Origin of the sequence: Bacillus sp. SM2101, from assembly GCF_018588585.1 — a bacterium.
GTDB classification, from domain to species: domain Bacteria; phylum Bacillota; class Bacilli; order Bacillales; family SM2101; genus Nanhaiella; species Nanhaiella sioensis.
The window spans coordinates 1-57,671 of the sequence record NZ_JAEUFG010000021.1 but is presented as its reverse complement, the minus strand read 5'-3'; the positions used below and the strand labels follow the sequence as shown (position 1 = coordinate 57,671).

Below are 57,671 nucleotides of genomic sequence, written 5' to 3'. Positions count from 1 at the left end.
TCTACTTTTCTTATTGTTTACTTATTGCGGAAAAAAATGATTAAAAATTGTCTTATTTGCAGATTAATTTTATGAGGTGTTGGAATGAAATTAAACGATTTTATGCAGGAAACATTCCCTAATTTAGCGCTAAGACCACCTTTGTTTTATAGTTGGGATATGGGCATACGGTTTGAACTTGGGGTAAACTGGAAAAAAAGTATGATTATCCAAATAATCCATATGTATTAGGATGCTATCAAAGAGCAATTACATTATTTGAAGCTCTACATTCTTCTACGGACGATATATTTGTAGTGATGGATGTAAATGATTTTAATCAAGGTAAAAACATTAAGCGAGTATTAACAAACTTTTCACCCTATGTTGAGAAGTCGTTATTGTATACGTTAAAGCACCAAATAATACCCTATATTTTCCCTGAAGATGATGAACAAGGAACATATAGAACACATAGATTTACTCTAAAGTGTAAATCTACAGAATTTAAATACAAACGTTTGTTAATGGCATTATGCAATCATGATTTAGGAATAAAACCAAGTATTTATCATAGGGTTTATTTCATAAATATTAACAAGAAAACGATCTATCATGTTTACGATGACAGAGGTTGTGATTTATTGGCAACTTCACCTGAAACAATAAGAGGTATGTATAACAGGTATAATAATTGGATTTTGGATTATGACAAACCTGAAATTAACAAGATTTTTAATTGAAATATGTTGAGGGAAACACCGTAGCCGGTGTTTCCCTCACATATTAATAATCAACATACCATTACTAAAAAACATTAATCGATGTGAACACAAAAAAAACACGACGATAAGCCGTGTTTAAAACCAGTAACTTAATAGTAAGCCAAGTGAGAGTAAAAAACCAAAATGAGTATTTGTTTTGGCTGTAGCCTTCATAGCGGGCATCATTTGTATCGGAATGTTTTTTCCAACGAAGCCCTTTGTAGCTTTAATTGCACTTGGAATACTTATCAATACTAACAAAACCCATGGTGAAGAAATATTAGCTAACACTAAGATAACAACCCAGCCATATGAGATGATAAACATACCAGCTAATAATTTTATTGCATTGGGTCTACCTAGAATAATAGCTAATGTATTTCGTCCATTTTCTTTATCACCATCTAAGTCACGAATATTATTTGCAAGCAGTATAGCTCCAACTAATATTGAGACGGGTATAGATACAAGTATACTTGCTATTGAAACCGTATCAGTTTGAATAAAATAGGAAAGTAAAATGATAATTAGCCCCATAAATGTGCCAGCAACTATTTCTCCAAAAGGTGTGTACGCAATCGGGATAGGTCCGCCTGTATAATAATATCCAGCTAGCATACAAATTGTCCCAATAAGTGCTAACCACCAGCTACTATTCAAGCATATATATATACCTAAAAATGTTGCAGTAGCAAACAAAAGAAAAGCGGCTATTAGGACAGTCTTTGGCTTTACTCCATCTCTTACTATTGCTCCTCCAATTCCGACTGACTCTTCATTGTCCAATCCCCGTTTAAAATCGAAATATTCATTAATCATATTTGTTGCTGCTTGAATGAGTATACAAGCAATTAACATGACTAGAAATAGCGGCGTATTTATCTGGGTTTGCTCTAAAGCAAGTGCTGTACCGATAAATACAGGGACGAAGGCAGCAGTAAGTGTATGTGGCCTTGTTAAATTCCACCACACCTTCCATCCTTTATTTTGTTTGGGCATTATGGATTTTTGTTTCATATTTATTTGTGACTCCATAATTTCTCCTCCCCTCTTAAAGAGAAATTTAACATAAAAAAGGCTGTTTTCATATCGATTGTTGTATATAAATTAAAGCACGAATACAACGAGGATGTGTTAGCTTTTAAAAAGTTCCAACTTTAAAAGACCTCATCTAGCTATGCTTTAGTAAAATAGCAACAATTTTAACGAAAAGAGCTATAAAAAATTATGAATACAAATTAAGTGTAGAAAAAGGGTAAGACCCTGTCAATCATTTTAGGGGATTTTGACAAATACTTTTGCTGTTAACTTTTAGGTAAAGAAAATTGTATGTCATTTTAGTTTTCTTATTTTAAAAAGAGTAATATAATAATGAATGGATTCGTATAGAAAATTTGATATGAAGTATGAAGAAATGTAGCGGATATATCTTAGAAATTACCAATATTGACAGTGTATATGACTAAGTGTATCTTAAAATGTGTGTTTGTTAAAGTAGAAAGAGAATTAAGCATTTATTATATATAAGAATAACGTTTCATCATTCGGGGGGATTATTGTGGTTGCAGTACAACAAACTGCTGCGTATGAACAACTATTACAAGGAATTAGTAGATCGAAAAAACATACAAAGCCTATACTAACAAGTATAGTAAAAAAAACTCCATATAAAGATCCCCTGTTATTTTATGAGGCTGCGAAACAATCCTATGAAGGAGAACGCTTTTTTTGGACAGACCCTAGTGATGAAATCATTTTAGTCGGGCTAGGTACCGTATTTTCAATAGTAGCCCAAGAGCATAGATTTGAGACTGTTGAAAAAGAATGGGAACGCTTTTTAACTAATTGTGTTAAGCAAGAACAAACTTGTCCGTTTGGGACTGGGCCCATTCTGTTAGGTGGTTTTTCCTTTGATCCATTAAAACAATCAACTTCTTTATGGGGTAAATATCCCCCTGCGAAATTTATATTGCCAGAGCTCATGCTCACGATAAATAAAGGGGATGCTTGGATAACTTCTAATATCATTTGTCAGCACTCATCTGATCCTATAGAAATATTAAAGGATTTGGAAAATAAAATGGAACATATTCTACAATCAGAATGGTCTTGGCAGCCTAATGATAAATGGAAACATTCATATCGTCAAACTGAAATTGAACCTGAACTTTGGATAGATTCTGTTGACAATGTAACACAAGATATTAAACAAGGTGAGCTAGATAAAGTTGTGTTAGCAAGGGAGACAAGACTTCATTTTGACAGTAAAGTAAACGTGACGTCTGTACTAAATAATCTTCGAGCTGAGCAGCCTATGAGTTATATATTTGCTTTCGAAAGTGGTGAAGATTGTTTTATTGGTGCCTCTCCCGAAAGATTAATAAAAAAAGAAAATAGTAAGGTATTATCTACATGTTTAGCAGGCTCTATCAAAAGAGGGAAAACATTGAACGAGGATAAAATGCTTGGTAATTCCTTATTATGTGATAAAAAGAATTTACATGAACATGAGCTTGTCGTCCAAATGATCAAAAAAGCAATGTTAAACTTCTGTAATACAATAGAAGCTCCTAGTCACCCAACATTGCTTAAAATGCGTCATATTCAGCATTTATATACACCTGTTATATGTACAGTAAAAGATCATATTTCGTTTTTATCTATGGTGGAAAAGCTTCACCCAACCCCTGCATTGGGAGGGTTTCCAACAGATAAAGCTATTAAGAAAATAAGAGAAGTTGAACAATTAGATAGAGGATGGTATGCAGCTCCTATCGGCTGGGTTGACGCTAATAATAGTGGAGAATTTGCAGTAGCTATTCGATCAGCTCTTTTTCAGGGACAGGAAGCTTCGCTATTCGCTGGTTGTGGGATTGTAGCTGATTCCGATCCACAAAGTGAATATGAAGAAACTAAATTAAAACTGAAGCCTATGCTCTCAGCAATAGGGGGTATGAGTCATGAAGAAAATGAATAATAATAATTCTTTAACTGCTTTTGTGTTGGCTTTTGTAGATGAATTAATAAAAGTCAATGTCACAGATGTTGTGATTAGTCCTGGATCTCGTTCCACACCTATGGCTATGATAATGGCTGAGCACCCAATGATGAATGTTTATGTAAACATTGATGAGCGCTCAGCCGCTTTTTTTGCTTTAGGTATAGCTAAGTCGAAAAGAAAGCCAGTAGCCATATTATGTACATCAGGAACAGCAGCTGCTAATTATATGCCTGCCATTGTCGAGGCATATTATTCAAGAGTTCCCTTAATCGTACTTACAGCAGATCGACCACATGAATTACGTGATATCGGTGCACCACAAGCTATAAATCAAATTGGATTATTTGGAGAGTATACGAAATGGTTTGCTGAGATGGCAATACCTGAAGATACACCTGAAATGCTTAATTATGTAAGAACCTTTGCAAGTCGAGCATCAGGAACAGCTATGCAAGCACCAAAAGGTCCTGTTCATTTGAATTTTCCATTTAGAGAACCACTTGTACCATTAATGGAAGCAATTGAACATCATGATCAAGGCAGTTATGTGAATGTTACAATAGGTGCGCCTAGCTTAACAACAAATCAATACGACAGTATTCGCGATCGTATAGCAGCTAAGAAGAAAGGGCTAATTATTTGTGGAGCCATAGATGACCCTTCCTTTGCTGAAGCGGTAATAGAGCTAGCTGAAAAATTACAATATCCAATATTCGCTGATCCGTTATCTCAACTTAGAAGTGGTCACCATAATAAAGAACTAATTATTGATAGTTATGATACGATCTTAAGAAATAAACAAATTCTTCAATTGTATAAACCTGAGGTTATTATTCGATTTGGTGAAATGCCAGTTTCAAAAGCATTAACATTATACATAAAACAGCTTGATCATATTGATCATATAGTCATTGATGGCGGAGGGGGCTGGAGAGAGCCAACTTTATCTGCTTCAGACATGATTCATTGTGATGAAGTGAATTTTTGTAGTGGGCTTAGTGATGTTATTAAAGAACTTAATAAAAAATCCCATTGGGTAACACAGTGGATAGAAATGAATGCGATGATAAAATCAATATGGAATGGTTTAGAATATGAAGAGAACTTGTTTGAAGGAAAAGTATTTTCTGAATTAACAAAAACACTTCCTTATAACACTACATTATTTGTAGGAAATAGTATGCCAATAAGAGACCTAGACTCCTTTTTTCTTACAAATGATAAATCAATTAGAGTATTGGCAAACAGGGGAGCTAACGGAATAGATGGTATTGTTTCTACGGCACTCGGTGCTAGTATAAATTGCTCACCTCTAGTACTTGTCATTGGAGATCTGTCATTCTATCATGATTTAAATGGATTGTTGGCAGCGAAAATGCACAAACTTAATATGACAATTATTGTTATAAATAATGATGGTGGTGGTATTTTTTCATTTTTACCACAGGCTCAACACCAAAATCATTTTGAGACTTTATTTGGAACACCTTTGGGTCTTGATTATGAGTATGTTGTTAATATGTATGGTGGTGAATTTAACCGTGTTACTAAGTGGAACGACTTTCGAGAAAAGGTTCAACAGTCTATTCACACTGATGGATTATCCGTTATTGAATTAACAACTGATAGAACTACGAATGTTGAAATGCATCGCTCCTTATGGAACATGGCAGTCGCTGAAATTGATGCCTTTTTAGGTGTAGATCATGAAAATTGAGTTAAATAACGTGCTCTACAATATTGAGATTGTAGGGGAAGGTCCACCATTAATACTGTTACATGGCTTTACAGGCTCTATCAAGAGTTGGCAACCATTTATTCGTATGTGGGGAGCTAAGTCAACTCTTTATTTAATAGATATAATAGGTCATGGAGATACAGCATCACCCATGGATAGTAATAGATACAATATGGAATCTATTTTGTTAGATTTGGTTCAACTTCTAAACAATTTTCACATAACAAAAACGAATGTTCTCGGCTATTCAATGGGTGGTAGAATGGCATTATCACTAGCAATGTCATACCCTGAACGAGTAGATAAGCTAATACTAGAGAGCAGTTCACCAGGCTTAGAAAAAGAACAAGAACGACTACTCAGAAAAAAGACTGATGAACAATTAGCTGAAGCGATCGAACAATATGGAATGGAGTGGTTTGTGGATAAATGGACAAACCTCCCACTTTTTCATAATATGAAGAAACTACCTGTTCAAACCAAGGAGTTGATTCGTAAACAACGCCTGGAAAACAATCCAATTGGCTTAGCTAATAGCCTTAGAGGATTTGGAACAGGAGCGCAGCCATCATGGTGGGACAAATTATCTTCGTTTCCTCATCGAACATTATTAATAACAGGTATGGATGATATAAAGTTTCACAATGTCGCAAAAAAAATGGTAAAATTATTACCACATGCTAAGTGGGAGGCAATTAATCATGCTGGTCATACAATTCATGTGGAACAACCAAGAATTTTTGGTAAAATAGTATATGAGTTTTTGTAAGCGTAAACTACATAAATATAAGGGGGATTACATAAGTGGGAAGAGAGTGGGTTTCTGAGAGAAAGTACGAAGATATTTTATATGAGACTTATAATGGCATTGCAAAGGTAACGATTAATCGTCCTGAAGTACGCAATGCATTCCGTCCAAAAACTGTAGTGGAGTTGATAGATGCTTTTGCATATGCTAGAGACGATGCTAACATTGGTGTTATTGTTTTAGCTGGTGCAGGTGATGAAGCGTTTTGTGCAGGAGGAGATCAAAAGGTTCGAGGGCATGGAGGCTATGTAGGTGAAGATGAAATTCCTCGTTTAAATGTATTAGACCTTCAGCGCTTAATTCGTGTTATTCCAAAGCCAGTAGTTGCGATGGTATCTGGATATGCTATTGGTGGAGGACATGTATTACATGTTGTGTGTGATTTGACAATTGCAGCAGAAAATGCTGTTTTTGGTCAAACAGGGCCTAAAGTCGGTAGCTTTGATGCTGGCTATGGATCTGGCTACCTAGCTAGAATTGTTGGACATAAAAAAGCTCGTGAAATATGGTATTTATGTCGCCAATATAGTGCACAAGAAGCGATGGATATGGGATTAGTAAATACTGTTGTTCCTCTAGAACAACTTGAAGACGAAACCGTACAGTGGTGTGAAGAGATGCTAGAGAAAAGCCCAACAGCTCTTCGTTTCTTAAAAGCAGCATTTAATGCTGATACTGATGGCTTAGCAGGCATCCAGCAATTTGCAGGAGATGCCACTTTATTGTACTATACGACTGATGAGGCAAAAGAAGGTCGTGACGCATTTAAAGAAAAACGTAGCCCTGACTTTAAACAGTTTCCACGTTTTCCTTAATATGAGCAATTAAATAAGATTTTTAATCCTTTATAATAAATAGGATAAGTGTAAAAGACAGCTTGGTGGGTAACTTCATCAAGCTGTTTTACTATCGTTATAAGGACATCTTGTGAGGTGGTTTTCATGAGTATGCAACAAGTCATTCCAAACTTTTTACTACAACGGGCTAAATTAACTCCTAACCGTATTGCCGTTACTTATCATAAAGAGCAAATTACATTTTTAAATTTACACGAACGGGCTATAACGAAGGCAAGAAAGTTACACTCTTTTGGTGTGAAAAAGGATGATACAGTAGCAATATTAATGAATAATAGTATAGAATTTATCGAAATCATCCATGCGTTAAAACATATTGGTGCCATTACTGTTTTCCTTAATACTCGGCTAACTGAAGCAGAAATTACATGGCAAATTGTTGATGCTAGAGTAGATTATTTTATTACTGAGGATGCATTTTCTAACATTTCTAAAGGAATAGCTAATGAAAATCCTTTATTGAATATAGTAAGTGTGAAACAACTTGATCGTTTACAAGAAACGGAATTTTCGTTAATTGAAGAATTTCCTTTACATGAAATCGATACAATCATGTATACATCAGGAACGACTGGCAAACCGAAAGGTGTTATTCAAACATACGGTAATCATTGGTGGAGTGCTGTTGGCTCTGCTTTGAATTTAGGTTTACATGAGAAGGATCGTTGGTTGTTGGCGGTTCCTATATTTCATATAAGTGGATTATCAATTTTGATGAGGAGTGTTATATATGGAATGACTGTCATTCTTCATGACCGGTTTATTCCATCTCAAATAAATCAATCGATCACGCGTGATGGGGCAACAATTGTTTCTGTCGTAGCTGTTATGCTTCAAAAAATGATAGATGAGCTAGAAGATCATTCTTACCCACCCTATTTTCGATGCATGTTAACAGGTGGTGGGCCTGTGCCAACACCATTACTTAAAAAGTGTAAGGAAAGAGCCATACCGGTTTTTCAAACATATGGTATGACCGAAACAGCATCGCAAATCGTTACACTCACACCTGAAGATAGCCTCAACAAGGTCGGGTCGGCGGGAAAACCATTATTCCCTGCTCAAGTACGAATTGAGAAAGACGGAGACATAGTTGCAGCAAATGAAACTGGTGAAATTGTTGTAAAAGGTCCAAATGTAACAAGCGGTTATTTATTTCAAGAAGAAATTACTAGAAAAGCAATTATTAACGATTGGTTTTATACAGGAGATATAGGCTATATTGATGATGATGGATTTTTGTATGTACTCGATCGACGATCTGACCTCATTATATCTGGTGGGGAAAATATCTATCCAGCAGAAATAGAATCCGTCCTACTTTCACATCAAGATATTGACGAAGCAGGAGTAATAGGAGTGTTTGATAAAACGTGGGGACAAGTACCATGTGCTTTTATCAAATGTAAGAATGATGTAGACGTTTCAGAAAGTGAGCTTATTCAATATTGTTCGACTAGGCTTGCAAAGTATAAAGTTCCTAATAAAATTGTGTTTGTTCAGGAGCTGCCAAGAAACGCAAGCAATAAACTATTACGTAGGAAACTATATGAGTATATAAGAAATTAATTATCATGTGTGATAAATAGAGGGGGAAATGAGAAGCTGGATATACATACTATTACGCTCCATGTAACTAAAATGAAGTTATTATCCCCATTTGTGTCAAGCTTGGAAACTGTTCAAAATAGGGAATCAGTATTAATTGAAATAAAAGATCGTGAAGGTTTTATTGGGTGGGGAGAAGTAGTTGCGTTCTCTTCGCCATGGTATACAGAGGAAACGATTAAAACGTCGCTACATATGTTAGAAGATTTTTTAATTCCAAAGCTATTTGCAGAGTCTATTACACATCCATCTGAAGTATTTGGTGTGTTAGCTAATGTAAAACGAAATCGAATGGCAAAAGCAGGTTTGGAAACAGCAGTATGGGATTTATTTGCGAAAAGGCAAAATGTTTCACTAGCTAGCTTGCTTGGCGGTAAGAAGAAATCTGTTGATGCTGGGGTTGTAGTTGGGTTGGATAGCACGAAAAACATGCTGAAAACTATAGAAAGGAGATTATTAGAAGGGTACCGAAGAATAAAAATAAAAATTGCACCTGATGAAGATGTGGAAATTATTAAGGAGATTAAAAAAGAATTTCCTAAGATTCCTTTAATGGTAGACGCTAATTCAGCTTACAACCTAGCAGACATAGATCGATTAAAGGCTTTAGATGAATATGAATTAATGATGATTGAGCAGCCCCTTGCCTCTGATGATATTATCGACCATGCTAAGGCTCAACGCGTGCTCAAAACACCAATTTGTTTGGATGAGAGTATAACGTCATATGATGATGCTAGAAAAGCAATCGAGCTAGGCAGCTGTCAAATTATGAATGTTAAAATTGGTCGTGTAGGTGGTTTATATGAAGCTATTCGGATTCATGATATTTGTAAATCAAATAATATACCTGTGTGGTGTGGTGGCATGCTTGAAACAGGGATATCGAGGGCACATAATATAGCTTTAGCTTCTTTAGAAAACTTTTCTATTCCTGGAGATATTTCAGCGTCATCGAGGTATTGGGAACGAGATGTCATTATTCCTGAAGTTACTGTTAATCGTGGACAAGTGGATGTTCCGAACAACCCAGGGATTGGTTTTGATATTAATTATAAGTTCCTTGAAGAAATTACGATAACTAAAAAACAGTTCCTGAGGAAATAGTCTAGAAACTGTAATCGTAATGTGAATCTCTTGACATTATACCCTCTCAGGTATAGAATGAGTATAATTTTATAAGAGTGAGGGGGATGATGATTGGATTATCTCTTAATAATTATACTGATTAGCTTAACTTATTTATTTTACACAAGATATTTCCCTATAATCGGTGTACGATGTGTAGATGTAAAGCGACACGATAACCATCAAGAAAAATTTACGTTAGTAGACATTAGGGATTATAATGTTTCGCATAAGTTACCTTATAAAAATGCTGTTAACGTACCTATGGCTTACTTGAAGCGAAATTATAATGACTTACCTAAAAATGAAGTTCATATTATCGCCTCAGACAAAATAGAAAAAAACATGGGTATCCGTTTTTTACGTAGTAAAGGATATAAAATAATTAGTTATACGATGACTGACTGCACTTGTAAATGAATATAAGTTTTTAGGTGGTGTAAAAATGGAATACAATAATCAAGTGAAGAATAGAGTAAAAAGAACTGAAGGACAAATTAGAGGAGTCTTAAAAATGATGGAGGAAGACAAAGACTGTAAAGAGGTAATTACACAATTATCAGCAGCACGAGCTGCCATCGATCGTACAATTGGTGTAATCGTTAGCTCTAATTTAGTTGAGTGTGTCGAAAACGCTGATGAAAAGGGCTATAAAAAAGAAGAAATAGTGAAAGAAGCAGTAAATTTATTAGTTAAAAGTAGATAATTAATTTTTGAATGAGGACTCTTTGCTAAGATTTGCTGCTATTGATATTTACGATACTATAAGCAGTTGAATACGTGTTTATATCTTAGTACAAATAGCAATTAGCGTAAGTGAAAGGGCTGAGACCCTTTTTTTAGAAAAAAATATACCCTTATGGGTAAATAGACTGGAGAATGAAGATGAAGCAGATAACTAGTAAAGAAGTTGAGGAAACGTTAAGAAATAATAAAACCTTAAATATCATTGATGTTCGTGAAGTAGATGAGGTAAGGACAGGGATCATTCCAAATGCGATTCATATACCATTAGGTTTATTAGAATTTCGTTTACATGAATTAGACAAATCTAAGGAGTATATTATAGTATGTCGTTCAGGAAATAGAAGTGGTCTAGCTACACGCTTCTTAGAAGGACAAGGTTTTAGAGCAATAAATATGATTGGTGGTATGCTCTCTTGGAAGGGAGAAATAGGATATCATGATTTAGTCGGATAAAAATGACAATATAGTGAAGAAAATACTTTTAAATAATTTTCTCATAGTTTCCTCACATTTAGTTGCTAAGCTAACTTAGAAAATACTAAGGGGGGATGCATATGAGGAAGTTTTTTATTTTCTCAGTTTTTCTTACGATTAGTTTAGGAGTATTGGTGGGGTGTAGCAATAGCGAAAATGGCGTAGAGGAAGCTTCGGAGGTGGCTAGTGGTGAGCAGCTATCCTCACAACAAAATATTGATACACATGAAGTTGTTGCTGTTGAACCCACTGATGAACATACGTGTGCGTTCTGTGATATGAAGGTATATGGTATGGAACATGAAATGGGGGTATTTACAGCACAAATTCAAATGGAAGATGGTGAGCATTATTTTTTTGATGATGTTGGCTGTTTACTTAATTATGAAAGAGGCAAGGATGAACAAGCAATTGCAAAATGGGTGAGAGATTACAATTCATCAGAGTGGATTGATCTGGACGGCTCAGTTCCGGTAAAAGCGGATATCATAACACCTATGAAATATGGTTACGCATTATTTAACTCAGAAAAAGCTGCTCAAACCTTTGTTGATGAGCGTAAAGACATCAATGCTGTTATCTCTTCATGGGATGAAATTGATCATGTGTCTCATGAACGTTACATGAAAAAAATGGGGCAAAACGAAGAAGGCCATGATGGGAATTAAGCATTAATAATAATAGATCATTACTTACACAAAACAATTGATTGAAAAAAGATGATGCCATATATTGCTGCCAGAACGTATATTGCGAAATATGTTAATGAAATCGTAATCCTGGTTAACGATGTAAAGCTGTTAATAACTTTAATGGATTCGTGTTTTTATACGTAGGCTCTTTTTGTAAATTTCGCTGTGTTTTATAAAAAATCTGAAAATTATCAAGGGTTGATCCGTGCCCCATAATTTAAAAGTAGTAAAGATGCTGTGAATGCGATTTGTGCAAGAGTAATAAACATCATACAACATAAAGTTAGTCTAAAGAAAAGACTGTACGCGATCATTAATTCGTATGGAAACAATATTCTGTGCAATATGCAAAAATAGTTCTACTAAAAACACCGTCCAAGATTTAGATTCTGGTCGGTGTTTTTTAGTAGGGCTATTTACGTAAACATTGTTGCTATTGTTATCAAATTAATATTATAAAAAGTGGTTTATATTGTTCGGCATTGTTGTTCAGAAGAAAAGATTTTCTTAATAAAAAAACACAATCAATGAGAAAACAGTCTTTAGTATAATAAGTTTGTTCATTGGCTTATTATACGCTGGAGTGAACTGAATGAAAGAAAACTTCTTCAAGAGATCGATATTCGCCATCTCTACTGCACAGATTGTGAATTGAATCATTGATTAGCATTTGACCTTGATTGATAAAAACAACTGTATCTGCAAGATCTTCAACAACTGAAAGGACATGAGATGAAAAAATGATCGTTTTGCCTTTCTCTTGTTCATGTTTGATAATTTGTTTAAAGCGACGTACCCAGTATGGGTCCAGTCCGTTAGTTGGTTCATCTAATACGAGGATAGGTGATTCAGATAACAAAGCTTGAGCGAGTGCAAGTCTTTGCTGCATCCCCTTTGAATATTCTTTTACTTTTTTATGTTGGTCGTTCTCTAACCCGACTAAGCGAATAAATTTTGTTACTTGATTGAGTGGCAATTTTTCTAGCTTTGCAAAAAAAGTGAGTACTTCATATCCAGTTAAAGTTTTCGGGAAAACCATGCTATCCGGCATATAAGAAAACATTGATTTATAGAAGGTGTTTTTAGCAGAAACTTTATGTTTATTCAAATAGATTTCTCCAGATGTGGGAGTAATAATACCGATTAGCATCTTTATAATAGTACTTTTCCCAGCACCATTACTGCCACAAAGAGCAAGACATGTTCCTTTTTGAACTGTAAAATGGATATTTTGTACTTGATTATTGTTATTATAAATTTTTGTGACATTATGGCATTCTATCACGATGTCCAGTTTACTCATTTCTAATCCCCTTCTTCACAAATAGGTTTGCTAGTATTAATGGCGATATTATCCATAAGGTCGTTGCTGAAGAAAATGCGATATTGCCTATCATTCCTTGTGCCCAAACTGTGAAATCATACAATGTCGGTCCAAATATTTCTCCGCTATTCATCATCAATATTGTCCACACTCTTATAATTTCTACTGGATTGAATAATGTTGATACCGTAATGATTGGTAAAACAAATGAACGATCAACAAATGTAATTAAACCTACGACGCCAAATTCGTAAAATAGCACGAGTGTAGCCCAAACTACTAGACTAAATCCTAATGCTTCAAAACGATTAGTAGATATAACTCCGATGCATATTGCAACCGCTAAAAACATCATCGTTAATAGTAATGTAAAAAATACGAATAATAAAAATAATGTAGTTGATATACTACCATGCTGTAATAATAGTATCACTCCAGCTAAGCCATACCCTAGGAAAATAACAGAAGCTAGAGCTATCAACATGCCAATATATTTCCCAATTAGAAACTTTCGAGGCGGTAGCGCGTATGTTAATAACAAAGAAAAGCCACCGTCTTCCTTTTCGCCAGCAATAAATGAGCTCCCTGTTAATAGAGTAACTAAAGGAATAAGAAATAAAGATAGATTTAAAAGACTACCAGTCATTCTAGTAAAACCATCGTAGCCCGCTTCAGTATTCATTCCACTAAAATAAACAATAGTAACTGCTAAGGTCGTAAATAACAAAGCAAAACTTGGAATCCATCTACTTCTCGTCATAAGCTTTAGTTCTTGTTTCGCTATAATCCATATGCTCATCATTAAAATCCATCCCAGTTATGATTGAACAAATCAACATATTTTAGCAGCTCACCTTTTTTTTCTTCTTCAATATAAGCCTCGGCTTGTTGTTTCGTGGCAAAAGATATAACTCCATAAGCCATCGGTGTCCAAAATTCTTGATGATAGGCAAAGTGTGCATCTTGTAATTCAATCCATTCGTTAGATTTAATATCGCGAACATATGATTTGTTGATTGCTGTATTATTTTCTTCACTACTTTCTATGTATTCGATCATACAACCAATATCATCGAAAGTTAGAATTTCACCATTGTCTAATATGACCTCTGTTGCATGATCGATATGTGCAACACTCATGTTACAAATCGTACAAATATCTATATCTGGATTAATTTCTCGTGGTTTAAAAGCAATCTCTTTACTACAAGATGATAATAGGATTGTAATCATTATTGTAGAAAGCAGTACATAATTTCGTTGCATCACTACATCCTCCCAATATAAAATATAAAGCTACTTATAAGTAGAAACAATATTGCAATAAAGCCAATGGCTATATTTCTTTCATGCATCTCAGTAATGTCTGTTGAAATAGAAATTGGTTCCACAAGTGGAAATGGATCAACAATGTTTGCAACGCTTAACGATGGGACCATTGATTCAACGGTAGTCCATATTTTAATAGCAGGACTTTCAAAATAGAACTGAATATAAGGCTGCTTACTTAGTATTTCGTTATACATTGAACCTGTTTTATATGGTAGTTCTCCTATGCCATCCCCGCTTAAATCAAATGAGCGATAATCATCCCAATAGTTGTTGTAAAATCCCTTTTCTTCTGTGATCAATTTTATTTGAGCTACGTTTCCCATAAAGTTATTGTTAGTAATCTTGCAATCTTCATTGTTAGCTAAAATACTTATACCTACATGATTTCCAGCAACGACATTATGATTGACTTCACATTGACGTGCATTTTGTAGAGCTATACCGTTACTATTTTGTATCATTTTGTTGTCAATTAAGGAAATATCATCGGAATCATAAATAAGTGCTCCGTATCCATGGTAGCTAAGCTGCTTTGCAAAAGTATTGGCATAAATGTAAATTCTTTCGGATGCCATAATCATTAATCCATTGATGTTGGACACTAAATAATTCCCCTGTACAACTCCACCTTCACCATACATGAAATGTACAGCATAACGTGATTGAGTGATTTCATTATCAATAACTTTACTATTTGTTGCAAAATCAATATACACGCCATCTTGCACTTTGTTAATTGTATTTTCTTTCACAATATTGTTATTGCCAGAAAACAGGTGAACACCGTTACCACGTTTAGCAAAATGTACAGGGTAGCTCGTGATAAAATTATTAATAATGTGGTTGTCATTTCCTTCAACGTAAATACCAAAATGAACATCAGTAAATGTATTAGATTTAATTGTCACGTTAGAGGACTTGACGAAGATACCTGCATCATTGTCATCTCTTCCGCTTTGAGTAATGTGAAAACCTTCTACAATCACCTCTGGTGATTTGATTGTAATTACTGAACCGGTGTTATTTCCGTGTAGGATTACCCCTTCTTCAGCAATTAAGTAAATAGGTTTTTCAATAAAGATGTTTTCCTTGTATACTCCTTTTGTTATAACGACTTTTCCTCCTTCTGGTGCTTTGTTTATAACCTGTTGAATAGAAGTGCCAGGCATTACGATCAATAAATGGCTCTGTTGAGCGTTTGACTCCATTGGAAACATAGTAAAACTAATAAATAATGTGAAGGTAATCATTTTCTTTATCATTGATTTCCACCCTAGAACACTTTTTTATCGGTAGTATACTTAAGAGTTGTGAAAAAACAAGAAAGTTTCAGTGACATAACGTTGACAAATACGTGTTTTAAAAAAAAATTCATAAATAAGATTTATTTGTTGATAAAAATTAAAATATATAATAAAATACTCATAGGGGTAAAGGTAATAAGTCGAAACATTAAATATGGTATCTAAATTTTTTTTGTTAAACAATATACCCTTGGGGGTAAAAAAGGGAGGGTTGAAGCAATGGGAGAAGTAAAAAAGACAACAATTGTCTTATTCAGTGGTGATTATGATAAGGCAATGGCAGCATATATTATTGCGAATGGTGCCGCAGCATATGATCATGAAGTAACTATTTTTCATACTTTTTGGGGCTTAAATGCTTTAAGAAAGGATCAGTCAATTCAAGTGAAAAAAGGCTTTGTTGAAAAAATGTTTGGCAAAATGATGCCTAGAGGTGCAGATAGAATGGGACTATCCAGGATGAACTTTGGAGGAATGGGTCCAAAACTAATTAAAAATATTATTAAAAAGCATAATGCTGTGCCTGTTCCGCAGTTGATAGATATGGCGAAGGAGCAAGAAATAAAACTGGTAGCTTGTCAAATGACTGTAGACTTATTAGGGCTTAAAAAGGAAGAAATTATCGATGGCGTTGAGTTTGCTGGAGTTGGTGCTTATTTAGCGGACGCAGAGGATGGAAATGTAAACCTGTTTATCTGAGACTATTTGCGTATATTGCTCGTAGTTCTAGCCGTTTGTAACAGCTGAGATAATACCCCGAATGTATATTGAATAAACTATTTAATTACACTTGATCATATTGAATAAAAAAATTTATATATATAAATACCCTTATGGGTATAGAAGGAGGAGACAAATTGATTTCAAATAAAGTACTCGACACAAAAGGCTTATCATGTCCAATGCCAATCGTAAAAACAAAGAGAGCAATTAATGAAATGAATTCAGGTGAAATTTTAGAAATACATGCTACTGACAAAGGTGCAACAAAAGATCTTACAGCATGGGCAAATGCTACAGGCCATGAATTGTTGAAAGCGACTGATGAAAACAACGTATTTAAATTTTGGATTAAAAAAGGGTAGATGTGAGTAAGTGATTCAGAAATTATTATTTTGGAGGTATTTCAAGTGAACTCGATTAAAACAGATCATGTTTTAGATGCAAAAAATTTATCATGTCCAATGCCTATCGTGAAAACAAAAAAAGCTATGAATGACATACGGCCAGGTCAAGTACTAGAAATTCAAGCCACAGATAAAGGCTCTACAGCAGACCTTAAGGCTTGGTCAGAAAATACAGGAAATCAATATTTAGGAACGATAGAAGAAGGTGCCATCATAAGACACTATTTACGTAAATCAGCTGATGAAGAATTAGCTGAAACAAAACATCCCATTGTAATAAACAATGAACAGTTATTAACAAAAATAAATACAGATGAGGATATTGTAATCCTAGACGTAAGAGAACCATCTGAATTTGTCTTTAATCATATTCCAGGTTCAGTATCAATTCCGTTTGGTGAATTAGCAAGCCGCATCCATGAAGTAAATGAAGATGATGATATTTATGTAATATGTCGAACTGGTAGTAGGAGTGATTTAGCAGCACAGCAATTAACAAAAAAAGGATTTAAAAAAGTTACTAATGTCATCCCTGGTATGAGTACTTGGAAAGGTGAAACTACTAAATTAATTTAATGAAAGGGGGATTGGTCATGGCAAATGTAACTGTCTATACGACGTCTACATGTCCTTATTGTACTAAAATGAAAAATTTTTTAGCCTATAAAGGAATTCCCTATAAAGAGGTTAACCTTGAGAGTAATCAGCAAGCTGTAGAAAAAATTCTTGCCGCAACTGGTCATATGGGTGTTCCTCAAACAGAAGTAAATGGAAAATGGGTATTAGGATACGATCCGAACAAGTTGATGGAATTGGTAGAGCCTTTAATAAACAATTAAAAAAATTCAAAAAATGATACGGAGGAAAAAAAGATGTCAAACAAAGTAGCAATCATCGCATCCAATGGAGGATTATTTGATGCTTATAAAGTGTTTAATATAGCCACTGCTTCAGCTGCAACTGACGCAGAGGTTGGTATTTTCTTCACCTTTGAAGGACTTAACCTGATTCATAAGGAAGCACATAAGAACCTCCCGCTTCCACAAGGCAAGGAGCATTTTGAAGAAGGTTTTACGGCTGCTAAAGTACCACCGATTGCAGAGTTAGTTCAAATGGCAAAAGATTTAGGCGTGAAAATGATTGCATGTCAAATGACAATGGATGTTATGCAATTACAAAAAGAGGATTTTGTTGAAGGTATTGATGTCGGCGGTGCGGTGACGTTTTTAGATTTTGCTAAGGATGCAAATGTTTCACTAACATTTTAATGAAAGAAGGGAAAATACATGAGTGTAAGAGAAATTACAAGCGCTGAAATATTAGAGAATATTCTTGAACGAGAACAAGTATTTATTCTTGACGTGCGAAATGAGAGCGACTTTAAAGATTGGAAAATTGAAGGGGTGAATATTGACCATTTAAACATACCTTATTTTGAACTGTTAGATGGTGTTGAAGATATTATTAAGCAATTACCAAAAGATACAGAAATACTTGTTGTTTGTGCCAAAGAGGGATCTTCGAAAATGGTAGCTGAAATGCTCAGTGAGGAAAGGTTAGCTGCCTCTTATTTAAAAGGTGGTATGAAGTCGTGGAGTGAATATTTGTATAAAACAGAAGTTTATCGTGATAAAGATATGAAAGTATATCAATTTATTAGAGTTGGTAAAGGGTGCCTATCATATATGATCGTTTCTGGCGAAGAAGTATTAATCGTAGATCCCGCACGTTTTACTAATATTTATAAAGAAATAGCGGATGATGAAGGGGCTACAATTACCCATGTTGTTGACTCTCACCTCCATGCTGACCATATATCGGGTGGGCGTCAACTTGCAGTAGAAACAGGCGCTAAATATTATGTCATGAAAAGTGAAGGCGCAGTGTTCAATCATGAACCGTTTGAGGAGCATGAAAAAATTGAGTTTGAAAAGGTTACTCTTGAAGTCATTGCTATTAAAACGCCTGGACATACCCCAGGGAGTGTTTCTTTCTTTGTAAATGACAAGCTACTCTTTTCAGGAGATACAATTTTTGTAAGTGGATTAGGACGACCAGATTTAGGTGGTAAGGTAAGAGAATGGGCAAAGGACTTATATACCACTGTATACGATAAAGTAGCTAAAATTGCTGATGATGTAATTGTACTACCAGCTCATTATGCTGACTTTGATGATGAAGTCAATCAACAAGGTTATATTGGTGAGAAATTAGGAACCATTCGTGAGCAAAATGAAGTGATGTTAAACCAAAGAGAAGATGAATTTGTTGAATTTGTAGCACAGTCAGCAAGTACAGAAACTCCACCAAACTTTGAAGAAATCATAGCGATTAACCGTGGGGTTGAGAATGCGTCAGTAGAGAAGCAACAAGAATTAGAAATTGGACCTAATCGCTGTGCAGTTCATCATACACATTCATAAGTAATAAAAGGCTGTTTTTGTATGGACAGTTGGTTTTCGAAGGATCTTTTCTTAAACTTTGTTGCTTATATCACTTAAATTAGAGCCACCGATGTGTATTATATGATTCTTATCACATTTTGAGGTGGAAAGGTGCCTAGAAGGTTAGATATATTCGTGTTTAGTTTATATTACGTAAACTATCAATTATAGCGAAAATAGCCTTTTCGAAATACACATACAAAGAGAGTACGAGGCAATTTTTCTTTTTCAAGGGGATAAAGCGCCCCTTTTACTGTTGTAATTCAGTTTTAAATAGCACCAGAATTAACAAAAGAGAATTTATAATAAGATAAATTTTTTGGACAATGTTCATGTAAGTGACATTGTCCTAAACACCCTTTTGTTACACCCAAATTAAACATTTTATACAATAATTATGATAAAATGAAGGAATGATTAAAGATGTTAAAGAACCTTATCCCTGCTGTTGATTGGATGAAGAGTTATAAAGGGTCATATCTTAAGGGAGATTTATCTGCTGGTCTTATCGTTGCTATCATGTTAATTCCTCAAGGAATGGCCTATGCAATGCTCGCGGGTTTACCTCCTGTGATAGGACTTTACGCCTCCACTATCCCCTTAATCATTTATGCTTTATTTGGTTCTTCAAAACAATTAGCAGTAGGTCCTGTAGCAATGGTGTCTTTACTTGTATTTTCAGGTGTATCAACATTGGCTGAACCTGGCTCAAGTGAATACTTGTCTTATGCATTATTGCTCTCACTCATGGTTGGGGTGATTCAGTTCGGAATGGGTATATTTCGACTCGGGTTCATCGTTAACTTTTTGTCACATGCAGTTATTAGTGGATTTACATCTGCAGCAGCACTAATTATAGGTTTAAGTCAGCTAAAGCATTTATTAGGAGTTGATATCGCAAGGGGAAGTGTATTCGAAGTATTATATGGTGCAATTGTTCAAATTGGAAATGTCAATTTTATCACTTTATCAATAGGGGCATTAAGCATTGCGATTTTACTTTACTTTAAGAAAAACTATCCCCGTTTCCCTGCAGCATTAATTGTTGTAGTCGGTGGATCATTACTTGTATACTTTTTAAACCTTCAAGAGTTAGGTGTAAGTATTGTTGGAGAAGTCCCTAGAGGGATACCATCAATATCATTACCTGCATTTGACATCAGCTCGATCACAAGCTTGCTTCCGATTGCTTTGACTATTTCATTTGTTGGTTTTATGGAATCAATTGCAGTTGCAAAAGCAATTGCAGCGAAGGAAAATGATAAAATAAACTCCAATCAAGAATTATCAGGTTTAGGACTAGCCAATATTGTCGGTTCTTTCTTTTCAGCATACCCAGTGACGGGTGGATTTTCGAGATCAGCAGTTAACTATCAAGCAGGTGCTAAAACTGGATTAGCTTCAATCATTACCGCGGTTTTAATTATTATCTCATTGTTATTTTTTACACCATTATTTTACTATTTGCCTAACGTCGTGTTAGCGGCGATTATTATGGTAGCTGTCTTTGGCTTAATTGATGTGAAAGAAGCAGTGCATTTGTTTAAAATAAAAAAGGTAGACGGTTGGACACTTATCGTATCCTTTATAGCTACATTAGTTACAAGTATCGAAGAAGGTATTTTAATTGGTATTGCTTTTTCACTACTTGTGTTTATTTGGAGAAGCGCATATCCTCATGTTGCACAATTAGGGTATATTGAACAAGAAAATGTGTTCCGAAATATTAAACGGTATAAAAACGCAAAAACGTTTAAAGACACCATTATTTTTCGGATAGATGCTTCATTATATTTTGCAAATATGGGTTTCTTCGAAGAACAACTAAGAAAAGAAATTGCAGACCATCCTACTACAACAAAGATCGTCTTAGACTTTTCAAGTGTCAATGCGATAGATGCGGTTTCAATCGATGAGCTTGAAAAGATCATTGACGACTACAAGCAAGCGAATATAGAAATATTAATTGCTGGCATGAAGGGTCCAGTAAAAGATTTAGTGAAACGAGCAGATTGGGAGAGCAAATATGGGAACAATATTAATTATCTTTCCTTACAGCATGCGTTAGATCTGCAATAAGACCATTACAGGAGGCTTATAATGGACATTCAAAAACAAAATGAACTATTTGTTAAGGAAACTTTATCTGAAAATAAACTATATTTCTCAGAGCTTTCAAAAGGACAAAGCCCTGAATATTTCGTGTTAAGTTGTTGCGATTCAAGAGTCAGTCCTTCAGTGATAAGCCAAATGCCATTGGGTACAATGTTTGTTCATCGTAATATTGCCAATCAAGTAAATAAAGACGATGAGAGTTTTTCGGCGAGTTTATACTATGCTCTTCATCATCTGAAAGTAAAAAAAATAATTATTGAGGGTCATACAAATTGTGGTGGTGTTGCAGCTGCATGTAATAATAATCAAGAACCAGAGCTCCAATACTGGCTTAATAGTATTAAGGAAAACTTACCGTTAGAAGACCGATCAGAGAGTTTATCCTTAGACGATATGTCTAGAGTCAATGTTATAAAGCAAATTGAAAAGCTAAAAAGTCATCCAGTCTATAAAAAGTATGGTGAAGGGATACAAATCTTAGGCTTTTTATTTCATTTAGATTCTGGAAGACTAGAGCAGTTAGAGAATTAACTTTAAAAATGGGACTTTTGATAACACAAACGTCTCATTTTTTCATTTAAGCTCTTTTCGTAAACAATGTTGGCATTGAGACTATTTTAGGCCAGTATCAAATAAATTGATGGAATTGGCGTCCTATAACATAGCAAAGATGCCACGACCGCTTGGCTAAAGCGTATTTTAATTCTTAGAGGGAAAAGCAACAAACGCTGCGAAAACAGTCTTTCGTAAACAATGTTGGCATTGAGACTATTTTAGGACAGCAACAAATAAATTGATGCAATTGACGTCATATAACATAAGAAAAGATGTCACGACCGCTGGGTTTAAACGTATTTATTTTTTAGAACGAAAAGTAACAAACGATGTGAAAATAGCCATAATTTAAGAAGGTGAATTTTATGAAGGAAACGACTGATTCAAAATATATACAACAACATTTAGCTAATGAAAGAACGTATTTAGCTTGGATTAGAACTGCAATAGCTATTATTGGAGTGGGTTTTCTCATTGCAAATTTACATTTTACGTTTCCACGAACTATGACAAAGTCTGTGAGTTTTATTGCGAATATTGTTGAAATTCTATCTGTAATATTGGGGATAGCCACAATCATTTTTTCTACAAAGAACTATTTACAAAAACAACATGATATAAATGAAGGGACATTTCAATCACCAAAGTTATTCATTTTCTTTTTATCTTCATTCTTTATTGTCATCATTATAATTTTTACAATTTATTTCTTGTTGTAATCACAAACTCTCGGGTTTTGATATAAACATTGAAACAAATTTTTCTCAAATTCACAAAATATTGAGTTTGTTTTGTTTAAGAACACAACATTTTATATGATCTAACATGATAATAATCTATTAAATTGAGGGGATAACAGTGGAAAAAGGATTTCCAATTATGATTCAGGGTACACATTCAGATAGTGGAAAAAGCGTAATTGCGACAGCATTTTGTCGGATATTTGCTAATGCTGGATATAAAACAGCACCCTTTAAATCACAAAATATGGCTTTGAACTCCTATATTACACAAGATGGTAAAGAAATAGGGAGAGCACAAGGCGTTCAAGCTGAAGCTGCTCGTGTTCTACCAACAACAGATATGAATCCCATATTAATTAAACCTACTGGAGATAGCCAATCTCAAATTGTTGTGCACGGTAAGCCTATGAAAAATATGAAGGCTAGCGAGTATCGGCAAGATTTCTTTGAACAAGGCTTACAGATTATTACTGATTCATATCAGAGGCTTGCTGAAAAATATGACCGCATCGTGATTGAGGGAGCAGGAAGCCCAGCAGAAATAAATTTAAATGACCGAGAGCTTGTTAATATGCGGGTAGCCAAAATGGCTAACGCTCCTGTAATCTTGGTTGGGGATATTGACAAAGGAGGGGTATTTGCAAGCTTAGTTGGTACATTACAGTTACTTACACAAGAAGAGCGTGACAGAGTGGTAGGTGTAATAATTAATAAGTTTCGTGGAGATATAAACTTATTAACATCAGGGTTAACATGGTTCGAAGGTTATACGGGTAAAAAAGTATTAGGTGTGATCCCGTTTATTCCTAACCTTCATATAGATGCCGAAGATTCTGTTGTTTTAGATACATACAATAAGTCTCAAAATGGTGTGAAAGATATTGATATTGCTGTCATAAGGTATCCATTTATCTCAAATTTTACAGATATAGATCCATTTCATATAGAAGAAGATTGCCATGTGAGGTTTGTCTCAAACATAGAGGAGTTGGGCAAGCCAGATTTAGTTATTTTACCTGGAAGTAAAAATACAATTGATGATTGTACATTTTTGCATAATAGCGGATTGACAGAGGGGATTCAGTCCCTTCATCAAGAACAAAATACGCTTATTTTTGGCATTTGCGGTGGTTATCAAATGCTAGGTGAAATGATTGAAGATCCATTTTTAATTGAAACATCACAAGTTAGTTGTCATGGGCTAGGTATTTTACCTATTCAAACGACAATTACAAAGGAAAAGAAGACGACACTTTCTGAGGGTTATGTGGAATTTGAAGATGAGCAAGTATTTGTAACAGGCTATGAAATACATATGGGAGTGACTAGCAAGCTTAACCAATGTAATCCTTTTGTTATTACAGGCAAACATACAGATGGATGTGTAAAAGGCAAGTATGATGTCATCGGCACATATTTTCATGGTATTATGCATAATGATTTATTTCGAACAAAGCTGTTGAATCACCTTAGAGTTAAGAAAGGTTTGTCGCCGATTAATTTGCGTCCATCATTTAATGGATTAAGGGAGGAAAGCTTTGAAAAATTAGCTGAAATCGTAGAACAACATCTTGATCTTGACACTATTCAAACAGAAATGAAAAAGTTCAGTAACAACTTTAGTGGAATGAAGTGATTTGTCTTTTATACGGGTCAGACCCCACAACATATAGTACTTATTTATACTATATGAAGTGAGGTCTGCCCTTTGTTAGATTTGGTTTTGTGGAATAGATTGATAATTATCATACTAAGAAAAAACTGTATATACAGTTTGTGCGATGTTGTCTCTTTTATAAGCACGTCGATTTTATCCAGCTGAGTTTTCAGTGAAAATAGCATACAGTCTTTCAGAAGAACATGTTAAAATACTTGGTGAAGGTCTTCCTTGGTTTGTTCTAACCAAAAACGCATAAGGCGTTTAGCACCTTCAAGGTCATGTAGCTTCGCTTGACCACATTGTTTTTCGTTCGCAGCTGGAATTTCAGTAATTTCTACAGCCTCTTTAAATGTATCTTCTAATAAATCAATGATTTCACTTACAGATGGTTCTCCACTGACAACTAGATAGAAGCCAGTTTGACATCCCATAGGAGACACATCAATGATATCAAAGTGGTTGTATCTTTCAGCATATTTACGAATATTAAAAGCTAATAAATGTTCAAGTGTATGAATGGCGTTAGGGTTCATCGCCTGTTTATTTGGCTGACAAAAGCGAATATCAAATTTATTGACTATACCGTCGCTTCCTACTTTGTGAACGCCACAATGTCTTACAAAAGGCGCTTTTACAATACAATGATCTAATTCAAAACTTTCAACAGATGGCATGGATGACCACTCCTATATAAATTGTCATTTTTTCTTTTTTTATTATACATGTCCAAGCACAAATTTTCACTAATGATGATTGTGGAATGAGTCTCGATAAACATAATATTTTCTATACAGCTAAAAATAGTATATCATTTATTAAGGCTGTTTTCGCATTCATTGTTGCTTGTTCGTAAAAAGAGCTAAACACGTATACAACTAACTTTTGGGGCATCTTTTCTTCTCCAAAGACTATAAAAACCATATAATACACTTCAGTTACTCATATGTAAAGTAAAGAAAAGTCACAAGTTTACGAAATGATCTTTATTAAAGGTATTATAAAGTTAGGGTGAGTCACTTTGCTTAAAAAAATATTTATTGGATTTATTCGTTTTTATCAACTTGTTATATCGCCTTTAAAACCACCAACATGTCGTTTTTATCCAACTTGTTCTCACTATGGACTTGAAGCTATTAAGCGCTTTGGACCGCTAAAGGGTGGCTGGTTAACAATGAGACGCATTGTAAAATGTCATCCTTTTCATCCGGGTGGCTTTGATCCAGTACCAGAAAAAAATTCATCAATGCATCCATCAAAAATTGACAAGTAGGATACTTACCGACACTGTTTTTGCAAAGAATGTTGTTTTGTATACTAAAAATACATGGACAATAACTTTCGTTATTGGCTATTAAACAGCTTCTGTTTGTTTAGAAAAAAGAAATCCAATTAATTGATGCAAATGAATTTAAAGTGAATAGGGGTAATTTTACAATTATTACATGGTATGAAAAATTCCTAAAAACAAATGATATATTATGTATCATTTTTTTAGGGGGTAAGGAATTATGGCAAAAGATGTTTTATGTGAGGTAAATAATTGTCATTATTGGAAACAGGGAAACCAATGCAATGCGCAGGAAATATATGTAATTAGCCACAGTGGTACTTCTGCAAATAGCACAGAAGAGACAGACTGTAGAACATTCACACCAAGTTAATTATTTTTCATAAGGAAAATAAGCATGGCGCAGGCTCTTCATCGGGTCTGCCCTATTTATTTATTCACTAAGGAGAGATAAATGATGGTTATGAATCAAGAAAGTCTAATTACGGCGTTTAAAGAAGAAGCTAAGTATGCTAATCAATTAACATTTCCATCGTGTGTTGATTCATTTGCTAACATTTGGGAACATGAATTTGGATCTTTGGACGGTCTACCAAGCGATGTAGATGATTTAATCGCTCATCGTGCAGTTGAACTAGGGTTAATGGAGTGAGGTTTACATATCGTGATAAGTTTAACATAACTTAATATTAAAGGAGGGTCTTTTATTCTCTCCACGAAACGAAAAATTTATGGTAATGTTTTATTGTACTGGCCCCACCTCTTCCAAGGTGGGTTTTTTGCAATTTAGTTACTAAACTGTCAACTGTTTCATCGATAACAATAATGAATAGTAAGATCAGTTTTTGGCTTGTACACAATGATTTGTAATTTAAGTAAATATAGCAGTTGTTAGTTAAGATGTTTTATCTTCGGTTTTGATATTGGGGTTTTCTTGTAAATCGTCAACTGTATGCTCATATTGATATGCTTTTGAGGTTGTCATTAAGGTTATAAAAAGAACACCAAGGACGATAATAATTGGTATTATTAAAACAGCAAGCAAAATTTACCCTCCTTCATGAATACTCATAATGACCGAATATGTTGTTTATAAAAGGCTATTTTCGCATAGTTTGTTTGTTTTTCGTATAAATAAAATAAATACGTATACACCTAGATTTCGTGTCGTTTTCTCTTACAACGATGACTGTTGAGTAAACTGGCATCTATATCTTCTAGTTTAGGAACTGCTACAACAAAGTTTACGAAAAGAGTCTTATGAAATGAAGGAGAGAAAATCAATGAAGATTTCGTAATTCAGAAATGGATGATCGTCTATTATTGCCTACTCCATCTCGCGCTATTTTCCCCTTTAGCTTTTCAGTGATATATAAGCTAACTAAACCAACTAATTCATAATCACTTAGTTCCTCAACCATTGACAAGATATCATTTCGATCTAATTGTTCTAGTAGCGCCAATGTAAGAATTTCAGCATCTTCTTCGTCACCTGTTAATTTATGACGATACATATCATAAAGTTCATCGACTAACTTCATTCTTCTCACTCCAATATATTGATTATCCTATAGTCTATGACTGTCAAACAAAATAAATTCATAATAATTAGGTTACAATGTCCACTTTATAAGGCATTCACTCAATCAATATGTTAAGTTTCTCATAACTTGAAGTAAGGGAAAAGCTTAATTTCACTTGTTAACCAGATATCCAAAGAAAGGATGGTAATGTTGGAAAAATATATTTTTATCGTGGCTTTTTCATTTTTATGTTCCACAGTGACATTCCTATTCGGTGGTTGGGACAAATTAATGGTAATTTTACTCGTATTTGTAATCATTGATTATGTGACCGGAATGATATCTGCAACTATAGAGGGGTCTTTGTCCAGCAGAATAGGGTTTAAAGGAATTATGCAAAAGATATTTATATTTGCATTAGTTGCAATTGCTCATTTAATAGACCTCATTCTAGGAGAATATCATTTTTTACGTGATACCACAATCTTTTTTTATCTTTCTAATGAATTGCTATCGATTATTGAAAATGCAGGAAGGGCTGGAGTACCTGTTCCAAAAGTTCTTACTCGAGCGATTAAATTGTTAAGAGATCGCAATAATCAGTAAGCAAGAGAGATATATTATGTGTATATTTTACTCTTGATAGAAAAACCTATATTTAAGCAAATATAGGAGTTGAATAATTATGAGTAAAGAGAAGGAAGCTTATTATATCTCTTTAGGAAGTGGAGAAATTTCTAGATTAAGTACAGCATCTCCTTGGAATTATAAAGTATTTGCAACAGATGAAGAAATTACAACATTACGTGAATATTTTGACCAAAATTATTCAACAGAATGGCAAAATTTTTTCAGGGCACACATCCCGTATATTCAATATCATGATGATAAACAAAATGACGCCTATGATGAAACGCTCGAAAAAATACTTCAATTAATTTACCAATTAGGGGATAAAAAAACTAGAGAATTTATTGAAGAGCAAGGACTGTTACATGATGTATTTTTCAATGAAAAAACATAAAATGTATTACTTGTATAGTTTATGTCGTGAGTAAAGCTGTGGAGAAGTGCACTGAAATTCATAGTACAATAGGTGGGTTTGGAACGACAAACTTTAAGATAGGTTCTTTCTATAAAATTGTTTAATTTTTTCTAAATTAAAGACTGTTTTCGATTAATTGTTGATTTTCGTTCCTAGCGTTCGTGTCATCTTTTCTACTACTAAAATTATCGAGTTTTCATAAGACCATCATACTGTCCAGTTTTAGAAAAAAATAGTAACAAAGTTAACGAAAGGAGCCTAAAGCAGTTTCTCGGTGCTTTGTTAGAAGAGGTGAAGGTGCCTTGGAACACTTTATGGAGAAAGGTCACTCTTAATTATGAGTGACCTCAATATGATTAAAAAGGACTTTCAGTTGCTGTGTTTATAACTTCTTCAGGAACAGAAATTTCATTGACTTCATTAAAGTTAGAGTATTCACCTGTCATTTCTTGGTAGAATCCGACAGTCTCTCCCTCCATTGTCATCGTTGAGTCCATAATCATTGAAATATTTTTTGGATAGTAAGTCTCTTTATCAATAGTTATCTCATATTCTAACGTTGAGATAGTCATATTCTCCATTAATTGGTCTATATCGTCTGCCATTCCAGCACCAGCAAGTTGATCCTGTGGAATCATTGAAGTAATTAAATCTTTCATTTTTTCATCTGTAGAAGAAAGTTTAAAAATGTATTGGCTATCTTCTTCGATAAGTTCAAAATCATCAACAAACTTTTCCATTTGCTTCAGAGAATTGATAGGTGATTGTTGATTATCAGCCATTTGCATAATGTTTTCAAATTGCTCACTAGGAAGTTTTTGCCACATGTTACTCATTGAATCATACATGAAAAATCCTTCATCAGTAAAATATGATTCTGTATCTATATTCATCATATCGCCCATAGATATAGACATCTGTTGATACATCGTTAGTGGTTCTTGCACCATATCTAAATAAATTTCCATGTTTTGGGGCATACTCTCTGTTCCCACTTCAATTGTTTGATCCATTACCATATCAACTGAAAAACTATTTAGATCTTTAGCAGCTTCCATTGATTTGTTAAACAAATCATTTACATCAGCATCTGATGAAGAACAAGCTGCGAGTAGTAATATAAAAGATACAGCAAACATAGTAGTTATTAGCTTTTTCAATATCGTTCCTCCTTATAAAGTGTATACTATGTATACGATTTAACATAAAGGAAGTTTCACAAACCTTATTTTTAATATATATTAGTAGATAAATCTGTGAGATTTGTTTGATTCGTTCCTCAATATGTATTATAACAAGTGTACTTTTAATTGAAAATAAAAATTTACAAATCTTACTAGTCATGATAAATTTAATAAATTATGTTAATATTTTTATAATTAAACAGTTGGAGCGGAGAAGTACAATGGAAATACAATTTAAGGACTATTATTTTAATGATGTTTACCTCTCATTTGACTATCATCCATTTTCTTTATCTCCTAAGCATGTATGGGTCATATGTAGGTTTTACAAACAATGGCTTGTAACAAATCATGCTACACGAGGTCTAGAATTTCCTGGAGGTAATGTCGAAGAAGGAGAAACTCCAGAACAAGCGGCAATTCGTGAAGTGAAGGAGGAAACAGGTGGTAACATTATTGATCTTCGGTATATCGGTCAATATATGGTGATGGGAAAAGAGAAGAAGATTATAAAAAATATCTATTTTGCAAATATCAATTCAATTGAGGAACAACCAACATACTACGAAACAAAGGGGCCTGTGTTACTCGATCATCTCCCTGATAATATTGCTTATAATGATTCTTATAGCTTTATCATGAAGGATGGGGTACTACAAAATAGTCTTAAACGAATAAGAGAATTAATTAATGAATAACCAATAAGCTCGCAACAAGGTCTATATATCTTCAGGTCCTTGTGCGAGCTTTAAATGTCTTTAGCTTTCGATTAGGAAGGCTGTTGCACATTTCTTTTACCCTTTAGCTCCATTTAAACATCTTTGATCAGTTTTCTTTCTAGGTATTCAACGCCATGGTACATAATTGTAGCAAAAACTGCAATAATTAATAAACTTAGGAGAACGAGTGTGAAGTTAAATACTTGAAAACCATAAATAATCATGTACCCAAGTCCTTTACCAGATACTAAAAATTCCCCTACGATTACACCAACCCATGAAAGTCCTACATTGACTTTAAGTGTCGAAATAATCGTTGGAAATGAAGAAGGAAGTACTGCTTCAAAAAATGATTGTCTTTTGGAAGCTCCAAATGAGTGTAATACTTTTAAATAATTTGGATCTAACTCTTTAAAAGAGGTATAAACAACAATCGTTGTAATAATTACTGATATGATAGTTCCCATAGCGATAATGGAAGTAAATCCAGGTCCTAAGGCAACGATTAATATAGGTCCTAGTGCAACCTTTGGCATCGCATTTAAAATAACAAGGTAAGGGTCTAGTATGTTGGAAAGGCGTGGTGACCACCATAAGAGTGCAGCCAAGATGGTTCCTAATAAGGTGCCTAAAATAAAGCCAAGCACGGTTTCGAATAATGTGACACCTATATGAACAAATAGCGAGCCATCTGCTACTTTTTCAATTAATAATTTTGTGATTTTTGAAGGAGAACTGAATAATAGTGGATCTATCAACTTAAAGTAGCTAGCTATTTCCCAACTTGAAAAAAATACAATAAAAATGAGCAGTTGATAAATTCTTACTACGCGTTTTTCTTTTTTTAGCTGATACAAGTATTGGGCATGAAGGTCGCTATATTTTGTTTGAGATGTCAAGTTTATCCAACTCCTTCCAAACCTTCTGGAAAAGATCAGCATATATGGGGTGTTGCCTTGCATTAAATGGAGGTAGTTTACTTAATGTGTTTGGAATAACGAATGTTTCGGATATTCTACCTGGATTTGCATTCAGTAATATAATGCGGTCGCTCATTGCAATTGCTTCTCCAATATCATGTGTTACAAGTAGGGTAGTTTTTTTGTATTCCTTTAAAGTGTTTGATACGAGATCTTCTAATTTAAGTTTCGTTTGAAAGTCAAGTGCAGAAAAAGGTTCATCTAGTAAAAAAATTTGTGGGTCAGTAACTAAAGTTCTCACTAGCGCTGCTCTTTGACGCATCCCCCCAGAGAGCTGCCTTGGGTACAGCTTTTCGGTTCCCTCTAACCCGATTTCTTGTAATAGTTGAATAGCTTTCTCTTTTGTTCTGTCACATAACTTATGATTGAGTTTTAATCCTAATAAAATATTTTCTTCAATCGTTCTCCAAGGAAATAAATAATCTTGCTGGAGCATGTAGCCGATAGTGTGGGCAGCTGCTGTCACTTTTGTGTCTTTTAGAAGAACATCACCTTTAGTAGGCTGTAAAAGTCCAGCAATAATGGAAAGTAGCGTTGTCTTCCCACAGCCACTTGGTCCAATAAATGAAATAAATTCCCCTTCGTTAATTGCTAGGTTAATATTCTCGAGTGCGGTGGTTGCTGATGATTTAGAAAAGTATGTGTGATGAATATTGTTGATTAATAAAAAACTCATGAATCATCACCTCTTATTTGGACATCACCTTTTCGGCAATATCAGTGTTGACTAATGTTTCATGATCTACTCGTAAAGGTAGTTCACCAGCTTCGTCCATTATGTCCTGAAGGTTATTCCATTCAGTTGCATCTAAGATTGGATTGGTTGCATATGAGCCTTGACTTTTGTATCGATCAACTACTGTTTCAATTAATTCTATTGATGTATCCTCAAAAAAGCTATGAATTGATTGAGCAATTTCTGCTGCATCATGAGAGTTAACCCATTGTTGTGCTTGATATATCGCTCGAGTAAATTTTTCTATTGCTTCACTATTCTCTTCCATAAAGCTGTTTTTTGCCATAAAAGTAGTATATGGGACATATCCAGACTCCTTGCCAAATGATGCAATAATATATCCTGTTCCTTCTTGTTCAAATATACTTGCTGTTGGTTCAAAAAGCTGCACATAATCTCCTGTTCCAGCTGCAAATGCGCTTGCAATGTTAGCAAATTCAATATTTTGAATTAAATCTAAATCTTTGTGTGGATCAATACCTTGTTTCTTCAACACGAACTCTCCAACCATTTGAGGCATGCCACCTTTGCGTTGACCGAGGAAAGTACTTCCTTTCAGTTGATCCCAGGAAAAGTTATCGATGTTTTTGCGTGAAACTAAAAAAGTCCCATCCGTTTGAGTTAGTTGAGCAAAATTTATTACTGGATCATTAGCATCTTGAGCATGGACGTATATTGTCGTTTCTGAGCCAACTAATGCAATATCTGCACCGTCAGATAGTAAAGTAGTCATCGTTTTATCGCCGCCCCATGTCGTTGTCAACTCTACCTCCAGCCCTTCCTTTTCAAAGAACCCTTCAGAAAATGCGACATACTGTGGAGCATAAAATATTGAATGGGTTACTTCAGCAACACGTAATTTTTGTATTTGTTGTTCATTACACCCAGACAATGGTATGAAGATTAGAAATGCTACAAGAAATATAAAGCTTATTTTTTTCTTCATCGCCAGTTCCTCCTATATACTTTTCTAAGCTAAGATAGTTTATGAAGCACCATTCGAAAAGGTGAACGCCTATGAATGTCACTTCAATACTTACACTGTTTGAATGTAGTTGTTGACATGTGAAAATAGTATGTAGAGAATTTAACATAGAAGCTAATAATAACTTTAGTTATTTATTTTGATTGTTTACCCAGGGATTGTTGTTTTTCGGGCCTAAGAGATAAATTGTTCTACAACCATCCTCTTGTTATCATCTTGCTTCTCAAAGTCTACCTAACTGTACAGAATTAGTAACAATTGTTGCTTTATTAATTCATTGTGGGTATCGCAGCATAAACAACATAAATACTCTGCCATGCTATATTCTTAAGTAGAAGGAGGAGATCAGCTTGGAATGTAGAGATGGACATATTATTGAAAGACAACGGCTACCTTCGCCTAATCCAAATATCCATTTATATGAATTAACATATTTAAGTAAAGGTTTGAAAGTGAAGGGATTATTAGCTGAACCGAAAAACGTTGGTAAGTATGATGGTTTTTTATATTTAAGAGGTGGAATAAAAAATGTTGGTAAAGTTCGAGTTGGACGCATCGTCCAATTTGCTTCAGAAGGTTTTGTAGTCATGGCGCCCTTTTACCGTGGAAATCAAGGTGGAGAAGGTAATGAAGACTTTGCTGGAAATGATCGGCACGATGCCGTTGCAAGTTATCGAGTACTAGAACAGCTTGAAAGCGTTCATGAAGATAGGATTCACGTTTTTGGTTTTTCACGAGGAGGTGTCATGGCGCTTTTCACAGGGATTATAGAACACAATGTAAAATCAGTTGTCACTTGGGGTGGTGTTTCTGATATGACGCTTACATATAACGAAAGAATTGATTTACGACGTATGCTGAAAAGAGTTATTGGAGGAACGCCTAATAAATATCCAGATAGATACAAAATTCGTACACCTCTTTTTATGCTAGAACAAATACATGCACCAATTTTAATTATCCACGGTAAAAACGATAGCAATGTGACCATTCAACATGCATATAGACTTGAAAATAGACTGAAAGAGCTTAATAAAAGCGTAACTACATGGTATTTTGACGAATATACTCATTACTTTCCTCCTGCTGAAAATAGAAAAATTGTAAAAAGACTTACTGAGTGGATGAAAAATCAATAAACACCATGATAAAATAGTCATAAAAGGATAACTATGTTAAAGGAGCGTTTAAAATGGGTATGCCTCTTGAATTAAATACAATGATTGTTACGAAGGGAAAAGAAAAAAGGTTAGGAGAAAATATTTTCACACTTGAAAAAACAGGTTACCGTCTATATCCACTCGACATCCCATTAGAGGTAAAAAGAACTATAGGGGGAGATATAAGTGGAGAAGGGGTAATTGATAAGGTGGAATTAGCAAATAATAAAACTGTGATCACTTACCGGCTGATTTCTTTACATTCAACAAACTAAGGAATGGAGATACTATATCGAGCAAAAACAAAGCTGTTTTGCATTTTGAGGTTGTTGTACAACATATAGCAGTAAGAATACAGCAATCCTAGTCGAATGATTAAAATAATACTAACCTTAGTAAAGAGTAAAAGGGTCAGACCCATTTCAATTGATGGGGTCAGACCCTTTATTGTTATCATTATTCTAAGTATCGTGCATGATGAAAGTGTAATTAGAGTAGTAAGTAATTAGTAATTAGTTAGCTGTTAATGGAGGTCCACCTAATTGTCCTATCTTCTCATCAATATTATTAAACTTTTTGAAGTTTTCCTGGAATTTTGCTGCTAGTTCAGTTGCTTTATCAACGTATTCTTGCTGGTTTGCCCATGTTTTTATTGGCTGTAGTACATCATCAGGTACACCAGGAACATGTAATGGTATTTCTAAACCAAATATACCTTCTTTTATTGTTTCAACGTTGGTTAATTCTCCTTCTAAAGCAGAACGTACCATTGAACGAGTAAATTCAAGTTTCATTCGGTTACCTACACCATATTCTCCACCAGTCCAGCCTGTATTCACAAGATATACTTGAGCACCATTTTCATCAATCTTATCACCTAACATTTTTGCATACCTAGTTGCTGGCAATGGTAAGAATGGTGAACCAAAGCAAGTTGAAAATGTAGCTTGTGGAGAAGTGATTCCTCGTTCTGTTCCAGCAAGCTTACTCGTATATCCACTTAGAAAATGGTACATTGCTTGTTCCTTCGATAGTTTACTAATAGGAGGTAAAACACCGAAGGCATCAGCTGTTAAAAAAATGATCGTATTAGGATGACTTGCAATGCTAGGAAAAATGATATTATCGATTGCCTGTATAGGGTAAGCAGCTCGAGTGTTTTCTGTAAGAGAAGAATTGTCATAATCAGGGTTTCTTGAGCAATCATCAACGATGACATTTTCTAGTACTGAACCGAATCGAATCGCATCGTAAATTTGTGGTTCTTTCTCTCGGGATAAGTTTATACACTTGGCGTAACAGCCGCCCTCTATATTAAACACTCCATTTGCTGACCATCCATGTTCATCGTCCCCTATTAATCGTCTGTTGGCATCAGCTGAAAGGGTTGTTTTACCCGTTCCTGACAACCCGAAGAATAAAGCGACATCTCCTTCTTGACCAATATTGGCTGAACAATGCATGGATAAAATCTCTTTTTCAGGGAGAACATAGTTCATAACAGAAAATATGGATTTTTTCATCTCACCTGCATACTCTGTTCCACCAATAAGTACTGTGCGCTTTTCAAATGAAATAATAATAAATGTTTCCGATCTCGTTCCATCAATTGCAGGATCTGCTTTAAAATTTGGTGCAGAAATGACAGTGAAGTCAGCGATATGCGATTGTAATTCCTCCTCAGTAGGACGAATAAATAGCTGATGTGCAAATAAATTGTGCCATGCATATTCATTAATCACTTGAATAGGAAGTTGGTATTTTTTATCAGCACCTGCGAACCCATTAAATACATAAATTTCATCTTTGTTAGCTAAATAATCGAGTACTTTATTATAGAGATTGTCAAAAGATTCCTGTGAAATAGGCTGATTTACTGTTCCCCAATCTATTTTACCTTTTGTAGATGGTTCATCTACAATATATTTATCTTTAGGTGATCGTCCAGTATATTTTCCTGTTGTAGATAGTATGGCACCTGAAGAAGTTAAAGTGCCTTCTTTTCTATTTAACACACTTTCAACGAGAGTAGGGACGGATAAATTGTGTAATGTATTTTTACGAGCTAGTAAACTTGATAATTCGCATGATACACTAACAGAATTCATGATCAAAACCTTCCTTTACGTTTTAATAATGTCGTTAACAATTCATAACTTAAAAATAGTATAACACATTAACTCAAATAGTCTATACTATTTATAATTATTTTATACTGGATTCAACATAATCGTACCATTCTTTGTAAAAGATACATAACGAAAATTTAATGAACAATTCAGCTCTTAACTATGTTGACATGTAACGGTTTACTACGTTAATATATTGTGTTGAACGGATACTCTCTTATCCCGAGCTGGTGGAGGGACAGGCCCTATGAAGCCCAGCAACCATCACTATATTTTCAGATTATGAGAAAATAATCTGCTTTGTTCTTAATGTGATAAGGTGCTAACCTGGTGCAAGGCACTTGTCTTGAACGATAAGAGTGAAAGGCGTGAATCGAGTATCTCAAACCTTTCCTCATGATTTGTAGGAGAGGTTTTATTTATTTCCAGTAAAAAGTTTGAAATTTTGGAAAGTAATATGGGAATGAGTTCCGTTTCAAAATATAACTATATGAAGTGGTTGCTTCATAAAGGAGGAAAAAGCTATGACAAAAAAACGTCACTTATTTACTTCTGAATCTGTAACTGAAGGTCACCCTGATAAAATTTGTGACCAAATATCAGATTCCATTCTTGATGCTATCTTAACAAATGACCCTAACGCCCGTGTTGCATGTGAAACGACCGTGACAACAGGGATGACCTTGGTTGCTGGGGAAATTACTACATCGACGTATGTTGATATTCCTAAGATCGTACGTGAAACTGTACGGAGCATTGGCTACACACGTGCAAAATATGGTTTTGATTCAGAAACCTGTGCGGTATTAACATCTATTGATGAGCAGTCTCCTGACATTGCAATGGGTGTCGATCAAGCACTTGAAGCTCGTGAAGGGTCAATGACAGATGAAGAGATAGATGCGATAGGAGCTGGTGACCAGGGCTTAATGTTCGGATATGCTTGTAATGAAACAAAAGAATTAATGCCGTTACCAATCTCATTAGCTCATAAATTAGCACAACGCTTAACAAAGGTAAGAAAAGAAGAAATTCTTCCATACTTACGACCTGATGGTAAGACCCAAGTAACTGTTGAGTATGATGAAAATGATAAACCTGTTCGCATAGATACGATTGTAATTTCTACTCAACATCACCCTGAGATCACATTAGAACAAATTCAACGAAATATTAAGGAGCATGTTATAAACCATGTTGTTCCTAAAGAATTGATTGATGCTGATACAAAATACTTTATAAATCCGACAGGTCGATTTGTAATAGGTGGCCCACAAGGAGACGCTGGATTAACAGGGCGCAAAATAATTGTTGATACGTATGGAGGATATGCCCGTCACGGTGGGGGAGCATTCTCTGGTAAGGATCCTACAAAAGTTGATCGATCAGCTGCATATGCTGCACGTTATGTTGCGAAGAATTTGGTGGCAGCTGGCTTAGCTGATAAGTTGGAAGTTCAGTTAGCGTATGCAATCGGGGTTGCACAACCTGTATCCATTTCAGTTAATACATTCGAAACAGGTAAGGTTGCTGATAAAGTGTTAGTTGACCTCATTCGTAATAATTTTGATTTACGTCCAGCAGGGATTATAAATATGCTTGACTTACGACGTCCAATTTATAAGCAAACAGCAGCATATGGTCATTTTGGACGCACCGATGTTGATCTTACGTGGGAACGTACTGATAAAGCAGAAGTGTTAAAAGAACAAGCATTGTCTCGAAGTAATTAATAAAGGTTGTTTTCGCATTGATTGTTGCTTTTCATATTAAGGAATCATTATTGCTGTTCTATTTTAAAGATAATAGCTACAAAATATACGAAAAATACCTCAATAAATAACTAGGGCATATCCCACATACAACATATTCTGTATGTGAGATATGCCCTTACTATGAATGACAATATTTTTTATAGGTAATAACTAAGATGGACTCTTAACTTCTGTCACATTAGGAAATATCGTTTTAACACTATCTGCAAAAGGACAGTAGTATACGAATATCTCATAGCCATTAATATCTATTATTCGTTTGCCAAAAGGAAACAAAGACAAGTTCTGAATTTCAAGTTCTAGGTTAGGAAAATTTTCGTTAATGAATTTTAGTACCTCATGTTCACGGTAGTCCACAAGTAACCCTCCTGATTTTTCAGAATTTTACAAACTATTTCTCTACTCTCATAAAAAATTCCTTTATAAATGAAAGAAAATAATGCATACTAACCGAAATATAGGAGAGTTAAATTTTTGTCGCTGGCTGTTTTGACATTGATTTTTGTTTTTTCTTCTAGGATTTTAGGATGTATATATCTAGTGTTCGTGGCATTTTTTCTTCTGTACAACGATGACTAACATATAAAACAACTTTTTATGGAACTAGTTTGGTACCAATAACAGAGTTTACAAAAAAAGCATTTAGTAAACATAGCAAGTTTACGAAAAGAGCCTTTCTGATTAGACAAAAAGGAAAATTGTGTATACTACTAACACTGCTCAATTCACTAGCTAAATATGATATAATTCTTAAATATATAAATACGAATTAGTAGGTGACTTACATAATGTGTGGATTCATTGGCTGTGTAAACAATACAGCAAATCATCAACGTAACGAAAATGACAAAGCTTTGTTTGAAAATATGAATAATATTATTACTCATAGAGGACCAGACGATGAAGGGTTTTATTTCGATGAACATATACAGCTAGGTTTTAGACGTTTAAGTATTATTGATCTTGAAGGGGGACATCAGCCTCTTACTTATGAAAATGAACGTTATTGGATAATCTTTAACGGTGAAATATATAATTATGTAGAGCTTCGTGAATCTTTAGTCAAGGAAGGCTTTCATTTTAATACGAGCTCTGATACAGAAGTTATATTAGCTCTTTATAGCCACGAAAAGGAAAAAGCTGTAGAAAAACTAAGAGGAATGTTTGCATTCGTAATTTGGGATAAAGAGACGAAAACTTTATTTGGGGCACGGGATCAATTCGGAATTAAACCGTTTTTCTATATGGAGCAGGATGATTTAACATATTTTGCATCAGAAAAAAAGAGTATTTTGGCAGCGCTGAAGAACGGCTTAATAAACTATGAGGCATTGCAAAACTATTTAACGTATCAATATGTACCTGAACCTGAAACGATGTCATATGGCATTCGTAAATTGGAGCCTGGGCACTACTTTACAAAAAAAATTGGTGAGCCTATGAATATCTCACAATATTGGAAAGCCAGTTTTCATACGATACATAAGTCAGAGGATAAGCTCATCAAGGAAATTCGTGATGTATTATACGATTCGGTGAAAATACATATGCGTAGTGATGTGCCTGTTGGATCCTTTCTTTCAGGTGGAATCGATTCTTCGATTATCGCATCAATAGCAAAGGAATTTCACCCTAATATAAAAACTTTTTCTGTAGGCTTTGAACGTGATGGTTTCAGTGAAATAGATGTAGCGAAGGAGACAGCTGCAAAGCTTGGTTTGGAAAATATAAGCTATGTTATCTCTCCAGAAGAGTATATGCAAGAGCTTCCAAAAATTATTTGGCATATGGACGATCCGCTTGCTGACCCTGCAGCAGTTCCGTTATATTTTGTCGCCAGAGAAGCCAGAAAACATGTTACTGTTGTATTATCTGGAGAAGGTGCAGATGAATTGTTTGGTGGGTATAACATTTATCGTGAGCCGCAATCTCTTGAAATGTTTAGTAATTTACCTAACTTTGCAAAATCTGCTCTTGCTAAAATTGCTACAATGTTACCGGATGGTGTGAAGGGAAAAAGTTTTATTGAGCGAGGAATAACACCAATGGAGGAGCGGTACATTGGTAATGCCAAAATGTTTGAAGAAGCAGATAAACGTAAGCTTTTACGTGACTATAATTCACAACTAGACTATCGAAAAATTACAGCACCATTTTATGAGGATATCCAAGGCTATGAACCTGTAAACAAAATGCAGTACATTGATATTCATACGTGGTTGCGTGGTGATATTTTATTAAAGGCAGATAAAATGACGATGGCTCATTCACTTGAATTACGTGTGCCCTTTTTAGATAAAGAAGTTTTCAAAGTGGCTTCAAAAATTTCACCAGAAATGAAAACAGCTCAAAATACAACGAAATATATTTTACGCAAAGCTGTTGAAGGAATTGTACCAGCTCACGTGCTACAAAGAAAGAAGCTAGGTTTTCCTGTACCAATTCGTCACTGGCTGAAAGATGAGATGTACGATTGGGTAAAACAGATCATTCAAACTAGCGATACAGATCATATCTTTAATAAAGAGGTACTTTTATCACTACTAGATGATCATTGTGCTAATAAGGGTGATTACAGTAGGAAAATTTGGACAGTTGTTATATTTATGATTTGGCATCAGGTGTATATTGAAAAGAAATTTGATTTCGAGTCAATGTATGAGCGAGCAAATGAAACAGCTTAAACGATAAGATAAGTGCAAGTGTATTGCACTCTCACGAGAAGCGCTAGAGTTGACTCACTCGAAGGCGCTTTTTGTCTTTGGAAAAGAATGGTGTAGCGAGGTTAAGGGATAATCTCTAAGCACTTAATGTAGCTTAAATAAAAATTTTTTGTTGCTATTATTACTTATATAGAAGAGTTAGAACTGCTTTTACGTCGACATTCATTTTAACGAAGAAAAAAGATACTCAAAGCGCTAGTCATTGTGATTATTTTGCGAGAATGCGAAAACAGACATGCATGAAAAAAGTCAGGTCATTACTCCATGTAGGTAATGGCCTGATTCCCCATTTGTTGCCAAGCTGCGATGAAATGGTCTCTAGGAACTTTTTTATTTTTTTCGCCAGTAAGAGGGTCATTAAAATAGATGAACTCTGAATCGTATCCTGTAATTAGAACCGAGTGTTCAAAATAAGTAATTTTTATTTTTCCATTAGGAGTTTCCCAGTGTTCAAATTTATCATTAGATAATTTTTGATATGTAGTATTAGTAATCACCCATACAGGTGATCCAATTGATAAATACATTTCAATTTCTTTGAAGTCACGATCAGTTAGATCAATGATCTTTGAAGGTAAATATTGCTCTGCAAGCTGTTTTATTGGTTTAACATACACACCATACCCTCTTTTATTACGATTATACATATCTCCTACAAACCCATTGTTTGGATGCCCGTAAGAAATAATGCCATTTTTCTTTTTGTATGGTGTTGGATCTTTTGCTATTTTTTCAGCTAATTCCATTTTATCAACAACGACACCCGCATATTGTAAAAACATTGCTAATGCCGTTACTTCACAACCACGAGGAAGTTCAGGAAGTTGTGAAAGTGCTGGTGCTTGTAATAGTACAGAATCTTTGATTTTTATCATCGTATTTTGTATGATTTCAACATCATTTTCAGGTGCTTGAGCTTCTACCGAAGTATGATTTGCTTCTCTCAATGTCGACACAGGTAGTTTTTTTATGAGCAAAATAATACATATTATGAATAGAATGAGTATACAGGATATAATTGTTTTCTTTGCTTTTTTTTGAGTTTTGTATAGGTATACAAGATACCCAATTATGATAATAATTAGTAGCCAAAATAAAAATATCATTTTTTCTCCTCAAATATTATATAATACAAGTCAATTGTAGCCATTGTAATTCTATTGTTGAATTTATGATTTTCTGCTAGAATATCCCCACTTTAAATAGAATAAACATTTCAACTTTAGCTGCTCTGCAGTATTATTGTTTATCTTGTAGACTCTTATAATATTGGCCCTTCTCTACATATTCACTGCGAATTCTGTGCATTTCCTTTAGGTCATCTTCAGTTAATTTCCTAATAACTTTTGCAGGACGCCCAAAGGCTAATGTATACGGTGGGATTGTCTTGCCTTGTGGTACAAGGCTTCCCGCTCCAATAAATGCGCCTTCTCCAATCTCTGCCCCATCAAGAACAATTGAGCCCATACCAATTAGTGCTTTTTTTCGAATAATTGAGCTATGGAGAATCACTTGATGGCCAACTGTCACATCATCTTCAATAATTAAAGGTTTATTGGGACTTTGATGTAAAACAGAGTTATCTTGAATATTAACACGGTTGCCTAAAGTAGTCGGTGCAACATCACCACGAATGACAGTATTAAACCAAATTGAGCACTCATCACCTATAGATACGTCACCAGTGATTGTCACGTAATCAGCAATAAATGCTGTATTTGCTATTGTAGGGGTTACACCCTTGTACGGATAGATCATGTTCACAATCCCTTTCATTAATAGTAATAAACGCATTTCTAGCAGTCCCAGCTTCAGTGCCTATCTCCTCGAGTCGCTTCACCAATACACCTGAAGTCAAAAAGCGCCTTCATGTGTATTGGTTCCAGCGCTTGTCGGAGATGAACAAGGCGCTTCCGCATTTCAATCTGTCCAGCTGCGCCTCCTAGCCTCTCGAGTCGTTTCGTCAATGCCCACAAAGTCAAAAAGCGCCTTCATGTTCATTGACTCCAACGCTTGTCGAGGCTGTACAAGTCGGCTTCGCATTTCTTACTAAGTATAGTTTTAAATAAGTGTAACAAATTATTAACACATTCGAAATGAATTTATTATACGATTAAGGGGGGATCATAATGAGATTATGGCATGCTGAACAGCCTCTAGGGGTGATCGTGATCATTCATGGTGCTTGTGAGCATATAGGGAGGTATAAGTGGCTTCTGGAGATGTGGAGGTCGATCGGTATGCATGTTGCGATGGGGGATTTACCTGGACAAGGTACGTCAAGAAGAAGACATCGAGGTCATATTGATTCTTTTGATGATTATATTGAGGAAATAGAAATGTGGGTGCAAGAAGCACTTACATTTAAACTCCCTGTTTTTATATTAGGTCATAGTATGGGTGGGCTTGTTGCAATTAGAGCCATGCAGGAAAAACAATTACCTATTCATGGTTTAATGCTATCTTCTCCTTGCTTAGGGCTAGTGGAACATCCTCCAAAGGGTTTGGAGTGGGTCTCAAAGGGGTTAAATTACCTATTTCCTGAAAAACTGTTTGAAGCAAAGTTGTCTGCTGAAATAGCAACTCGTAATAAAGATATTCAAGAGCAGGATAATAATGATTCTTTGTACGTTACAAAAGTGTCGGTTCGTTGGTATCATGAATTATTGAAGGCAATGAAACTTGCTTATCGAAATATTCATAAACTACCAGATGTACCGTTGTTGCTAATGCAAGGTGGTAGCGATAAAATTGTTGATAAAGTTGTTGTAAAAGAATGGTTTGATCACGTAAAATGTACAGATAAAACATATAAAGAGTGGATTGGCTTATACCATGAAATATTTAATGAACCAGAACGTGAAAATGTGTTTAACTTCGCAAAAAGTTTTGTTGAAAAAGAAATTAAGCTATATGAAAACTTGAATTGATACATAGAGGTGATTTTTTGAAAATACCAAGTGAACCAGTAGGCTTGATGAAAAAAGTGTATAAAGAGGTATTACCAACTGTACATCATTATTTAGCATATTGGCGACACAAAGCGGAAAACATACCGAATAAAGAGCTTAGAAAGCAGGCAATTGCTAGCATAAATGACAAGACATTTCATTGTGAAGGTGGATCTATTTTGGCACTGCTTGCCAAAGAGCACCTGGATGATTGTATAGGATTTATTGTCGCATATCAAACGATCAGCGATTATTTAGATAATTTATGCGATCGCAGTACATCACTTGATCCAAATGATTTTCGTGCCTTACACAATTCAATGCCGCATGCACTTACGATTCACAGTGATAAGGAGAATTATTACAGATACCGTGATGAACAAGCTGATGGTGGATATTTACATGATTTAGTAACTACTTGTCAAAGAATTTTACAAAAGAGTAAGCATTATGAACAGATTGCTCCTTATTTACTAGAGCTTTCTCTTTACTATTGTGATCTACAAGTCCATAAGCATGTAACTATCGAAGAAAGGGTACCACGTTTAGAAAAGTGGTTTGAAGATTATGAATCGGAGTTACCAAAAATGGAGTGGTACGAATTTTCAGCTTGTTCAGGATCTACATTAGGAATCTTTTGTTTAGTTGCCTATTCATTTAATGACTATTTTGAAGAAGGTATGGCACAAAAAATTCGTAATAGCTATTTTCCTTATATTCAAGGTCTGCACATACTATTGGATTATTTTATTGACCAGGAAGAAGATCGACAAGGTGGAGATTTGAATTTTTGTTTTTATTATCAGAATCAGGAAGAAATGATTCAGAGATTTATCCATTTTGTTGAAGAGGCAGATAAAAATACAGCTGGGTTACCTGACGAGAAGTTTCATCGTCTAATTAACAGAGGTTTATTAGGCATTTATTTATCAGATGAAAAGGTTAGTAAACAAAAGGATGTTAAGCAAGCAGCTAAGAAGATTATTAAACTCGGTGGATCAATATCAAAGTTTTTTTATTTTAATGGTCGAGCATATCGAAGGCTACAACGTTGGAAACCAAATTTGAATGTAGCGACAGCCAAACCGAATTAGGGTATACCATTTTGTTGTAATTCGGATAAAGAATTAATTTTCGTGAAATAACATGACTAAAGCCCAATTGATATTGGGCTTTAGCGTTTTTCAATGGCAATAATGAACGGTGGATTATTAACTTGATTAATAAACTTATATTGTAATACACTGGCATCCTTTTGATTGAGGGTGGCAGCGTAATGTAATATTTCATCACGTTCAATTTTCCCTTCAGGGTGCCCAGAATAAATAACAATTATAATAATTCCTCCTACTGCCAAAACAGATAACAACTGTTCTAGAGCTTGAATCGTGCTAGTGGGCTTTGTTACAATTTCCTTATTTCCTCCAGGCAAATATCCTAAATTAAAAACAGCTGCTTTTATATGACCGTGTAGCTCAGTTGGAATCGTATCGATGATCGTATCATGACTAGCCTGATATAGTGTAACGCCGTTATAAATATTATGAGTTTCTAACTGCTTCGTTGTACTTAAAATTGCTTGTTCCTGAATATCAAATCCATATATATGTCCAGATTCTCCGACAAGCTGGGATAGAAATAATGTATCATTACCATTTCCAACTGTTGCATCAATTGCGAGATCACCTTTAGATAATGTTGCTTGTAATAATGTTCTCATATACGGTAAGACACGTTCTAATTTCATTTAATGCTCACCTTGTGTACTGCGTGCTTACCTTGATAGCTGTCACGACGCTTGAGTTCCGCATCAATTGCGTTAAGAACTTCCCACTTATTCACACTCCACATTGGACCAACCATTAAATCGATTGGACCATCACCTGTAATACGGTGAATGACCATTTCAGGTGGTAAAATTTCCAACTGGTCACATACTAAATTGACATAATCCTCGAATGATAAAAATTCTAGTAAGCCCTTTTCGTATTGTTTGACCATAGGTGTCCCTTTTAACAAGTGTAATAGGTGAATTTTCATGCCTTGAACGTCCAATCCAGCAACAAATTTAGCCGTTTCCATCATCATTTCGTTTGTTTCTTGAGGTAAGCCGTTAATTATATGAGAACAAATATTAATATTGTGCTTTCTAAGCTTCTGTACACCCTCAACATAGCAAGCTAAATCATGTGCTCGATTAATAAGATCGGCTGTACTTTGGTGCATTGTCTGTAATCCTAGCTCCACCCATAAATATGTTTTCTCGTTTAATTCTGCCAAATATTCTACTACATCATCAGGCAAGCAATCAGGTCTTGTTGCAATTGATAGTCCAACAACTCCATCTAAATTTAACACGGATTCGAATTTTTCCCTTAAGACATCAACAGGGGCATGTGTATTCGTATATGCTTGGAAATAAGCTAAATACTTACCGTCTTTCCATTTATCATGCATTTTATTTTTTATTGAATGAAATTGCGTAATAAGATCATCAACACGATTTCCTGCAAAATCTCCTGAGCCTGCTGCACTACAAAATGTGCATCCTCCATGAGCAACAGTGCCGTCTCGATTGGGGCAGTCAAATCCCCCATCTAAGGCAACCTTAAAAACTTTATGGCCAAATGTTTGTCGTAAATGGTAATTCCAAGTATGGTATCGTTTATCATCAGTAGCATATTGAAATAGGTTATTCTGAGTCAAGTCAGTAACCTCCTTATAAAAATTTCCAAAGAATAGCCAAACAGGCTGTAACTTAGCCAACGTCCATATCTTAAGCATTTTATCACGATTAATAAAATTTATACAAATGTAATTATTGTGTTGGAAATGATTAGATGGAGTCTTAAATGATAGAAAAGAACGAATAGGTAAAACTAATTATTGAATTAAATTGAAATAAAGGAGGCAAGTTGCGAGATGGCTACACGTCAGTCGGTACATGAATTTATTCACAGATGTGAAGAAACATTAAACTTTGCGGAAGAGCAACTAACTGAGGCGAGAAGACAAGAGCATTACAATGATTATGAGTTCTCTCAAGCACAGCAGCAGCTGGAGAATGCAAATAATGATTTAGCTCATCTTGCCCTTAGCTGTAATGCCCAACAAAAAGAACAATTGCACAGAATGCGGCTACAAATTCAGGAACTACAGAACGAGATGATCTTACAAGATCATTAGGAATATTCAATATAGCTGGAGGGTATTATGAAAAAAAGATCTAAACAAAACAATCCTGAGCAGAAAACGAAAAATGGAATAAATAATAATGATATTGAATTAGGTCGTGAGTTTGATCCTAAAAAAATTGCTAAGCAAAATTACGCCGAAAAGGGGCAACCAGTAACATCAAAACAACACAAAAATAAATAAAGTAAAAATAATTAGAAAGCAGTGTTAGCAATTATGGACACTGCTTTTGTTAGGCTTTTTTCGCAAACTCTGTAGCTATGTTTACTAAAGGCTTTTTTTTGTGAATACTGTTGTTGTTACCAAGTCATCGTTGTCCAGAAGAAACAATAACAAGGATGCTAGTTGTCTATCTGGTTATTTCTTAATACGAAAAAAAACAATCCATGAGAAGATGGCATTACTTTACTTGGACAATATGACAGTTTTATGAAAGCTTATTAATTTTTTATGGGACCATATATGCAAAAATAAGCAATAACCAATACGAAAACAGCCTTCGTTAATTAACCAATAATGTAAACTGTTAGGGATTTTCACACGGATATATTCAAGCTTGTGTTGGGGGATTTTAGGATGTGTTGTTGCTTTTCATGTTATTCCGCTTGAATTTTGAGGTGCCATTTCTTCAACTAAATCGTTTACTTCTCGTTCTACTGTTATGTATGTAAAAAGCAACAAATTTCAGAAAGGGTGTCTATTTTAAAGATATTTTTTATTGCTATTCTAGCTTAGAGCGAATACAATATGTGCGGTGAACTATGTAATAATTTAAGCGCGTATGAGGAGGAATATTTATGCCTCGGTCATTGTATTTTGTTGTGGTTGGTATGGCAATTTTAGTTACAGGGTCATCGTTTCTTTGGCCTTTAAGTACGATTTATGTTCATGATTATTTAGGTAAAAGCTTAACAACAGCAGGTGTCGTTATTATGTTTAATTCTGCTGCTGGTGTAGTAGGAAATTTGCTAGGTGGAGTCATTTATGATAAGTTTGGAAGCTTTAAAACAATTGTTTCAGGTGTATCTGTTACTTTATGTGCCTCAATAATGTTGATATTCTTTCATGATTGGCCTCATTTTGTATTGTTATTAATAATTATAGGATTTGGCTCTGGAATAATATTTCCAGCTATGTATGCTCTAGCTGGTGCGGTGTGGCCTGAGGGCGAAAGGAAAGCATTTAATGCAATTTATGTTGCTCAAAATATAGGTGTAGCACTTGGAACAGCACTTTGCGGTTTTATTGCGTCATATTCATTTAACTATACGTTTATGGCAAGTGGCTTATTGTATTTAATCTTCTTTTTAATTGGAGTGATATGGTATCGACAGTTAGATGTTAAAGGGAAGAGTTCAGCTAATCATGACACAGAAACGATAGCAAGGAAAAGCAAGGTTAACTTTTATTCATTAATTATTCTTTGTGTAGGATATTTATTATGCTGGGCTGGATATGTGCAGTGGTCTACTACGATATCAACATATACCCAGGAATTAAACATTAGCTTAAAGCAATACAGTGTGCTGTGGACAGTAAATGGAATATTAATCATCTTGGGACAGCCATTAGTCTCTGCTTTTGTAAAACGCTTTGCAAAAACATTGAAATCTCAGATAGTTGTTGGAAACATCATATTTATTTGTTCATTCATTGTCGTTGCGAATGCGTCGGAGTATTCCTCTTTTATTACTGCGATGGTAATCTTAACAATTGGTGAAATGTTAGTATGGCCGGCTGTTCCAACTATTGCTCATCAACTTGCGCCTGAGGGGCGAGAAGGATTTTATCAAGGTATTGTAAATAGCACAGCTACAGGTGGAAGAATGGTTGGACCATTGCTTGGTGGATTGTTGGCTGATATTTATGGAATGAATATATTATTCATCGTTTTAATTATCTTCTTGGTGATATCAATCATAACGACTACCACATATGATTACAGGTTAAACCGACAAAATCAACAAGAGGGAATCAAGATGATGTGATAGGTAATATGTTAGTTTTGAAAAAATTTCTATATACAACTTGCAGTTTTATTTTAAATTCTATACAATACATAATAATGATGAAATATAATGATATAACAACATTGATAAGGAATAGTAATGAATGTTACACGTTATAGAGAGCTGGCGGGTGGTGCAAGCCAGACGTTGTATATTCATGAACTCACCTTTAAGTTGCAAGTGTGAAAATTCTGAGGTATGTTAAAACCCTCATAAGTAATGCTTGCCGTTGTCCGCGTTATGGAATGAAAAGCGAGTGTCATATTATGATACTAATGTGGGTGGTACCGCGGGAAGAATTAATTCTAATCCTCTCGTCCCTTTTTAGGGATGGGAGGTTTTTTACTTTATTTTAATGGTTAAATTTGTAAATAAGATGTTTGTAAGGAGGAAATACAATGAGTTTTAATCATGAACAAATTGAACAGAAGTGGCAATCATATTGGGAAGGGAACAAAACATTCAAAACATCTGAAGATAAAGGAAAAGAAAATTTTTATGCTTTAGATATGTTTCCGTTCCCTTCTGGAGCAGGTCTTCATGTAGGTCACCCAGAGGGGTATACTGCAACTGATATTATATCTAGAATGAAGCGCATGCAAGGTTTTAACGTTTTACATCCAATCGGCTGGGATGCATTTGGCTTACCTGCGGAGCAATATGCATTAGATACAGGGAATGATCCAGCTGAATTTACCGAACATAATATTAATACTTTTCGTCGACAAATTAAATCTTTAGGATTTTCGTATGATTGGGACCGAGAAGTGAAAACGACTGATCCAAACTATTTTAAATGGACACAATGGATTTTTTTAAAGCTGTATGAAAAGGGTCTTGCATATGTTGATGAAGTTGCAGTGAACTGGTGTCCTGCTTTAGGTACTGTGCTTTCTAATGAAGAAGTGATAGATGGAAAAAGTGAACGTGGAGGTCACCCTGTTGAACGACGTCCAATGAAGCAATGGATGTTAAAAATTACTGCTTATGCTGATCGTTTATTAGAGGATTTAGATGATCTAGACTGGCCTGAAAGCGTAAAGGATATGCAACGCAATTGGATCGGACGTTCAGAAGGTGCTGAGGTTACTTTTAATATTGCAAATTCCAAGGAAACGTTCACAGTATTTACTACTCGTCCGGACACTTTATTCGGTGCTACTTATGCTGTACTTTCACCAGAGCATCCTTTAGTAGACATTATTACAACTAATGAGCAAAAGGAAGCAGTAAATGTATATGTAGACAAAGTAAAAAGCAAAAGTGATTTAGAACGTACAGATTTAGCCAAAGATAAAACTGGTGTGTTTACTGGTGCATATGCAATAAATCCAGTAAATAATGCAAAAATGCCGATTTGGATTGCAGATTATGTGTTGATGAGCTATGGTACTGGTTCAATAATGGCTGTTCCAGGACATGACGAGCGTGACTGGGAGTTTGCCACAAAATTCGGACTGGAGATTACAGAAGTTGTAGCAGGTGGTAATGTTTCTGATGAAGCATATACTGGAGACGGTGAACATGTGAATTCAGACTTCCTTAACGGGTTAAATAAAGAAGAGGCCATTTCTAAAATGATTGAATGGTTAGTAACAAATGATCGAGGAGAAAAGAAGATTACTTATCGCCTTCGTGATTGGTTGTTTAGTCGTCAAAGATACTGGGGAGAGCCAATACCGGTCATCCATTGGGAAGACGGCTCGATTGAAGCGATCCCGGAAGAGGAATTACCGTTAACACTTCCAAAGGTTGATGACATTAAACCTTCGGGTACTGGGGAATCACCTCTAGCAAAAATTACTGACTGGGTAAATGTGGTTGATGAAAAGACTGGAAGAAAGGGTCGTCGTGAAACAAATACGATGCCTAACTGGGCAGGAAGTTGCTGGTATTATTTGCGCTATATTGACCCAGTAAACGAAGAAAAACTAGCTGATCCTAAAAAATTAGAAGATTGGCTGCCGGTCGATATATATATTGGTGGGCAAGAGCATGCTGTATTACATTTGCTTTATGCTCGATTCTGGCATAAGTTCTTATACGATATCGGTGTTGTACCAACGAAAGAACCTTTCCAAAAATTATTTAACCAAGGTATGGTTCTTGGAGAAAACAATGAAAAAATGAGTAAATCAAAAGGGAATGTTGTTAATCCAGATGATATAGTCGCTAGTCACGGAGCTGACACACTAAGGTTATACGAAATGTTCATGGGTCCACTTGATGCATCAATTGCATGGTCAACTACTGGCTTAGATGGAGCTCGTCGTTTTATAGACCGCGTGTGGAGATTAATTATGGATGATAACGACAACTTAAGTTCGAGTATTGTTGCTAATGACAATACTGGTGCATTAGAGAAAACGTATCATCAAACGGTAAAAAAGGTAACGGAAGACTATGAGGGGCTAAGGTTTAATACAGCTGTATCACAGTTGATGGTGTTTATTAATGAAGCATACAAAGCTGATGATTTACCAATACGTTATATCGAAGGTTTTGTAAAACTATTGGCACCTATATGCCCACATGTAGCTGAAGAACTGTGGGAAAAGCTAGGACATTCCGAAACGATTGCATATAGTGCATGGCCTGCATACGATGAAGCTAAGCTAGTTGATAATGAAGTTGAGATTGTTGTACAAATTAACGGCAAAGTTCGTGCAAAGCTGAATGTTCCTACAGAGATTTCAAAAGAACAGCTTGAACAAATCGCTATGGACGACATGAAGGTAAAAGAACAAATTGAAGGGAAAACAGTACGGAAAGTCATTGCTGTTCCTGGAAAATTAGTTAACATTGTTGCAAATTAATATTTAAAGGCTCTTTCCGTAAAATCTGTTGCTATTACTAACAAATTAGTACCATAAAAAGTAGCTGTATATATTAGTCATCATTGTACAGAAGAAAAGATGCGACGAACGCTAGATGTATACGTGCTTTTATCTAAGGACGAAAAGCAACAATCAATGCGAACAAAAGTTATGTAAAAGACAAACACATAAAGATCTCCTAAAATAGCCCACATTCTGTGGGCTATGGCGGGTTGTTGTCATTTGGATTCAAGGTGCTTGTTGCTTCTTTTTACAAGGAGATATTTTTCTTGATACTTTGTGTATACTTAAAACTATAATAAATGTGGATATGTTTTTATTAAAGGAGGCATTTTTCTATATGATGAATTCGGTAAAAGAGATTTCAACAACTGAGTTAGAACAGAAGTTGAATAGAGAAGAAAAGCTAAACTTAGTAGATGTGAGAGAAGATGATGAAGTGGCTACAGGTATCATTCCTAGTGCCAAGCATATAAAAATGGGGGATATCCCTAATCATCTCGATCACTTTTCAAAAGATGAAGAATATATATTCATATGTCGTTCTGGTGCGCGAAGTGAGCGTGTATGTCAATACATGCAGCAGCAAGGTTATAATGTGAAAAATATGGTTGGTGGTATGTTAGAATGGTCAGGGGATAAAGCATAAGTGATCTATTCTGAGTAGAGAAAGAGGTATTTTTCTCTACTCTCTTTTTTCTTTGTGCAGTACGATAAAAAGAATGAAATTGACCGATAAACAATGTAAATCGGTCAATAATTACGCTACCCCTAACAACTAGTTAGCATTTTCACCTGCATTTATTCCAGCTAGTCTTCCTGTGACTAATGCGGCTGTAATATTATAGCCACCTGTGTATCCATGGATATCAAGAATTTCCCCACAGAAATATAGCCCTCTCGTTAGCTTCGAAGACATTTGTTTCGGATTAATTTCTTTTACAGAAACGCCGCCACCCGTAACGAAGGCTTTTTCAATTGATAAAGTCCCATTTACTTTAAAAGAAAATTGTTTGCAGTCGACAACAAGAGCCCGAAGCTTGTCTTTTGCTATATGTGACATTGTGGATTGTGGATCAATGTCATTCTTATCAAATAAAAATAGTAAATATCTTTCTGGCACGATACCTTTCAAAACATTCCTAATTGCTTTTTTCGGTTCATTCTCCATTTTTCTTAATATCATTTGGAAGAGTTGCTCAGTATTTTTGTCTGGTAGTACATCAAGTTGCATCTCTACTTCTTTTAGATTAAATTTCTTCATTGTTTTTAATACAAATTGACTACAGCGCAGTGCAGCTGGACCCGATATGCCGAAATGTGTAAAAATCATATCCATTTGATGTGCAATGACATTTTTTCCTTTTGGATTTATCACCTTTAATTCAACATCTCGTAGGGAAAGGCCTTGCAATGTTTTTTCTTTAATAAACTGTTCATTAGATGTAATTGGCACTTCTGTTGGATAGAGTTCGGTAATCGTATGTCCTGCTTTTTTAGCCCATGCATAGCCATCCCCAGTTGATCCTGTATGCGGAACTGATTTACCACCAACTGCGATTACTACACTTTTAGCACGGATAAGTTCATCATTTTTTAATTCCACACCTATCACTTTTCCATCGTCATATATTACTTTTTTTACAGGTGTATTTGTTCTTATATGGACTTTTAAACGCCTAAGCTCATCAAGAAGAGCGTTAACAACAGATTGGGCATTATCTGTTATCGGGAACATTCTTCCGTGGTCTTCTTCCTTTAGTTGTATTTTTAGCCGTTCAAAAAAAGAGATGATATCTTCATTGTTATAAATCGAGAAAGCACTATGGAGAAAACGGCCATTACCTGGGATATGTTTAATTATTTCATCCACTGGTAGACGGTTAGTTACATTACAGCGTCCACCACCTGAAATTGCTAGCTTTCTGCCAAGCTTTTCTCCTTTATCAAGTAATAAAACGCGTTTTTTTTGTTCTGCTGCTGCAATGGCTGCCATTAAGCCTGATGGACCTCCACCGATTACAACTACATCATATTTCATAGCATTACACCAACCTTATGTTTAAATACGAAATGTGTTATTTGTTCAAAACTGCTTTAACCATGCTATTGATATTGGCTAGTTATATTACTTAGGCTAATTTATTGTTGTCAATGACTATCGAGGGGAAAGGCGCTCTCTTAGTCAAAAACTACAAAGGTTACCGATTAAGCTGTTTATACACTACTTACTGAACTATCCACTATGCCCTACCGATCACTACACATTATCATCTGAAAGCCTATCTACCTTCTAGTGATGTGACTCGAGCTATTTCCTCTTTGTCCACAGCATCCACTGTTCCCTTAAGGTCATAAGCTATCTAAAAAGAAGGTTCAAAAAACACCTCAGATGTGTCAAAGAAGTAGGGTGACGACATCCACTGTGACTCACTGGAAAGTGGAGCGATTTTAAGTCGATTCTAGGAACAAGCTTTTCTAAACTACCAACCATTATAACTGTAACAAAAGCAACATGAAAGTGATCATTATGATACAATACATAAGTATTTATACTAATTTTACTTTTTGAAGTTTAATGATAGGGTAGTGATCATATGAGTTCGAAGCTTTTAAGAGGTACTTTTATTTTAACGTTAGGTACAATGCTATCCAAGGTGTTGGGTATATTATACGTCATTCCTTTTACTGCAATTGTTGGGTCTGAAGGGACAACATTGTTTTCATATGCTTATGTCCCATATACAATCTTTTTAAGCATAGCTACAGCTGGTGTCCCATTAGCAGTCTCAAAATATGTAGCCAAGTATAATGCTATGGGAGAATACGGAGTAAGCAGAAGACTGTTCGAATCAGGCAAGGTCGTTATGCTTATTACTGGTATCCTATCATTTTTGTTATTATATAGTATTACTCCTCTGATTACTCCTTTTGTCATCTCAGAGGGTGAGAACACATTTTCAGAAGAAGACGTGGCTCTGGTCATTAGATCTGTAAGTTTTGCACTATTAATCGTTCCTGTAATGAGTTTAATTCGTGGTTTTTTCCAAGGTCATGAATCGATGGGTCCAACGTCTGTTTCCCAAGTCATTGAGCAAATAGCTAGAATACTATTTATCCTAATGAGTACATTTATCGTGGTTGTTATATTAGATAAGAGTGTGACAGTAGCAATAAGTTTTGCGACGTTTGGAGCTTTTATTGGTGCACTAGGTGGTTTGGGGGCATTAATTTGGTATTGGTATAAACGAAGAGATCATCTTAATCAAACTTTAACGCATGCAAAAGGGCAAGTACAAGTGTCTTTAACAGATATGTATAAAGAGCTCCTTTTATATGCAGCGCCATTTGTTTTTGTTGGAATTGCAAACCCGCTATTTCAAGCTATAGATATGTTTACTTTTAATCGGGCAATGGGGGCAATTGGCAAAGCTGATGTTGCTGAAAGTGCCTTTGGTATTTTAACGTTTCAAACCCATAAGCTTGTATTGATTCCTGTATCTTTAGCTGTATCCTTTGGGCTAGCTTTAATTCCTACAATTACAAAAGCATTTGTTGAGCAGAAGGGACAGTTGTTAACAAGACATTTAAATCAAACTTTTCAAATTGTATTTTTTGTAACTTTCCCAGCTGTAATTGGGTTATCTCTATTAGCTGATCCAGCATATATCATGTTTTTCGGACTTGAAGATGTAGAAATTGGTGGGAAGATATTACGCTGGTATGCACCTGTTGCCATTTTATTTGCTCTATTTTCTGTGACAGCGGCTATTTTACAAGGAATCAATCAACAGAAATTTACGGTGATTAGTTTAGGAATTGGACTTTTTGTTAAACTATGCTTAAACTATATTCTTATTATCCAGCTTGGAGAAATCGGAGCTGTTATTGGTACAGGGCTAGGCTATGCAGTTAGTGTGCTATTTAACTTTTGGGTTATTCGCAAATATGCTAATTATAGTTATCACTTAGTAATCCGTAGAACCATGTTAATGACTGTTTTTACGGTTATCATGGTCATTGTAGTTGCCACTACACTATTCATCATGTCCAGCTTAGGAATATCATCTGAAAGTAGCAGAGTTTTATCGATTGGAATTGTAATCATATGTGCTATAACCGGCGGAGCGAGTTATTTTTATTTAAGTTATCGTACAAAATTATTATATCTTTTACTTGGAAATAGACTACCATTTTTGCGAAAAAGGCAGGCTGTTGGTAAAGAATAAAATGATAAAAAAAAATTAGCGAGCAGAAAAACAATCTCAGGAGGGAGTTTGTCAAAATGAGAATTGATAAATTGTTGGCAAACGTTGGCTATGGTAGTAGAAAAGAAGTAAAGAAACTATTAAAGTCAGGAGCTGTCAAGGTAGACGGTGTGACTATAAAAGATGCAAAGACTCATATTAATCCAAATGAACAACAAGTTTCTTTACTTGGTGAAATAGTTGAATATAAAGAGTTCATTTATTTAATGATGAATAAACCTCAAGGGATTATATCTGCAACTGAGGATGAAAGACATGAAACGGTGATTGATTTACTTGAATTTGAGGATGTAATCTACGAACCATTTCCAGTTGGGAGACTTGATAAAGATACGGAGGGACTTTTATTCATTACAAATGATGGTAAGCTGGCTCATCAGCTCTTATCTCCTAAAAAACATATACCGAAGACGTATTATGCAATTATTAATATGGAAGTAACAGAAGAAGATATTACTGCATTTAAAAACGGTGTTCAATTGGATGATGGGTATATAACAAAACCAGGTCACTTAACGATTATAAGATCTGGTATTCGTTCTGAAATAGAATTAACGATAACAGAAGGAAAGTTTCATCAAGTGAAACGAATGTTTGAAGCTGTTGGAAAAAAAGTAACATATTTAAAACGTCTTAAGATGGGAAGTCTTAAATTAGATGAATCACTTGAGCTTGGAGAATATCGAGAGTTGACAGATGAAGAAATAGATTTGTTAAAAACGGGAAACACTTCAATATCGGATTAGCTATAAGTTCGTCATGTTTGTTAAGGATAATGTTAAGAGGCTGGGACATAACTAGCTAAAAAAATGAAAGAGGTGAATATGAGCTTCCTCAAATTCACCTCTTTTTATTTTTGTACTTGAATACTTTTACTATCTTAGTTGTTGGCAGTGAATTTATTTAAATTCACAGCCATTAACGCAAGACCCATTTCGTTTTCAACCTTCGATTTTCCACGTACAGAAAATCGAGAAAAACACAAATTCGCCTTCAAAAATCCAAAAACTGGTTCCACATCGATTTTTCGTTTTCGATAGATGGCACTCGTTTTCTCTTCTGAAAGCTTCGCTCTTACATATTCTTTTTGCTGTTCCCATTTTTCATTCACCATTAGTTTTCGATTGTTGCCTTCTTTTGCTTTTGTACATAATGAACGGAATGGGCATGAGGAACAGTCTTCACACTCGTAGACTTTGAACTTCCGTTCAAAACCTGTACGGTCATTGCGAATAGAATGATATTGAAATTGAAGACATTTTTGATTAGGGCATGTATATGTATCTGTTTCCTCATCATACTCCCAGTTGTTAGGATTAAATTTGTCTTGTCGGTACTTTTTCTTTTGTTCCTTTAAATACAGGTTATATGTAATAAGTGCTTCTCGTTTTCTATTAGAAAGGATATCAGCATAGTTCTGCTCACTACCATAACCTGCATCTACAACAATGTGGTTCGGTAACTCGAAATAATGTTGCTCAATTTCATCTAGAAATGGAATTAATGTACGTGTATCTGTTGGGTTTGAAAACAAACTATAGGCAAGTGTATATTGACCTTCCGTTGCGATTTGTACATTGTAACCAGCTTTCAATTGTCGGTTTTTCATATAATCGTCTTTCATTCGCATAAATGTCGCATCGGGATCTGTTTTAGAATAACTATTACGTGAGCCAAAGATTGCTACGTCTTGTTGATATTTCTGTTTACGTGAGACGAAATCAATCAATTGCTTTCGAATTTGTTTTGGATACTTACGTTCAC

General features: G+C 35.0%; 60 protein-coding genes, 1 pseudogene, 1 riboswitch and 1 other annotated feature. Of the genes and pseudogenes, 40 read left to right on the top strand and 21 right to left on the bottom strand.

The annotated features are described in order from the left end of the window. Window positions 1–102 precede the first annotated feature (102 nt). Window positions 103–722, top strand: a pseudogene (locus JM172_RS17875) (DUF3885 domain-containing protein). A 117-nt stretch (window positions 723–839) separates the two neighbouring features. On the opposite strand, the gene JM172_RS17870 reads toward JM172_RS17875, so the two are convergent. Beyond that, on the bottom strand, window positions 840–1,778 hold the full coding sequence (locus JM172_RS17870; RefSeq protein WP_214483741.1) for a 1,4-dihydroxy-2-naphthoate polyprenyltransferase: 939 nt from the start codon (window positions 1,776–1,778) through the stop codon (window positions 840–842). 523 nt (window positions 1,779–2,301) lie between these two features. Between JM172_RS17870 and JM172_RS17865 the strand changes: the two genes are divergently transcribed. The 10 genes from JM172_RS17865 (at window position 2,302) to JM172_RS17820 (ending at window position 11,772) form a co-directional block, all read left to right on the top strand. Continuing rightward, window positions 2,302–3,720 (top strand): isochorismate synthase, encoded by a 1,419-nt coding sequence (locus tag JM172_RS17865; protein WP_214483740.1) that lies wholly within the window; start codon window positions 2,302–2,304, stop codon window positions 3,718–3,720. Continuing rightward, entirely contained in the window at window positions 3,713–5,461 is a 1,749-nt protein-coding gene (gene menD / locus JM172_RS17860; protein WP_214483757.1) for a 2-succinyl-5-enolpyruvyl-6-hydroxy-3-cyclohexene-1-carboxylic-acid synthase, read from the top strand. Before JM172_RS17865 ends, menD begins: the two co-directional genes overlap by 8 nt. After that, on the top strand, window positions 5,451–6,251 hold the full coding sequence (menH, locus tag JM172_RS17855) for a 2-succinyl-6-hydroxy-2,4-cyclohexadiene-1-carboxylate synthase (protein WP_214483739.1): 801 nt from the start codon (window positions 5,451–5,453) through the stop codon (window positions 6,249–6,251). Before menD ends, menH begins: the two co-directional genes overlap by 11 nt. A gap of 35 nt (window positions 6,252–6,286) precedes the next feature. Beyond that, window positions 6,287–7,105 carry a 1,4-dihydroxy-2-naphthoyl-CoA synthase gene (gene menB / locus JM172_RS17850; protein WP_214483738.1) on the top strand — a complete coding sequence of 273 codons (819 nt, stop codon included), beginning with the start codon at window positions 6,287–6,289 and terminating at the stop codon, window positions 7,103–7,105. Window positions 7,106–7,237: 132 nt separating this feature from the next. Beyond that, the gene (locus JM172_RS17845; RefSeq protein WP_214483756.1) at window positions 7,238–8,716 is read left to right on the top strand and encodes an o-succinylbenzoate--CoA ligase; all 1,479 of its coding nucleotides are present in this window, start codon (window positions 7,238–7,240) and stop codon (window positions 8,714–8,716) included. Window positions 8,717–8,752: 36 nt separating this feature from the next. Beyond that, window positions 8,753–9,862: an o-succinylbenzoate synthase gene (gene menC / locus JM172_RS17840; protein ID WP_483297263.1), complete on the top strand. Its 1,110-nt coding sequence runs from the start codon at window positions 8,753–8,755 to the stop codon at window positions 9,860–9,862. A gap of 93 nt (window positions 9,863–9,955) precedes the next feature. Beyond that, on the top strand, window positions 9,956–10,303 hold the full coding sequence (locus JM172_RS17835) for a sulfurtransferase (RefSeq protein WP_250886746.1): 348 nt from the start codon (window positions 9,956–9,958) through the stop codon (window positions 10,301–10,303). A gap of 25 nt (window positions 10,304–10,328) precedes the next feature. Continuing rightward, on the top strand, window positions 10,329–10,589 hold the full coding sequence (locus JM172_RS17830) for a metal-sensitive transcriptional regulator (protein ID WP_214483736.1): 261 nt from the start codon (window positions 10,329–10,331) through the stop codon (window positions 10,587–10,589). A gap of 179 nt (window positions 10,590–10,768) precedes the next feature. Continuing rightward, window positions 10,769–11,083, top strand: coding sequence for a rhodanese-like domain-containing protein (locus JM172_RS17825; RefSeq protein ID WP_214483735.1), 315 nt, complete (start codon window positions 10,769–10,771; stop codon window positions 11,081–11,083). Between the two features lie 101 nt (window positions 11,084–11,184). Further along, on the top strand, window positions 11,185–11,772 hold the full coding sequence (locus JM172_RS17820) for a nitrous oxide reductase accessory protein NosL (RefSeq protein ID WP_214483734.1): 588 nt from the start codon (window positions 11,185–11,187) through the stop codon (window positions 11,770–11,772). Window positions 11,773–12,367: 595 nt separating this feature from the next. On the opposite strand, the gene JM172_RS17815 is transcribed toward JM172_RS17820, so the two are convergent. Genes JM172_RS17815 through nosD form a run of 4 tightly spaced genes read right to left on the bottom strand, consistent with a single transcriptional unit; the run spans window position 12,368 to window position 15,714 of the window. Continuing rightward, complete coding sequence (locus JM172_RS17815) at window positions 12,368–13,099, bottom strand: ABC transporter ATP-binding protein (RefSeq protein WP_250886745.1); 732 nt, start codon at window positions 13,097–13,099, stop codon at window positions 12,368–12,370. Beyond that, window positions 13,092–13,919: an ABC transporter permease gene (locus JM172_RS17810; protein WP_214483733.1), complete on the bottom strand. Its 828-nt coding sequence runs from the start codon at window positions 13,917–13,919 to the stop codon at window positions 13,092–13,094. The genes JM172_RS17815 and JM172_RS17810 overlap by 8 nt, the downstream gene beginning before the upstream one ends. A 2-nt stretch (window positions 13,920–13,921) precedes the next feature. Continuing rightward, window positions 13,922–14,386: a nitrous oxide reductase accessory protein NosL gene (locus JM172_RS17805; RefSeq protein ID WP_214483732.1), complete on the bottom strand. Its 465-nt coding sequence runs from the start codon at window positions 14,384–14,386 to the stop codon at window positions 13,922–13,924. Window positions 14,387–14,388: 2 nt separating this feature from the next. After that, a complete protein-coding gene (gene nosD, locus JM172_RS17800; RefSeq protein WP_214483731.1) occupies window positions 14,389–15,714 on the bottom strand; it encodes a nitrous oxide reductase family maturation protein NosD in 1,326 nt (441 codons plus the stop codon). A 261-nt stretch (window positions 15,715–15,975) separates the two neighbouring features. On the opposite strand from nosD, the gene JM172_RS17795 reads away from it, so the two are divergent. The 10 genes from JM172_RS17795 (at window position 15,976) to JM172_RS17750 (ending at window position 24,376) form a co-directional block, all read left to right on the top strand. Beyond that, entirely contained in the window at window positions 15,976–16,455 is a 480-nt protein-coding gene (locus tag JM172_RS17795; protein WP_214483730.1) for a DsrE/DsrF/DrsH-like family protein, read from the top strand. A gap of 158 nt (window positions 16,456–16,613) precedes the next feature. Then, entirely contained in the window at window positions 16,614–16,841 is a 228-nt protein-coding gene (locus tag JM172_RS17790; RefSeq protein ID WP_214483729.1) for a sulfurtransferase TusA family protein, read from the top strand. A 45-nt stretch (window positions 16,842–16,886) separates the two neighbouring features. Further along, the gene (locus tag JM172_RS17785) at window positions 16,887–17,459 is read left to right on the top strand and encodes a sulfurtransferase TusA family protein (RefSeq protein WP_214483728.1); all 573 of its coding nucleotides are present in this window, start codon (window positions 16,887–16,889) and stop codon (window positions 17,457–17,459) included. Window positions 17,460–17,476: 17 nt separating this feature from the next. Next, window positions 17,477–17,722: a glutaredoxin family protein gene (locus JM172_RS17780; protein ID WP_214483727.1), complete on the top strand. Its 246-nt coding sequence runs from the start codon at window positions 17,477–17,479 to the stop codon at window positions 17,720–17,722. Between the two features lie 33 nt (window positions 17,723–17,755). Next, complete coding sequence (locus JM172_RS17775; RefSeq protein ID WP_214483726.1) at window positions 17,756–18,151, top strand: DsrE/DsrF/DrsH-like family protein; 396 nt, start codon at window positions 17,756–17,758, stop codon at window positions 18,149–18,151. A gap of 18 nt (window positions 18,152–18,169) precedes the next feature. Next, the gene (locus JM172_RS17770; RefSeq protein WP_214483725.1) at window positions 18,170–19,306 is read left to right on the top strand and encodes an MBL fold metallo-hydrolase; all 1,137 of its coding nucleotides are present in this window, start codon (window positions 18,170–18,172) and stop codon (window positions 19,304–19,306) included. Window positions 19,307–19,750: 444 nt separating this feature from the next. Then, window positions 19,751–21,406 (top strand): SulP family inorganic anion transporter, encoded by a 1,656-nt coding sequence (locus JM172_RS17765; RefSeq protein WP_214483724.1) that lies wholly within the window; start codon window positions 19,751–19,753, stop codon window positions 21,404–21,406. A gap of 21 nt (window positions 21,407–21,427) precedes the next feature. After that, complete coding sequence (locus JM172_RS17760) at window positions 21,428–21,973, top strand: carbonic anhydrase (RefSeq protein ID WP_214483723.1); 546 nt, start codon at window positions 21,428–21,430, stop codon at window positions 21,971–21,973. Window positions 21,974–22,362: 389 nt separating this feature from the next. After that, window positions 22,363–22,716, top strand: coding sequence for a YidH family protein (locus tag JM172_RS17755; protein WP_214483722.1), 354 nt, complete (start codon window positions 22,363–22,365; stop codon window positions 22,714–22,716). A gap of 139 nt (window positions 22,717–22,855) precedes the next feature. Further along, window positions 22,856–24,376 carry a cobyric acid synthase gene (locus JM172_RS17750; protein ID WP_214483721.1) on the top strand — a complete coding sequence of 507 codons (1,521 nt, stop codon included), beginning with the start codon at window positions 22,856–22,858 and terminating at the stop codon, window positions 24,374–24,376. 227 nt (window positions 24,377–24,603) lie between these two features. Here JM172_RS17750 and JM172_RS17745 read toward each other — a convergent pair whose 3' ends face one another. Then, window positions 24,604–25,074: an S-ribosylhomocysteine lyase gene (locus JM172_RS17745; RefSeq protein WP_214483720.1), complete on the bottom strand. Its 471-nt coding sequence runs from the start codon at window positions 25,072–25,074 to the stop codon at window positions 24,604–24,606. 344 nt (window positions 25,075–25,418) lie between these two features. Between JM172_RS17745 and yidD the strand changes: the two genes are divergently transcribed. From yidD to JM172_RS17730, 3 genes are all read left to right on the top strand, one after another. Continuing rightward, entirely contained in the window at window positions 25,419–25,670 is a 252-nt protein-coding gene (gene yidD, locus JM172_RS17740; RefSeq protein ID WP_214483719.1) for a membrane protein insertion efficiency factor YidD, read from the top strand. Window positions 25,671–25,908: 238 nt separating this feature from the next. Next, window positions 25,909–26,061 carry a DUF1540 domain-containing protein gene (locus tag JM172_RS17735; RefSeq protein ID WP_214483718.1) on the top strand — a complete coding sequence of 51 codons (153 nt, stop codon included), beginning with the start codon at window positions 25,909–25,911 and terminating at the stop codon, window positions 26,059–26,061. 84 nt (window positions 26,062–26,145) lie between these two features. Next, a complete protein-coding gene (locus tag JM172_RS17730; RefSeq protein WP_250886744.1) occupies window positions 26,146–26,340 on the top strand; it encodes a hypothetical protein in 195 nt (64 codons plus the stop codon). Window positions 26,341–26,583: 243 nt separating this feature from the next. On the opposite strand, the gene ytzI is transcribed toward JM172_RS17730, so the two are convergent. Continuing rightward, window positions 26,584–26,733, bottom strand: coding sequence for a YtzI protein (gene ytzI, locus JM172_RS17725; protein ID WP_214483717.1), 150 nt, complete (start codon window positions 26,731–26,733; stop codon window positions 26,584–26,586). A 235-nt stretch (window positions 26,734–26,968) separates the two neighbouring features. After that, window positions 26,969–27,229 (bottom strand): DUF6154 family protein, encoded by a 261-nt coding sequence (locus tag JM172_RS17720; protein WP_214483716.1) that lies wholly within the window; start codon window positions 27,227–27,229, stop codon window positions 26,969–26,971. A 189-nt stretch (window positions 27,230–27,418) separates the two neighbouring features. Between JM172_RS17720 and JM172_RS17715 the strand changes: the two genes are divergently transcribed. Both JM172_RS17715 and JM172_RS17710 read left to right on the top strand, forming a co-directional pair. Further along, window positions 27,419–27,817 (top strand): phage holin family protein, encoded by a 399-nt coding sequence (locus JM172_RS17715; protein WP_214483715.1) that lies wholly within the window; start codon window positions 27,419–27,421, stop codon window positions 27,815–27,817. A gap of 79 nt (window positions 27,818–27,896) precedes the next feature. Then, a complete protein-coding gene (locus JM172_RS17710; RefSeq protein WP_214483714.1) occupies window positions 27,897–28,235 on the top strand; it encodes a hydrolase in 339 nt (112 codons plus the stop codon). 377 nt (window positions 28,236–28,612) lie between these two features. Here JM172_RS17710 and JM172_RS17705 read toward each other — a convergent pair whose 3' ends face one another. After that, window positions 28,613–29,416, bottom strand: a complete 804-nt coding sequence (locus JM172_RS17705; RefSeq protein WP_214483713.1) for a DUF6612 family protein — start codon at window positions 29,414–29,416, stop codon at window positions 28,613–28,615. Window positions 29,417–29,661: 245 nt separating this feature from the next. Between JM172_RS17705 and ytkD the strand changes: the two genes are divergently transcribed. Next, window positions 29,662–30,138: an RNA deprotection pyrophosphohydrolase gene (gene ytkD / locus JM172_RS17700; RefSeq protein ID WP_214483712.1), complete on the top strand. Its 477-nt coding sequence runs from the start codon at window positions 29,662–29,664 to the stop codon at window positions 30,136–30,138. 113 nt (window positions 30,139–30,251) lie between these two features. Here the strand turns inward: ytkD and JM172_RS17695 are convergent, their stop codons facing one another. The 3 genes from JM172_RS17695 to JM172_RS17685 are packed head-to-tail and all read right to left on the bottom strand — an operon-like array spanning window position 30,252 to window position 32,821. Continuing rightward, window positions 30,252–31,058 carry an ABC transporter permease gene (locus JM172_RS17695; protein WP_250886743.1) on the bottom strand — a complete coding sequence of 269 codons (807 nt, stop codon included), beginning with the start codon at window positions 31,056–31,058 and terminating at the stop codon, window positions 30,252–30,254. Beyond that, on the bottom strand, window positions 31,036–31,815 hold the full coding sequence (locus JM172_RS17690; protein ID WP_214483710.1) for an ABC transporter ATP-binding protein: 780 nt from the start codon (window positions 31,813–31,815) through the stop codon (window positions 31,036–31,038). The genes JM172_RS17695 and JM172_RS17690 overlap by 23 nt, the downstream gene beginning before the upstream one ends. A 13-nt stretch (window positions 31,816–31,828) precedes the next feature. Next, the gene (locus JM172_RS17685) at window positions 31,829–32,821 is read right to left on the bottom strand and encodes an ABC transporter substrate-binding protein (protein WP_214483709.1); all 993 of its coding nucleotides are present in this window, start codon (window positions 32,819–32,821) and stop codon (window positions 31,829–31,831) included. A gap of 389 nt (window positions 32,822–33,210) precedes the next feature. Between JM172_RS17685 and JM172_RS17680 the strand changes: the two genes are divergently transcribed. Together JM172_RS17680 and JM172_RS17675 are read left to right on the top strand one after the other, a co-directional pair. Further along, window positions 33,211–33,999, top strand: coding sequence for an alpha/beta hydrolase family protein (locus tag JM172_RS17680; protein ID WP_214483708.1), 789 nt, complete (start codon window positions 33,211–33,213; stop codon window positions 33,997–33,999). A gap of 53 nt (window positions 34,000–34,052) precedes the next feature. Next, window positions 34,053–34,295 carry a DUF2584 domain-containing protein gene (locus JM172_RS17675; RefSeq protein ID WP_214483707.1) on the top strand — a complete coding sequence of 81 codons (243 nt, stop codon included), beginning with the start codon at window positions 34,053–34,055 and terminating at the stop codon, window positions 34,293–34,295. Window positions 34,296–34,532: 237 nt separating this feature from the next. Here JM172_RS17675 and pckA read toward each other — a convergent pair whose 3' ends face one another. Next, window positions 34,533–36,128: a phosphoenolpyruvate carboxykinase (ATP) gene (pckA, locus tag JM172_RS17670; RefSeq protein ID WP_214483706.1), complete on the bottom strand. Its 1,596-nt coding sequence runs from the start codon at window positions 36,126–36,128 to the stop codon at window positions 34,533–34,535. Between the two features lie 235 nt (window positions 36,129–36,363). After that, window positions 36,364–36,509: riboswitch (SAM riboswitch) on the top strand. Between the two features lie 164 nt (window positions 36,510–36,673). Here pckA and metK point away from each other — a divergent pair. Continuing rightward, window positions 36,674–37,882 carry a methionine adenosyltransferase gene (gene metK / locus JM172_RS17665; protein ID WP_214483705.1) on the top strand — a complete coding sequence of 403 codons (1,209 nt, stop codon included), beginning with the start codon at window positions 36,674–36,676 and terminating at the stop codon, window positions 37,880–37,882. Between the two features lie 192 nt (window positions 37,883–38,074). Here metK and JM172_RS17660 read toward each other — a convergent pair whose 3' ends face one another. Then, entirely contained in the window at window positions 38,075–38,281 is a 207-nt protein-coding gene (locus JM172_RS17660; RefSeq protein ID WP_214483704.1) for a hypothetical protein, read from the bottom strand. Between the two features lie 431 nt (window positions 38,282–38,712). Here JM172_RS17660 and asnB point away from each other — a divergent pair, with 431 nt between their 5' ends. Then, window positions 38,713–40,608: an asparagine synthase (glutamine-hydrolyzing) gene (gene asnB / locus JM172_RS17655; RefSeq protein ID WP_214483703.1), complete on the top strand. Its 1,896-nt coding sequence runs from the start codon at window positions 38,713–38,715 to the stop codon at window positions 40,606–40,608. A gap of 296 nt (window positions 40,609–40,904) precedes the next feature. On the opposite strand, the gene JM172_RS17650 is transcribed toward asnB, so the two are convergent. The 3 genes from JM172_RS17650 to JM172_RS17640 form a co-directional block, all read right to left on the bottom strand. Next, window positions 40,905–41,603 (bottom strand): C39 family peptidase, encoded by a 699-nt coding sequence (locus tag JM172_RS17650; protein ID WP_352223756.1) that lies wholly within the window; start codon window positions 41,601–41,603, stop codon window positions 40,905–40,907. 283 nt (window positions 41,604–41,886) lie between these two features. Then, window positions 41,887–42,405 (bottom strand): gamma carbonic anhydrase, encoded by a 519-nt coding sequence (locus JM172_RS17645; protein WP_214483752.1) that lies wholly within the window; start codon window positions 42,403–42,405, stop codon window positions 41,887–41,889. Window positions 42,406–42,458: 53 nt separating this feature from the next. Next, on the bottom strand, window positions 42,459–42,614 hold the full coding sequence (locus JM172_RS17640; RefSeq protein ID WP_214483701.1) for a hypothetical protein: 156 nt from the start codon (window positions 42,612–42,614) through the stop codon (window positions 42,459–42,461). Window positions 42,615–42,776: 162 nt separating this feature from the next. On the opposite strand from JM172_RS17640, the gene JM172_RS17635 reads away from it, so the two are divergent. Both JM172_RS17635 and JM172_RS17630 read left to right on the top strand, forming a co-directional pair. After that, on the top strand, window positions 42,777–43,577 hold the full coding sequence (locus tag JM172_RS17635) for an alpha/beta hydrolase (protein ID WP_214483700.1): 801 nt from the start codon (window positions 42,777–42,779) through the stop codon (window positions 43,575–43,577). A 17-nt stretch (window positions 43,578–43,594) separates the two neighbouring features. Continuing rightward, a complete protein-coding gene (locus JM172_RS17630) occupies window positions 43,595–44,692 on the top strand; it encodes a tetraprenyl-beta-curcumene synthase family protein (protein WP_214483699.1) in 1,098 nt (365 codons plus the stop codon). Window positions 44,693–44,772: 80 nt separating this feature from the next. Here the strand turns inward: JM172_RS17630 and mnmM are convergent, their stop codons facing one another. Together mnmM and mnmL are read right to left on the bottom strand one after the other, a co-directional pair. Next, window positions 44,773–45,345, bottom strand: a complete 573-nt coding sequence (mnmM, locus tag JM172_RS17625) for a tRNA 5-(aminomethyl)-2-thiouridylate-methyltransferase MnmM (RefSeq protein ID WP_214483698.1) — start codon at window positions 45,343–45,345, stop codon at window positions 44,773–44,775. After that, window positions 45,342–46,304, bottom strand: coding sequence for a tRNA modification radical SAM protein MnmL/YtqA (gene mnmL / locus JM172_RS17620; protein WP_214483697.1), 963 nt, complete (start codon window positions 46,302–46,304; stop codon window positions 45,342–45,344). The genes mnmM and mnmL overlap by 4 nt, the downstream gene beginning before the upstream one ends. A 216-nt stretch (window positions 46,305–46,520) precedes the next feature. Between mnmL and JM172_RS17615 the strand changes: the two genes are divergently transcribed. From JM172_RS17615 to JM172_RS17595, 5 genes are all read left to right on the top strand, one after another. Then, entirely contained in the window at window positions 46,521–46,784 is a 264-nt protein-coding gene (locus JM172_RS17615) for a YtzC family protein (protein ID WP_214483696.1), read from the top strand. A 27-nt stretch (window positions 46,785–46,811) separates the two neighbouring features. Then, window positions 46,812–46,976, top strand: a complete 165-nt coding sequence (locus tag JM172_RS17610) for a glycogen biosynthesis protein GlgD (RefSeq protein ID WP_214483695.1) — start codon at window positions 46,812–46,814, stop codon at window positions 46,974–46,976. A 614-nt stretch (window positions 46,977–47,590) separates the two neighbouring features. Next, window positions 47,591–48,781 (top strand): MDR family MFS transporter, encoded by a 1,191-nt coding sequence (locus JM172_RS17605; protein WP_214483694.1) that lies wholly within the window; start codon window positions 47,591–47,593, stop codon window positions 48,779–48,781. Between the two features lie 95 nt (window positions 48,782–48,876). Beyond that, window positions 48,877–49,127 (top strand) — a binding site (T-box leader). Window positions 49,128–49,200: 73 nt separating this feature from the next. After that, window positions 49,201–51,618 (top strand): leucine--tRNA ligase, encoded by a 2,418-nt coding sequence (gene leuS / locus JM172_RS17600; RefSeq protein WP_214483693.1) that lies wholly within the window; start codon window positions 49,201–49,203, stop codon window positions 51,616–51,618. A 364-nt stretch (window positions 51,619–51,982) separates the two neighbouring features. After that, the gene (locus JM172_RS17595) at window positions 51,983–52,288 is read left to right on the top strand and encodes a rhodanese-like domain-containing protein (RefSeq protein ID WP_214483751.1); all 306 of its coding nucleotides are present in this window, start codon (window positions 51,983–51,985) and stop codon (window positions 52,286–52,288) included. A gap of 129 nt (window positions 52,289–52,417) precedes the next feature. Here JM172_RS17595 and JM172_RS17590 read toward each other — a convergent pair whose 3' ends face one another. Then, on the bottom strand, window positions 52,418–53,680 hold the full coding sequence (locus tag JM172_RS17590) for a BaiN/RdsA family NAD(P)/FAD-dependent oxidoreductase (RefSeq protein WP_214483692.1): 1,263 nt from the start codon (window positions 53,678–53,680) through the stop codon (window positions 52,418–52,420). Between the two features lie 556 nt (window positions 53,681–54,236). Here JM172_RS17590 and JM172_RS17585 point away from each other — a divergent pair. Both JM172_RS17585 and JM172_RS17580 read left to right on the top strand, forming a co-directional pair. Further along, the gene (locus JM172_RS17585; protein ID WP_214483691.1) at window positions 54,237–55,868 is read left to right on the top strand and encodes a putative polysaccharide biosynthesis protein; all 1,632 of its coding nucleotides are present in this window, start codon (window positions 54,237–54,239) and stop codon (window positions 55,866–55,868) included. 56 nt (window positions 55,869–55,924) lie between these two features. Beyond that, a complete protein-coding gene (locus tag JM172_RS17580) occupies window positions 55,925–56,653 on the top strand; it encodes a pseudouridine synthase (protein ID WP_214483690.1) in 729 nt (242 codons plus the stop codon). 134 nt (window positions 56,654–56,787) lie between these two features. On the opposite strand, the gene JM172_RS17575 is transcribed toward JM172_RS17580, so the two are convergent. Further along, the coding region (locus JM172_RS17575; RefSeq protein ID WP_214483689.1) for a transposase at window positions 56,788–57,671 on the bottom strand (884 nt) is incomplete at its 5' end.

What these genes read in the sequence shown, in the direction of transcription:
- JM172_RS17765 (WP_214483724.1), top strand. Translation starts at nt 19,751, where the DNA reads ATGTTAAAGAACCTTATCCCTGCTGTTGATTGGATGAAGAGTTATAAA.
- JM172_RS17645 (WP_214483752.1), bottom strand. Translation starts at nt 42,405, where the DNA reads ATGATCTATCCGTACAAGGGTGTAACCCCTACAATAGCAAATACAGCA.
- JM172_RS17760 (WP_214483723.1), top strand. Translation starts at nt 21,428, where the DNA reads ATGGACATTCAAAAACAAAATGAACTATTTGTTAAGGAAACTTTATCT.
- JM172_RS17775 (WP_214483726.1), top strand. Translation starts at nt 17,756, where the DNA reads ATGTCAAACAAAGTAGCAATCATCGCATCCAATGGAGGATTATTTGAT.
- JM172_RS17825 (WP_214483735.1), top strand. Translation starts at nt 10,769, where the DNA reads ATGAAGCAGATAACTAGTAAAGAAGTTGAGGAAACGTTAAGAAATAAT.
- JM172_RS17815 (WP_250886745.1), bottom strand. Translation starts at nt 13,099, where the DNA reads ATGAGTAAACTGGACATCGTGATAGAATGCCATAATGTCACAAAAATT.
- JM172_RS17780 (WP_214483727.1), top strand. Translation starts at nt 17,477, where the DNA reads ATGGCAAATGTAACTGTCTATACGACGTCTACATGTCCTTATTGTACT.
- mnmM (WP_214483698.1), bottom strand. Translation starts at nt 45,345, where the DNA reads ATGAAATTAGAACGTGTCTTACCGTATATGAGAACATTATTACAAGCA.
- JM172_RS17715 (WP_214483715.1), top strand. Translation starts at nt 27,419, where the DNA reads ATGTTGGAAAAATATATTTTTATCGTGGCTTTTTCATTTTTATGTTCC.
- JM172_RS17605 (WP_214483694.1), top strand. Translation starts at nt 47,591, where the DNA reads ATGCCTCGGTCATTGTATTTTGTTGTGGTTGGTATGGCAATTTTAGTT.
- JM172_RS17735 (WP_214483718.1), top strand. Translation starts at nt 25,909, where the DNA reads ATGGCAAAAGATGTTTTATGTGAGGTAAATAATTGTCATTATTGGAAA.
- JM172_RS17870 (WP_214483741.1), bottom strand. Translation starts at nt 1,778, where the DNA reads ATGGAGTCACAAATAAATATGAAACAAAAATCCATAATGCCCAAACAA.
- JM172_RS17805 (WP_214483732.1), bottom strand. Translation starts at nt 14,386, where the DNA reads ATGCAACGAAATTATGTACTGCTTTCTACAATAATGATTACAATCCTA.
- menH (WP_214483739.1), top strand. Translation starts at nt 5,451, where the DNA reads ATGAAAATTGAGTTAAATAACGTGCTCTACAATATTGAGATTGTAGGG.
- JM172_RS17720 (WP_214483716.1), bottom strand. Translation starts at nt 27,229, where the DNA reads ATGAAGTTAGTCGATGAACTTTATGATATGTATCGTCATAAATTAACA.
- JM172_RS17710 (WP_214483714.1), top strand. Translation starts at nt 27,897, where the DNA reads ATGAGTAAAGAGAAGGAAGCTTATTATATCTCTTTAGGAAGTGGAGAA.
- JM172_RS17635 (WP_214483700.1), top strand. Translation starts at nt 42,777, where the DNA reads ATGAGATTATGGCATGCTGAACAGCCTCTAGGGGTGATCGTGATCATT.
- JM172_RS17610 (WP_214483695.1), top strand. Translation starts at nt 46,812, where the DNA reads ATGAAAAAAAGATCTAAACAAAACAATCCTGAGCAGAAAACGAAAAAT.
- JM172_RS17690 (WP_214483710.1), bottom strand. Translation starts at nt 31,815, where the DNA reads ATGAGTTTTTTATTAATCAACAATATTCATCACACATACTTTTCTAAA.
- JM172_RS17745 (WP_214483720.1), bottom strand. Translation starts at nt 25,074, where the DNA reads ATGCCATCTGTTGAAAGTTTTGAATTAGATCATTGTATTGTAAAAGCG.
- JM172_RS17730 (WP_250886744.1), top strand. Translation starts at nt 26,146, where the DNA reads ATGGTTATGAATCAAGAAAGTCTAATTACGGCGTTTAAAGAAGAAGCT.
- JM172_RS17595 (WP_214483751.1), top strand. Translation starts at nt 51,983, where the DNA reads ATGAATTCGGTAAAAGAGATTTCAACAACTGAGTTAGAACAGAAGTTG.
- JM172_RS17685 (WP_214483709.1), bottom strand. Translation starts at nt 32,821, where the DNA reads ATGAAGAAAAAAATAAGCTTTATATTTCTTGTAGCATTTCTAATCTTC.
- ytkD (WP_214483712.1), top strand. Translation starts at nt 29,662, where the DNA reads ATGGAAATACAATTTAAGGACTATTATTTTAATGATGTTTACCTCTCA.
- JM172_RS17795 (WP_214483730.1), top strand. Translation starts at nt 15,976, where the DNA reads ATGGGAGAAGTAAAAAAGACAACAATTGTCTTATTCAGTGGTGATTAT.
- metK (WP_214483705.1), top strand. Translation starts at nt 36,674, where the DNA reads ATGACAAAAAAACGTCACTTATTTACTTCTGAATCTGTAACTGAAGGT.
- pckA (WP_214483706.1), bottom strand. Translation starts at nt 36,128, where the DNA reads ATGAATTCTGTTAGTGTATCATGCGAATTATCAAGTTTACTAGCTCGT.
- asnB (WP_214483703.1), top strand. Translation starts at nt 38,713, where the DNA reads ATGTGTGGATTCATTGGCTGTGTAAACAATACAGCAAATCATCAACGT.
- JM172_RS17755 (WP_214483722.1), top strand. Translation starts at nt 22,363, where the DNA reads ATGAAGGAAACGACTGATTCAAAATATATACAACAACATTTAGCTAAT.
- JM172_RS17585 (WP_214483691.1), top strand. Translation starts at nt 54,237, where the DNA reads ATGAGTTCGAAGCTTTTAAGAGGTACTTTTATTTTAACGTTAGGTACA.
- JM172_RS17770 (WP_214483725.1), top strand. Translation starts at nt 18,170, where the DNA reads ATGAGTGTAAGAGAAATTACAAGCGCTGAAATATTAGAGAATATTCTT.
- JM172_RS17615 (WP_214483696.1), top strand. Translation starts at nt 46,521, where the DNA reads ATGGCTACACGTCAGTCGGTACATGAATTTATTCACAGATGTGAAGAA.
- JM172_RS17830 (WP_214483736.1), top strand. Translation starts at nt 10,329, where the DNA reads ATGGAATACAATAATCAAGTGAAGAATAGAGTAAAAAGAACTGAAGGA.
- JM172_RS17845 (WP_214483756.1), top strand. Translation starts at nt 7,238, where the DNA reads ATGCAACAAGTCATTCCAAACTTTTTACTACAACGGGCTAAATTAACT.
- leuS (WP_214483693.1), top strand. Translation starts at nt 49,201, where the DNA reads ATGAGTTTTAATCATGAACAAATTGAACAGAAGTGGCAATCATATTGG.
- JM172_RS17810 (WP_214483733.1), bottom strand. Translation starts at nt 13,919, where the DNA reads ATGAGCATATGGATTATAGCGAAACAAGAACTAAAGCTTATGACGAGA.
- nosD (WP_214483731.1), bottom strand. Translation starts at nt 15,714, where the DNA reads ATGATAAAGAAAATGATTACCTTCACATTATTTATTAGTTTTACTATG.
- JM172_RS17675 (WP_214483707.1), top strand. Translation starts at nt 34,053, where the DNA reads ATGGGTATGCCTCTTGAATTAAATACAATGATTGTTACGAAGGGAAAA.
- JM172_RS17590 (WP_214483692.1), bottom strand. Translation starts at nt 53,680, where the DNA reads ATGAAATATGATGTAGTTGTAATCGGTGGAGGTCCATCAGGCTTAATG.
- JM172_RS17820 (WP_214483734.1), top strand. Translation starts at nt 11,185, where the DNA reads ATGAGGAAGTTTTTTATTTTCTCAGTTTTTCTTACGATTAGTTTAGGA.
- JM172_RS17580 (WP_214483690.1), top strand. Translation starts at nt 55,925, where the DNA reads ATGAGAATTGATAAATTGTTGGCAAACGTTGGCTATGGTAGTAGAAAA.
- menD (WP_214483757.1), top strand. Translation starts at nt 3,713, where the DNA reads ATGAATAATAATAATTCTTTAACTGCTTTTGTGTTGGCTTTTGTAGAT.